Source organism: Pedococcus bigeumensis (assembly GCF_039531795.1).
Lineage (GTDB): Bacteria > Actinomycetota > Actinomycetes > Actinomycetales > Dermatophilaceae > Pedococcus > Pedococcus bigeumensis.
This window is the reverse complement of the sequence record NZ_BAAAQS010000002.1, coordinates 56328-113998: the sequence shown is the minus strand read 5'-3', so window position 1 is coordinate 113998 and position 57671 is coordinate 56328. Positions and strand designations below refer to the sequence as shown.

Annotated in this window: 40 protein-coding genes and 1 tRNA gene (2 of these 41 cut by a window edge); 22 read left to right on the top strand and 19 right to left on the bottom strand. The window is 71.4% G+C overall.

What is annotated here, in order from left to right:
• On the top strand, nucleotides 1-280 hold the final stretch of the coding sequence (locus ABD262_RS09845) for a methyltransferase domain-containing protein (protein WP_344134929.1). 527 nt of this gene lie to the left of the window's left edge; the window shows 280 of its 807 coding nt (coding positions 528-807); the start codon falls outside the window, past its left edge; its stop codon occupies nucleotides 278-280.
• A gap of 45 nt (nucleotides 281-325) precedes the next feature.
• Nucleotides 326-667, top strand: a complete 342-nt coding sequence (locus tag ABD262_RS09840) for a VOC family protein (RefSeq protein ID WP_344134926.1) — start codon at nucleotides 326-328, stop codon at nucleotides 665-667.
• A 54-nt stretch (nucleotides 668-721) separates the two neighbouring features.
• On the opposite strand, the gene ABD262_RS09835 is transcribed toward ABD262_RS09840, so the two are convergent.
• Both ABD262_RS09835 and ABD262_RS09830 read right to left on the bottom strand, forming a co-directional pair.
• Nucleotides 722-1375 (bottom strand): O-methyltransferase, encoded by a 654-nt coding sequence (locus ABD262_RS09835; RefSeq protein WP_344134923.1) that lies wholly within the window; start codon nucleotides 1373-1375, stop codon nucleotides 722-724.
• A 10-nt stretch (nucleotides 1376-1385) separates the two neighbouring features.
• The gene (locus tag ABD262_RS09830) at nucleotides 1386-1985 is read right to left on the bottom strand and encodes a TetR/AcrR family transcriptional regulator (RefSeq protein WP_344135357.1); all 600 of its coding nucleotides are present in this window, start codon (nucleotides 1983-1985) and stop codon (nucleotides 1386-1388) included.
• Between the two features lie 83 nt (nucleotides 1986-2068).
• Between ABD262_RS09830 and ABD262_RS09825 the strand changes: the two genes are divergently transcribed.
• On the top strand, nucleotides 2069-2926 hold the full coding sequence (locus tag ABD262_RS09825) for an N-acetylmuramoyl-L-alanine amidase (protein WP_344134920.1): 858 nt from the start codon (nucleotides 2069-2071) through the stop codon (nucleotides 2924-2926).
• Nucleotides 2927-2959: 33 nt separating this feature from the next.
• On the opposite strand, the gene ABD262_RS09820 is transcribed toward ABD262_RS09825, so the two are convergent.
• The gene (locus ABD262_RS09820) at nucleotides 2960-3949 is read right to left on the bottom strand and encodes an acyl-CoA desaturase (protein ID WP_344134917.1); all 990 of its coding nucleotides are present in this window, start codon (nucleotides 3947-3949) and stop codon (nucleotides 2960-2962) included.
• A 207-nt stretch (nucleotides 3950-4156) separates the two neighbouring features.
• Here ABD262_RS09820 and ABD262_RS09815 point away from each other — a divergent pair.
• Nucleotides 4157-4238, top strand: a tRNA-Gln gene (locus ABD262_RS09815).
• 58 nt (nucleotides 4239-4296) lie between these two features.
• Here ABD262_RS09815 and ABD262_RS09810 read toward each other — a convergent pair.
• Nucleotides 4297-5670: a protein kinase domain-containing protein gene (locus ABD262_RS09810; RefSeq protein WP_344134914.1), complete on the bottom strand. Its 1374-nt coding sequence runs from the start codon at nucleotides 5668-5670 to the stop codon at nucleotides 4297-4299.
• 264 nt (nucleotides 5671-5934) lie between these two features.
• Here ABD262_RS09810 and ABD262_RS09805 point away from each other — a divergent pair, with 264 nt between their 5' ends.
• Nucleotides 5935-6207: a PspC domain-containing protein gene (locus ABD262_RS09805; protein WP_344134912.1), complete on the top strand. Its 273-nt coding sequence runs from the start codon at nucleotides 5935-5937 to the stop codon at nucleotides 6205-6207.
• Between the two features lie 113 nt (nucleotides 6208-6320).
• On the opposite strand, the gene ABD262_RS09800 is transcribed toward ABD262_RS09805, so the two are convergent.
• Nucleotides 6321-6785 (bottom strand): hypothetical protein, encoded by a 465-nt coding sequence (locus ABD262_RS09800; RefSeq protein WP_344134909.1) that lies wholly within the window; start codon nucleotides 6783-6785, stop codon nucleotides 6321-6323.
• Nucleotides 6786-7083: 298 nt separating this feature from the next.
• Here ABD262_RS09800 and glmU point away from each other — a divergent pair, with 298 nt between their 5' ends.
• Both glmU and ABD262_RS09790 read left to right on the top strand, forming a co-directional pair.
• Entirely contained in the window at nucleotides 7084-8538 is a 1455-nt protein-coding gene (gene glmU / locus ABD262_RS09795; RefSeq protein ID WP_425564844.1) for a bifunctional UDP-N-acetylglucosamine diphosphorylase/glucosamine-1-phosphate N-acetyltransferase GlmU, read from the top strand.
• Nucleotides 8535-9515 carry a ribose-phosphate diphosphokinase gene (locus tag ABD262_RS09790; protein WP_344134903.1) on the top strand — a complete coding sequence of 327 codons (981 nt, stop codon included), beginning with the start codon at nucleotides 8535-8537 and terminating at the stop codon, nucleotides 9513-9515. The genes glmU and ABD262_RS09790 overlap by 4 nt, the downstream gene beginning before the upstream one ends.
• Before the next feature lie 64 nt (nucleotides 9516-9579).
• On the opposite strand, the gene ABD262_RS09785 is transcribed toward ABD262_RS09790, so the two are convergent.
• Nucleotides 9580-10128: a CGNR zinc finger domain-containing protein gene (locus ABD262_RS09785; protein WP_344134900.1), complete on the bottom strand. Its 549-nt coding sequence runs from the start codon at nucleotides 10126-10128 to the stop codon at nucleotides 9580-9582.
• Between the two features lie 110 nt (nucleotides 10129-10238).
• Here ABD262_RS09785 and ABD262_RS09780 point away from each other — a divergent pair, with 110 nt between their 5' ends.
• From ABD262_RS09780 to ABD262_RS09745, 8 genes are all read left to right on the top strand, one after another.
• Nucleotides 10239-11222, top strand: a complete 984-nt coding sequence (locus ABD262_RS09780) for an EamA family transporter (protein WP_344134898.1) — start codon at nucleotides 10239-10241, stop codon at nucleotides 11220-11222.
• Nucleotides 11223-11373: 151 nt separating this feature from the next.
• On the top strand, nucleotides 11374-12063 hold the full coding sequence (locus ABD262_RS09775) for a 50S ribosomal protein L25/general stress protein Ctc (protein WP_344134895.1): 690 nt from the start codon (nucleotides 11374-11376) through the stop codon (nucleotides 12061-12063).
• An 84-nt stretch (nucleotides 12064-12147) separates the two neighbouring features.
• A complete protein-coding gene (gene pth, locus ABD262_RS09770; RefSeq protein WP_344134892.1) occupies nucleotides 12148-12750 on the top strand; it encodes an aminoacyl-tRNA hydrolase in 603 nt (200 codons plus the stop codon).
• A gap of 298 nt (nucleotides 12751-13048) precedes the next feature.
• Complete coding sequence (locus tag ABD262_RS09765; RefSeq protein ID WP_344134889.1) at nucleotides 13049-14521, top strand: sugar transferase; 1473 nt, start codon at nucleotides 13049-13051, stop codon at nucleotides 14519-14521.
• Nucleotides 14521-15183, top strand: coding sequence for a hypothetical protein (locus tag ABD262_RS09760; protein WP_344134886.1), 663 nt, complete (start codon nucleotides 14521-14523; stop codon nucleotides 15181-15183). The genes ABD262_RS09765 and ABD262_RS09760 overlap by 1 nt, the downstream gene beginning before the upstream one ends.
• Entirely contained in the window at nucleotides 15180-16550 is a 1371-nt protein-coding gene (locus tag ABD262_RS09755) for a hypothetical protein (protein ID WP_344134883.1), read from the top strand. The genes ABD262_RS09760 and ABD262_RS09755 overlap by 4 nt, the downstream gene beginning before the upstream one ends.
• Nucleotides 16540-21249 (top strand): PKD domain-containing protein, encoded by a 4710-nt coding sequence (locus tag ABD262_RS09750; RefSeq protein ID WP_344134880.1) that lies wholly within the window; start codon nucleotides 16540-16542, stop codon nucleotides 21247-21249. The genes ABD262_RS09755 and ABD262_RS09750 overlap by 11 nt, the downstream gene beginning before the upstream one ends.
• 50 nt (nucleotides 21250-21299) lie before the next feature.
• A complete protein-coding gene (locus tag ABD262_RS09745) occupies nucleotides 21300-26048 on the top strand; it encodes a PKD domain-containing protein (RefSeq protein ID WP_344134877.1) in 4749 nt (1582 codons plus the stop codon).
• A 177-nt stretch (nucleotides 26049-26225) separates the two neighbouring features.
• Here ABD262_RS09745 and ABD262_RS09740 read toward each other — a convergent pair whose 3' ends face one another.
• From ABD262_RS09740 to ABD262_RS09730, 3 genes are read right to left on the bottom strand one after another with little or no spacing between them, the layout of a single operon-like run.
• Complete coding sequence (locus ABD262_RS09740; protein ID WP_344134874.1) at nucleotides 26226-26921, bottom strand: acyltransferase; 696 nt, start codon at nucleotides 26919-26921, stop codon at nucleotides 26226-26228.
• A 1-nt stretch (nucleotide 26922) separates the two neighbouring features.
• Nucleotides 26923-27987 (bottom strand): glycosyltransferase family 4 protein, encoded by a 1065-nt coding sequence (locus tag ABD262_RS09735; protein ID WP_344134871.1) that lies wholly within the window; start codon nucleotides 27985-27987, stop codon nucleotides 26923-26925.
• Between the two features lies 1 nt (nucleotide 27988).
• Nucleotides 27989-29290 (bottom strand): hypothetical protein, encoded by a 1302-nt coding sequence (locus tag ABD262_RS09730; protein ID WP_344134868.1) that lies wholly within the window; start codon nucleotides 29288-29290, stop codon nucleotides 27989-27991.
• Between the two features lie 114 nt (nucleotides 29291-29404).
• Here ABD262_RS09730 and ABD262_RS09725 point away from each other — a divergent pair, with 114 nt between their 5' ends.
• Nucleotides 29405-30112 carry an arsenate reductase/protein-tyrosine-phosphatase family protein gene (locus ABD262_RS09725; protein WP_344134865.1) on the top strand — a complete coding sequence of 236 codons (708 nt, stop codon included), beginning with the start codon at nucleotides 29405-29407 and terminating at the stop codon, nucleotides 30110-30112.
• 24 nt (nucleotides 30113-30136) lie between these two features.
• On the opposite strand, the gene ABD262_RS09720 is transcribed toward ABD262_RS09725, so the two are convergent.
• The 6 genes from ABD262_RS09720 to ABD262_RS09695 all read right to left on the bottom strand — a co-directional run bounded on the left by ABD262_RS09720 (nucleotide 30137) and on the right by ABD262_RS09695 (nucleotide 36584).
• Nucleotides 30137-31867, bottom strand: a complete 1731-nt coding sequence (locus tag ABD262_RS09720) for a tyrosine-protein kinase domain-containing protein (protein WP_344134862.1) — start codon at nucleotides 31865-31867, stop codon at nucleotides 30137-30139.
• A gap of 106 nt (nucleotides 31868-31973) precedes the next feature.
• Entirely contained in the window at nucleotides 31974-32846 is an 873-nt protein-coding gene (locus ABD262_RS09715) for a hypothetical protein (protein ID WP_344134859.1), read from the bottom strand.
• Nucleotides 32846-33943 (bottom strand): Gfo/Idh/MocA family protein, encoded by a 1098-nt coding sequence (locus ABD262_RS09710; RefSeq protein WP_344135354.1) that lies wholly within the window; start codon nucleotides 33941-33943, stop codon nucleotides 32846-32848. Before ABD262_RS09710 ends, ABD262_RS09715 begins: the two co-directional genes overlap by 1 nt.
• Nucleotides 33944-34024: 81 nt before the next feature.
• Nucleotides 34025-35221: a DUF1972 domain-containing protein gene (locus ABD262_RS09705; protein ID WP_344134856.1), complete on the bottom strand. Its 1197-nt coding sequence runs from the start codon at nucleotides 35219-35221 to the stop codon at nucleotides 34025-34027.
• A 158-nt stretch (nucleotides 35222-35379) separates the two neighbouring features.
• Entirely contained in the window at nucleotides 35380-36168 is a 789-nt protein-coding gene (locus ABD262_RS09700; RefSeq protein ID WP_344134853.1) for a CDP-alcohol phosphatidyltransferase family protein, read from the bottom strand.
• Nucleotides 36168-36584 carry an FAD synthase family protein gene (locus ABD262_RS09695; protein WP_344134850.1) on the bottom strand — a complete coding sequence of 139 codons (417 nt, stop codon included), beginning with the start codon at nucleotides 36582-36584 and terminating at the stop codon, nucleotides 36168-36170. Before ABD262_RS09695 ends, ABD262_RS09700 begins: the two co-directional genes overlap by 1 nt.
• Before the next feature lie 257 nt (nucleotides 36585-36841).
• Here ABD262_RS09695 and mfd point away from each other — a divergent pair, with 257 nt between their 5' ends.
• The 3 genes from mfd to ABD262_RS09680 are packed head-to-tail and all read left to right on the top strand — an operon-like array spanning nucleotide 36842 to nucleotide 42112.
• A complete protein-coding gene (gene mfd, locus ABD262_RS09690) occupies nucleotides 36842-40435 on the top strand; it encodes a transcription-repair coupling factor (RefSeq protein ID WP_344134847.1) in 3594 nt (1197 codons plus the stop codon).
• On the top strand, nucleotides 40432-41082 hold the full coding sequence (locus ABD262_RS09685; protein ID WP_344134844.1) for a hypothetical protein: 651 nt from the start codon (nucleotides 40432-40434) through the stop codon (nucleotides 41080-41082). The genes mfd and ABD262_RS09685 overlap by 4 nt, the downstream gene beginning before the upstream one ends.
• A 7-nt stretch (nucleotides 41083-41089) precedes the next feature.
• A complete protein-coding gene (locus ABD262_RS09680) occupies nucleotides 41090-42112 on the top strand; it encodes a nucleoside triphosphate pyrophosphohydrolase (protein WP_344134841.1) in 1023 nt (340 codons plus the stop codon).
• On the opposite strand, the gene ABD262_RS09675 is transcribed toward ABD262_RS09680, so the two are convergent.
• The 4 genes from ABD262_RS09675 to ABD262_RS09660 form a co-directional block, all read right to left on the bottom strand.
• A complete protein-coding gene (locus ABD262_RS09675; protein WP_344134838.1) occupies nucleotides 42070-46266 on the bottom strand; it encodes an nSTAND1 domain-containing NTPase in 4197 nt (1398 codons plus the stop codon). The genes ABD262_RS09680 and ABD262_RS09675 overlap by 43 nt on opposite strands.
• A 102-nt stretch (nucleotides 46267-46368) precedes the next feature.
• Nucleotides 46369-46893, bottom strand: a complete 525-nt coding sequence (locus ABD262_RS09670; protein WP_344134835.1) for a 2'-5' RNA ligase family protein — start codon at nucleotides 46891-46893, stop codon at nucleotides 46369-46371.
• Nucleotides 46894-46968: 75 nt separating this feature from the next.
• The gene (locus tag ABD262_RS09665; RefSeq protein WP_344134832.1) at nucleotides 46969-51198 is read right to left on the bottom strand and encodes an nSTAND1 domain-containing NTPase; all 4230 of its coding nucleotides are present in this window, start codon (nucleotides 51196-51198) and stop codon (nucleotides 46969-46971) included.
• Between the two features lie 148 nt (nucleotides 51199-51346).
• Nucleotides 51347-55510 carry an nSTAND1 domain-containing NTPase gene (locus ABD262_RS09660; RefSeq protein ID WP_344134829.1) on the bottom strand — a complete coding sequence of 1388 codons (4164 nt, stop codon included), beginning with the start codon at nucleotides 55508-55510 and terminating at the stop codon, nucleotides 51347-51349.
• Nucleotides 55511-55661: 151 nt separating this feature from the next.
• Here ABD262_RS09660 and ABD262_RS09655 point away from each other — a divergent pair, with 151 nt between their 5' ends.
• From ABD262_RS09655 to ABD262_RS09645, 3 genes are all read left to right on the top strand, one after another.
• Entirely contained in the window at nucleotides 55662-55985 is a 324-nt protein-coding gene (locus ABD262_RS09655; protein WP_344134826.1) for a hypothetical protein, read from the top strand.
• 156 nt (nucleotides 55986-56141) lie between these two features.
• A complete protein-coding gene (locus tag ABD262_RS09650) occupies nucleotides 56142-57296 on the top strand; it encodes a PfkB family carbohydrate kinase (protein WP_344134824.1) in 1155 nt (384 codons plus the stop codon).
• Nucleotides 57293-57671: the 5' end (the start) of a pseudouridine-5'-phosphate glycosidase gene (locus ABD262_RS09645; RefSeq protein ID WP_344134821.1), read on the top strand. Its footprint extends 548 nt past the window's final position; 379 of the gene's 927 nt are visible here — the first part of the coding sequence; it begins with the start codon at nucleotides 57293-57295; its stop codon lies off the right edge, out of view. The genes ABD262_RS09650 and ABD262_RS09645 overlap by 4 nt, the downstream gene beginning before the upstream one ends.

The following is a 57671-nucleotide window of genomic DNA, read 5'->3' as shown; positions in this document are numbered from 1 at the left end:
CGTCGAGCTGCTCGGGAGTGTCGGCCTCGACGTCGACGGCTGGGAGACGACCTACCAGCACGTCCTCGACCCTGCTGGGGAGCAGGCGAACCCGGTGCTGGAGTGGGTGCGCGGGACCGGGCTGCGGCCGGTGCTCGACGCGCTGACCGACCGGGCCCGGCGCGACGCGTTCCTGGCGGACTACGACGCCAGGCTGCGCGCGGCATACCCACGGACGCCGATCGGCGTCGTCTTCCCGTTCCGCCGCATCTTCCTCGTGGCCCACCGTCCCGCTGGCTGAGGAAACCTGGTCGCCGCGCGGGCGCGAGCCGCCTACCTTCTGACCATGACCTCCTTCGTGAAATCCGTGACCTTCGACTGTGCGAGCGCGCTGGTGCTCGCTGGCTTCTGGGCTGCGGCCCTCGGGTCCAACGTCGACGAGGACAGCACCGACGACAAGGCGTGGGTCGAGCCGGCCGGCTGGGGTGGCCCCACGCTGTGGTTCCAGCGGGTCCCCGAGGGCAAGACCGCGAAGAACCGGCAGCACTTCGACCTGCGCGCCATGGGCTCGGTCGGTGACGAGGTCGGCCGACTGGTGGCGCTGGGGGCCACCGTCCTGCGCGACGACGGCGGCGAACTCGTGGTGATGGCCGACCCCGAGGGAAACGAGTTCTGCGTCGAGTCCTGACCCAGCCCACTTCCGGGCAGAGCTCGCGGGCGACAGCGATCGGGACCCTTCAGGTCAGAGCTTGCGGGCGATCGTCAGTCCGTCGAAGGCGGTCAGCATGACGACCTCGACCCGCTCGTCCGCCGCGACCAGGTCGTTGAACGCCCGCAGCGCCGCGACGGTGTCGTCCGACGTGTCGTCGTCGGCGATCTCCCCGCTCCACAACACGTTGTCGGCCAGGAGCAGGCCGCCGGGTCGGACCCGGGGCACCAGCTCCGACCAGTAGTCGGCGTAGCCGCCCTTGTCGGCGTCGATGAAGACGAGGTCGACCGCGAGCTCGGTCGGCAGGGACCGGAGCGTGTCGAGGGCGGGCGCGATGCGCAGGTCGATCCGGTCGGCGACCCCGGCGGCCCGCCAGGCCTCCTGCCCGATCGCGGTCCACTCTTCGCTGATGTCGCAGCACACCAGGGTGCCGCCCTCGGCCAGCCCGCGGGCGATGCAGAGGCTCGAGTAGCCGGTGAACGTGCCCACCTCGACGGCCACGCGGGCGCCGACCAGGTGCGTGAGCATGGTCAGGAGCTGCCCCTGGTCGTCGCCGATCTGCATCCCGGCGGGGCCGCCGAGCGCGCGCGTACGCTCCTGCAGCTCGCGCACCACCGGGTCCGGCCGCCAGGAACTGTGCGCGGCGGCGTAGTCGCGGACCGCGTCGGTGACCAGGAACGAACGCATGACCGTCAGGTTAGCCCGCGGTGATGAGAGCCGGCTTCTTCTCGAGGCCGGCCAAACCGTTCCAGGCGAGGTTGACCAGGTGCGCCGCGACGTCGGCCTTCTTCGTCTTGCGCGAGTCCAGCCACCACTGGCCGGTGAGCGCCACCATGCCGACGAGCATCTGCGCGTAGAGGGGAGCGGTCTTCGGGTCGAGCCGGCGACGCTTGAACTCCGCCGCGAGGATGTGCTCGACCTGGCTGGCGACGTCGGAGATGAGGCTCGCGAACGACCCCGTCGACTGCCCGGCCGGGCTGTCGCGCACGAGGATCCGGAAGCCGTCGGTGTTGCTCTCGATGTAGTCGAGCAGGGCGCCTGCGGCCCGCTCGAGCGTCTCGCGGCTGTTGAGCTCGGCGCTCAGGGCGCCGGTGATGCCGCCGAGCAGAGCGGCGATCTCACGGTCGACGACGACGGCGTAGAGGCCCTCCTTGCCACCAAAGTGTTCGTAGACGACCGGCTTCGAGACGCTCGCCTTCGCAGCGATCTCCTCGACGGTCGTGCCCTCGAAACCCTTGTCCGCAAACAGTTTCCGGCCGACCTCGATCAGCTGCTCGCGCCGTTGCTTGCCGGTCATGCGGGAGCGGGAGCTCGGGGTCGTGGACTTCTCGCGGGCGTCGGTCACACGGTCCATCATGCCTCCTGCGTAGCGTGGTGGTCGTGAAGGGCAGCGCCGGGTATGCCGGTGGAGCGAGACGGTTCGCGATGGCGGCCGCCGTCGTGGTCGCCCTGCTGGTGCTCGGCGTGGCCCTCGACCGTGGCCTGCTCGGACGGGCCGAGTCCGCGACGCGGAGCTGGGTGGCCGGGGTCCGCGACGGAGGGCCGACACCCGCGACACCGGCGACCACGGGCGGCTCGCGCGGCTCGGGCGGCTCCGGCGGCTCGGCCGCGGGCCCGGCGCCGGGTCAGACCACCGCGCCACCTGCGCTCGACGTCCCCGCCGCGCCGCGCATCGTGGCCGACCACCTGCGGTTCGGGGCGAAGCGCAAGGCCGAGACGGCGGCATACGCCGAACGTCACTACGGCACGCGCACCGCGCGGCTGCGGCCCACCATGATCGTGCTGCACTACAGCGAGAGCGACACCTACGCCTCGGTCCGATCGCTGTTCGAAGCCGACCTGCCCAACCGTGGTGAGGAGCCGGGGACCTGCGCGCACTACGTCGTCGACCAGGACGGGACGATCCACGAGCTGGTGCCACCCACGCTCGTGTGCCGCCACACGGTGGGGCTCAACCACGTCGCGGTCGGGATCGAGTTCGTCCAGTCGTCGCGCGGGCACGACCCTCGCTGGGCGACCCGGCAGGTGCTGGCTCGGCGGGCGCAGGTGGCTGCTGGGGTCGCGCTCGTGGAGCACCTCCAACGCCGGTTCGCGATCTCCGACGACGACGTGATCGGGCACGCGATGGCCAACCAGGCCAACGAGTTCCGTGACCTCGAGGGCTGGCACAACGACCACGTGGACTGGCAGGCGCCGGAGGTCGCGGCGTTCCGCGGCCTGCTGACCACGGCTCCCTGACCCGCGGGCCGGGTCGGGCACCGCGAGGGGACGTCAGGCGGCCGCGACCCGCCGGGCCTCGATCCGCTTGGCCACCGGCCAGCGCACGTCGGTGGCCCAGCCGAGCTTCTCGAACGCCCAGATGACGCGCGCCGTCGAGTCGATCTGACCCTTCTCGACGCCGTGCCGGGCGCAGGTCGGGTCGGCGTGGTGCAGGTTGTGCCAGGACTCGCCCATCGACAGGAAGGCCAGCCACCAGACGTTGCCGGACCTGTCACGGCTCTTGAACGGCCGCTCGCCGATGGTGTGGCAGATCGAGTTGATCGACCAGGTCACGTGGTGCAGCAGCGAGACCCGCACCAGCGAAGCCCAGAAGAAGGCGGTCAGCGCGCCCTGCCAGCTCATCGACCACAGCCCACCGACCAGGGCGGGGAACAGCATCGAGCCGGCCACGATGAGGGGGAAGGCACGGTCGACCTTCTGCAGGTCGGGGTCGGCGACCAGGTCGGGTGCGTACTTGCTGCGGGGCGTCTGCTCGATGTCGAACAGCCACCCGGTGTGCGCCCACCAGAGTCCCTTGGCGAGCGCCGGGATCGTCTCGCCGTAGCGCCACGGGCTGTGCGGGTCGCCGTCGCGGTCGGAGAACGCGTGGTGGCGACGGTGGTCGGCGACCCAGCGCACCACGGGTCCCTGGATGGCCATCGAGCCCGCCACCGCCAAGGCGATCTTGAGGCCGCGGTTGGCCTTGAAGGACCCGTGCGTGAAGTGGCGGTGGTAGCCGACGGTGATGCCGTGCCCGGCGATCGCGTACATCACGACGAAGATGACGATGTCGTGCCATCCCAGTCCCCAGCCCCACGCCACCGGGACGGCCGCGAGGAGGGCGAGGAACGGGATACCGATGAACAGCGCCAGCGCGACCTGTTCGCCGCCGCGCTTCAGCTCGGGTTCGACGGTCGCGGGCGCTGGCACGGAGGTCGGCGGCGCCGACGCGAGGGCCGGTGTCGCGGGAGCGGACTGTGCGGAGGGGGTCGCGGTCGTCATCGCCGGGGAACCTTCCTTCGAGTGGTCGCCACGGAGGCATCGTCGTCAACTTACGAAACCGTAACCTACGGATTCGTAAGTTGTCATCGGGAGCGAGGGCTCCCCGCGCAGTCCCGCTGGTCGACCCCGGCAGGCTGCGGTGCCGGGGTATGCCGCGTGCTTGGCTACCCTTGGCTGATCCCCACAGCGCTTCGGTGTCTGGGGCGTTCCCCGGTTGGTCTGCTGGCAGGGCCCGCCTGACTTTGAATCAGGACAAGCGACGTAGGTTCGATTCCTACCCGGGGAGCCACTGCCGCGCGAGTCGTCGGGTGTCCGGCGGGCTCCCGTCAGCTCCCGCCTGGGGCGGGTCAGGCGGACTGCAGGTTCTGCATCCGCTGTTCGAGGTCGTGCATGACGATGGCGGCCAGGTCCTCGAGCGTCAGCACCTCTGCGGCCGACAGAGTCCGTGGAGCGCGGTCGATGATGCACAGCGTGCCGAGGTTGTACCCGTCGCCGGTGCGCAGGGGGATCCCGGCATAGAACTGCAGCCCCAGCTCGCCGGCGACCAACGGGTTGGCCAGCGTCCGCGGGTCGAGGCGGGCGTCCTCGATGATCCATGGCTCGGGTTGTCGGACCGCGGAGGCGCACAGACCTGGTTCCCGGCCGACCTGGGTGACCTCGAGCCCGTGGTGGGACTTGAACCAGATGCGGTCCTCGTCCACGACACTCACGATGGCGATGGGCACGGAGAACAGTCGGGCAGCCAGCGCCGTGATCCGGTCGAACGCGCCGTCCGCGGGCGTGTCGAGGATCTGGTAGCGGCGGACGGCCTGCATCCTCGCCACCTCGTCGGTGAGGGCGGCCGGTCGAGTGTGCGCGAGCCGACCGAACTCGGCGATGGCGAGCTCACCGAGAGCCAGGGCGGCGTCACGCGCGGATGGGCGGGCCGCGGGGTCGGTGGCCGTCATCGCCCTCAGCAGCCAGGTCCACTGCGAGTCGAGGTCGGCCGGGATCTCGGGACGCTGGAGCAGCCGGGCGAGGGCGCTGGGCAACGGGTCCCCGGGGAAGGCGCGCACGCCGGTGAGGCACTCGAGCAGCACCAGGCCGAGGGAGTAGACGTCGCTCGGCGGACCGACGGTCTCGCCCTTGGCCTGCTCGGGGCTGACGTAGGCGGCAGTTCCGACGAAGGCCCCGTTGGCGTCGGTGAGGGGGGCCTCGGCCAGGACGGCGATGCCGAAGTCCGTCAGCTTCGCGCGCAGCCGACTGGCCGTCTTGCCGTAGTCGAACACCATGATGTTGGCGGGTTTGACGTCACGGTGGATCACGCCGTGGGCGTGCACGTAGGCGAGCGCCTTGGCGATGTCACGACCGAGCTGCGCGACGTCGACGGCGGGCAGGGCTCCGCGGGCCAGGCGGTCGCGCAGGTCGGGGCCCTCGACGAGCTCCATCACCAGGTAGATCCGCGGATGCAGCGGGTCGGACAGGTCGGAACCAGCGTCGAAGAGCGTGACCAGACAGTGGTGGTTGAGGCGCGCGAGGAGCTTGACCTCGTCCTCGTCACGGCGCAGCTCCGCCACGTCGTGAGCCTTCGGCTCGATGAGCTTGACCGCGACCTCGCGGCCCAGGAACTCGTCCCTTGCCCGGTAGACGGTGCCCACCGAACCGTGGCCGATCTCGTCCATGAGGCGGTACCGCCCCCCCAACAGGGCGCCGGTGGTCCCGGTGGCTGACACTTCCGTCACGTGCTCCCGCTCTCTCAAAATTAGACACAAGGTACGCCATGGTCGGGGTGCGTGTCGTCCTGCCCTAAACCGGGGATGACCTGCAGGTTCGTGCCGGACCCCGATTCCTCACGACCCTGAGCGCGGGACCGCGCCACCCGGGGCCCGACGGGTCGGAACCGGGGTCGGGTCAGGGGTGCACCGGATAGGCAGCGAGGTCGCCGCCGAGCACTCTTGAGGTGTCAGGGAAAGCCCCTGGCGCCAACCGAAGGAAGTGCTCCACCCATGAACGACATCCACTCGAGCTTCGCCCAGCAGGGCCTGGTCCGACCGCGTGACGAGCGCGTCCTCGGCGGCGTCGCCTCCGGCCTCGGTCGCCGGTTCGGCATCGCGCCGTGGCCCGCGCGGATCCTGTTCGTGCTGCTGCTGATGGTCATCCCCGGTAGCCAGATCCTCATCTACCCGATCCTCTGGATCCTGATGCCCTCCGAGCAGGCTGCCGTCGCCCAGGGCGCCGGCTCCACCTACCCCGGCCAGGCGCCCCACGTCGCCTCCTGACCTGACGCGAAGGACCGCAAGGAAGGGCCCGACCCCACCCTCGACGTGGACGAGGTGATGGTCGGGCCCTTCGATCTGGGGGTGCCCACCTGCCGGGAGGGCAGGTGGTCGGCTCAGCTCGTGGGTTGTGAGGACGAGCTGGAGCTGGAGCTCGAGCTCGAGGAGCTGGAGGAGCTCGACGTGGTCGACGAGCAGTAGTAGTTGGACAGGACGAACTGGCCGGTCCAGGTGTTGGGGACGTAGGCCGTGGCGTCCTTGACCAGGGTGCCGGTGAACCAGACGTCGTAGTGGGCGACCGGGCCGCTCTGCTTGGACTTGGCCACGGTCTGCGAGCTGCCGTCGGCGAGGTCGACCTCGATGGTGGCGGGGCCGGACGCGATCTGGTTGATGACGAAGTGGGCGCCGGTGACGCCACCCGGGCAGTCGCCCGCGTGGTCGGCGAGGCTCGCCTGCTTGACGTGGACCAGCATGGTGTCCGCGGCCTGAGCCGGGCCCATGCTGATGGCGATCGCCGCCGCGGCGATCATGGCGGCTCCTGCAGCCGGCAAGGTCCACCTGTTGATGGTGACTGTCCTCATGACTCCCCTTCCTGCACTCCCTGAACGGACCTCCAGTCTCACGAGCCCGGGTGGGCACCGGATCGCGTCGAAGAGCGAGCACCGCGTCCGCCCTCGGTATGAGTCCTCGTGCGTGTCGTGGTGTTTTGTCACCCTTCGGGCCAGATGACCGTGGGGAAGACGGCGGGCGACTGGCGGGTAGCATGACGCCCGTCCCGTCGCACCCGACCAGATCGCTGGAGCCTCGCGCGTGAACACCCCCACCGGCTCGCACCGCCTAGCCGCAGTCATCGTCCTCGCCGCCGGTGAGGGCACCCGGATGAAGTCCTCGACCCCCAAGGTCCTGCACCGCATCGGGGGCCGGACACTGGTCGGGCACGCGATCGCCGCGGCACGGGCGGTCAGCCCCGAGCACCTCGCCGTGGTGGTCCGCCACGAGCGTGACCTGGTGGCCGCCCACGTCGCCGAGGTCGACCCCGGGGCCGTGATCGCCGACCAGGACGAGGTCAAGGGCACCGGCCGGGCGACCGAGTGCGCCCTCGACGCATTGCCCGCCGGGCTGGAGGGCACCGTCCTGGTGACCTACGGCGACGTGCCGTTGCTGACCGGCGAGACGCTCCGGTCGCTGGTCGAGGAGCACGTCGCGACGCAGAGCGCGGTCACGGTCATCACCGCCCGGCTCGACAACCCGACCGGCTACGGACGGATCCTGCGCGGCGCCGACGACGGCGTCGAGGGGATCGTCGAGCAGAAGGATGCGACCGAGGAGCAGCGGGCGATCACCGAGATCAACTCCGGGATCTACGCGTTCGACGCCGCGGTGCTGGTGGAGGCGCTCGGCCAGGTCGGCACCGACAACGCCCAGGGCGAGAAGTACCTCACCGACGTCCTCGCCATCGCGCGCAAGGCCGGCGGCAGGGTCAGCGCCCACCTCATCGCCGACCTGTGGCAGACCGAGGGCGTCAACGACCGGGTCCAGCTCGCCCGGCTCGGCAAGGAGCTCAACCGTCGCACCACCGAGCACTGGATGCGCGAGGGCGTGACGATCATCGACCCCGGCACGACGTGGATCGACAGCGACGTCACCATCGGCCGCGACGCGACGATCCTCCCGGGCACGCAGCTGCTGGGCGCCACCACGATCGGGGAGCGCGCCACCATCGGCCCCGACACCACGCTCACCGACACCGAGGTCGGTGCGCACGCCGAGGTCAAGCGCACCGAGGCCCTCCTCGCGGTCATCGGCGAGGGCGCCACCGTCGGCCCCTTCTCCTACCTGCGCCCGGGCACCGAGCTGGGGGCGAAGGGCAAGATCGGCGGGTTCGTCGAGACGAAGAACGCCAAGATCGGTGACGGGGCCAAGGTCCCGCACCTCACGTATGCCGGTGACGCCACGATCGGGGAGGGCGCCAACATCGGGGCGGGCACGATCTTCGCCAACTACGACGGGGTGGCGAAGCACCACACCACCGTCGGGAAGCACAGCTTCGTCGGGTCAGACACCGTCCTCATCGCCCCGGTCACCATCGCCGACGGCGCCTACGTCGGCGCGGGCTCCGCGCTCACCGGCGACGTCGAGCCCGGCCAGATCGCGGTGGCCCGTGGGCGCCAGCGCAACATCGACGGCTGGGTCGCCCGGTCCCGGGCCGGCACGAAGACCGCCGAGGCGGCCGCCACAGCGCTCGCCACGGTGACACAAGACGCGGGCGAGGACGCCACCCTGGCGAGCACACGGCATACCGAAGTCTCCAGCGAAGGGCAGGCCCCAGCGTGACCGGCATCACCAAGACCACCGAGAAGAACCTGATGGTCTTCTCCGGGCGAGCCAACCCCGAGCTCGCCGAAGAGGTGGCGAGCATGCTCGGCACCAGCCTCGTCCCGACCAGTGCCTACGACTTCGCCAACGGTGAGATCTACGTGCGCTACGAGGAGTCGGTGCGCGGCTCGGACGCGTTCGTCATCCAGAGCCACACGACGCCCATCAACGAGGCGATCATGGAGCAGCTCATCATGATCGACGCGCTGAAGCGGGCCAGCGCCAAGCGGATCACGGTCGTGCTCCCCTTCTACGGCTACGCCCGGCAGGACAAGAAGCATCGCGGCCGCGAGCCGATCTCGGCCCGGCTGATGGCCGACCTGTTCAAGACGGCCGGCGCCAACCGGCTGATGGCGGTCGACCTGCACACGGCGCAGATTCAGGGCTTCTTCGACGGCCCGGTCGACCACCTGATGGCCCTGCCGATCCTCGCCGACCACGTCGCCGAGAAGTACGGGCACGAGAAGCTCGCCGTCGTCTCGCCCGATGCCGGCCGGATCAAGGTCGCCGAGCAGTGGTCGCAGCGGCTCGGACAGGCGCCGCTGGCGTTCATCCACAAGACGCGTGACATCAACCGCCCGAACGAGACCGTCGCCAACCGCGTGGTCGGTGAGGTCAAGGGCCGGGTCTGCGTCCTGGTCGACGACATGATCGACACCGGTGGCACGATCACCAAGGCCGCGGATGCGCTGATGGCCGATGGCGCCGCGGGTGTCGTCATCGCCGCGACCCACGCGATCCTCTCGGGGCCGGCGATCGACCGGCTCAAGAACTGCACCGCCTCGGAGGTCATCGTCACCAACACGCTACCCATCGACGAGGCCCACGAGTTCGACAAGCTGACCGTGCTCTCGATCGCCCCCTTGATCAGCCGGGCGATCCAGGAGGTCTTCGAGGACGGCTCGGTGACCAGCCTGTTCGACGGCCACGCCTGAGGTACGGATCGCAGAAAGTCGGCCACGGGAAGCCTGGCAAATCGGCCGAGTTTCCGTGGTTCGGTCAGGAGCTGGCCTTGCGGGCTCGGTATGCCGCGACGTTGGCCCGGTTGCCGCAGCCCCCGTCGCAGAACCGCTTGGAGCGGTTCTTCGACAGGTCGACCACCACGTCCTGGCAGTCGTCGGCCGCGCAGACCCGGAGGCGGGCGAGCTCGTCGGCGCGGATGACGTCGACCATCGCCATCGCCGCCTCCACCGCCATCCGGGTGGCGAGCGGCGCCTCGGGCGGAGTGGCGTGCAGGTGCCACGACCACTCGCCGTGCCGCACCAGCTGGGGGAGTGCGCCCGCCTCGGCCAGCAGCTCGTTGACGAGCGAGACGGCGGTGTCGGTGTCGGCGGTCCAGAGCTGCCGCAGCCGTGGCCGGAGCTCGCGCACGGCCTCGAGCTCCGCCGGGTCGCCGGTGCGCGACCCGGTCCACTCCCACTCGCGGAGGAACTCGTCGAGGTCGGCGACGGTCTCGAGGTCCTCGGTGTCGGTGGGCAGGGTGGGTGCCGTGTTGACCAGGGCTGCCGCCCCGCGCAGGGCCAGCTCCGTGTCATGGGCAAACAGCATCTTGACTCCTGACCTGCTTGATCGCTACCGTCACGAGTATAAGGCGTTTGACTACTTACATGCGGGCAGGCGGACGCGGCCCGTCGACTCGACGGGCGAAGAGGAGCGGCATGGCGACACGGTCGAAGGGCCACCCGGGTCTGGGTCTCTGGCTGGCGCTCGCCTCGGCCGCCACCTTCGGGAGCAGCGGGCCGTTCGCGAAGTCGCTGCTGGTCGAGGGCTGGAGCTCGGGCGCGATCGTCCTGCTCCGGGTCAGCGGCGCCACCCTGGTGCTGGCCGTGCCGACCGTGCTCGCGCTGCGCGGGCGGTGGTCGCTCGTCCGCAGCAACTTCCTGGCGATCCTGGCCTACGGCGCCGTCGCGGTGGCCGGGTGCCAGGTGGCTTACTTCTATGCGGTGCAGCGGCTCGACGTCGGGGTGGCCCTGCTCCTGGAGTACCTCGGTGTGGTCCTCGTCGTCCTGTGGGTGTGGCTGCGCAGCCGTCGTGCCCCCAGCGCCCTCACCGGGCTGGGCGTCGTGCTCGCCGTGGTCGGGCTGGTCCTGGTGCTCGACCTCTCCGGCCAGAGCCGCCCCGACCTCGTCGGGGTCGCGTGGGGGCTGGTCGCCGCCACGGGCCTGGCCACGTTCTTCGTCCTCGCCGCCGAGGACACCAACCTGCCGCCGGTCGCCCTCGCCGGGCTCGGCATGGGCGCGGGCTCGGTCGTCCTGGGTCTGCTCGGTGCGGTGCACGTGATCCCGCTGGAGTTCGCCGCCACCCCGGTGACGCTGATGGGGGGCGAGGCGCCCTGGTGGGTCGCCATCGGTGAGCTGGCCCTCATCGCCGCCGCCGCGGCATACCTGCTCGGGGTCACGGCGGCGCGCATGCTGGGCTCGACGGTGGCCTCGTTCGTGGGCCTCACCGAGGTGCTCTTCGCGGTGCTCTTCGCCTGGGTCCTGCTCGACGAGCTCCCCGGCCTGGTCCAGCTGGCCGGGGGCGTCTGCATCGTCGCCGGGGTCGTCGCGGTGCGCCTGGGCGAGCTGCGCCGGGCCCGCTCGGAGCGGGACGCGGCGGCCGCCGAGGACGCGGATTTCCCACTCCCCGCAGGCGTCGCCTAGACTCTCGGGGTTGCCTCGGCGAGGGACACTGCACGGCTGCCACCACCTGGGGGCCGGTCACGTCCGTAATTCGACGCGGTGTGGTCTCCGTGCTGCGCCCCGCGTCGAGGCCCACCGCATCCTCGAGTCCCCCACCGCACAGGAGATTTCCGTGTCAGACAACAAGCTCGTCGCCGAGACGCGCACGCAGTTCGGCAAGGGCGCTGCCCGCAAGATCCGCCGCGACCACAAGATCCCCGCCGTCATGTACGGCCACGGCGCCGAGCCCGTGCACATCACGCTGCCCGGCCACGACACGATGATGGCGCTGAAGGTCGCGAACGCGCTCCTCACCATCGTCATCGACGGCGAGGAGCAGCTCGCTCTGGCCAAGGACGTGCAGCGCGACGCGATCAAGCCCGTCATCGAGCACATCGACCTCGTCATCGTGCGCAAGGGCGAGAAGGTGACCGTCGACGTGCCCGTCCACGTCGAGGGCGAGGCCGCTCCGGAAACCGTCGTCACCGTCGACTCCCAGACCGTGCAGCTCGAGGTCGAGGCCACCCACATCCCGGAGAGCATCGTCGTCTCCGTCGAGGGCCTCGAGGCCGGCACGCAGATCAAGGCGTCCGAGCTCGTGCTCCCCTCCGGCTCGACCCTGGTCGTCGACGAGGACACGCTCATCGTCAACATCACCCAGCAGATCTCGCAGGAGGCGCTGGACGCCGAGATGGCAGAGGCCGAGGCCGAGGCCGGCATCGAGCACGAGGAGGCCGGCGACGCCGAGACCACCGAGGGCGAAGGTGGCGAGGCCGCCGACGGTGGCGCCGAGGGCGAGCAGGCCGAGTCCGAGGACGCCTGAGTCCCGCTCCACCCTGTATGCCGGAAGGCCAGGTCCCCCGACCAGTGTCATGGGGGACCTGGCCTTCCGGCATACTTGCGCCCCGTGAGTGACGACGGCACCTGGCTCGTGGTGGGCCTGGGCAACCCCGGCCCCAAGTACGCCGGGAACCGTCACAACGTCGGCGCCATGGTCGTCGACGAGCTCGCCTCGCGGGCCGGCGCCAAGCTCACCGCCCACAAGGCGCGAGCGTCCGCCGCCACCGTGCGGATCGGCACGCTGCCCGGTGGCGCCCCCGGACCAGCTGCCGTCGTGGCGGTGCCGTCGTCCTACATGAACGAGTCGGGCGGACCGGTCAAGGCGCTGATGAAGTTCTTCTCGGTCGAGGTCGACCGGCTGCTCGTCATCCACGACGAGCTCGACATCCCCGCCGGCGACGTCCGGCTCAAGAAGGGCGGGGGAGAGGGCGGCCACAACGGCCTGCGCTCGATCAGCTCCGCCCTCGGCACCAAGGACTACCTGCGGGTGCGCGTCGGCATCGGCCGCCCTCCCGGCCGGATGGACGCCGCCGACTTCGTGCTGCGCGACTTCGGCACGACGGAGCGCAAGGAGCTCCCGTTCCTCATCGGCGACGCCGCGGACGCCGCGGAGATGGTCGTGGTGGAGGGCCTGGTGGCGGCCCAGCAGAAGTTCCACTCCCCGGTCTGAGGGTCTTCCGCACCCAACCGGCACCATCCCGCCCTGAACGGCACCACCCTCTCCCCCAAACGGTGGAGAGGGGTACGGCATACCCCGTAGTCAAGGTGAGGTTGTCTGGCCTAGCCCCGTGATCGTATGTGCGCAATCCCTTGCGGTGACAGCATTTCCAGAGCCTGAGGACGTCTTCTCATGAGGGCACAACGGTAAGTCCACTTGGGAGTTACCTTCAGGCGCACAGCGGTCTAGGGGAGTAGCCATGACGGATCTTGCGGGGGCAAAGTCCGTTTCGCCAGCACGGGCGGAATGGGTGCGGAAGCGCACGACGACGTCGTCGCGCCCGGCACCGCCGGGTGACCTCACCCACAGCACGAAGCCCACGCGCCCCTGGCACGTGGGCTACCGGCGTCGTGCTCTCCTGACCGACGCCGCCACGGCCCTCGTCACCTCGGTTGCCGCGATCGCCATCCCGGTCGGCGGCGCCCCCGCATCCGTCCGGTGGGGCGTTGCCCTGCTGTTGCCCGGCGTGTGGATCCTCATGCTCCAGCTGTTCCACGGCTACGAGCAGCGGTTCCTCGGCATCACCACCGACGAGTACCGCTCCGTCGCCAGGGCGGCCATCAGCCTCGGCGTCGTGGCAGTGCTCAGCTCGTGGGTCATGCACTTCGAGCTCGCGCGCGGCCTCGTCCTCATCGTCGTGCCCATGCTCATGCTGCTCGGGCTCGTCTCCCGCAACCTGCTCCGCCGTTCCCTCCTGCGGCGGCGCAGCAACGGCCGGGACACCCAGCGCACCGTCGTGATCGGCAACATCCGCACGGTCGGCCCGATGATCCGCCAGCTCCAGGCGGCGCCGGGCGAGGGCATGCACGTCGTGGGGGCCTGCGTCTCGGGCATCACCAACGGCGGCGACTTCTCCTCCGAGGTCGAGGGCATCCCGGTCTTCGGCTACCCGGAGGAGGCGCTGCACGCCATCGACCTGCTCAACGCCGAGGTCGTGGCCGTCTCGGGCGACCCCGACCTCAGCGGACGCGCGCTGCGCCGCCTCGCGTGGTCGCTGGAGGAGCGCGCCGTCGACCTCGTGGTCGCGACCGGCCTGCTCGACGTCGCCGGCCCCCGACTGTCCATCCGCCCCGCCGCGGGCATGCCGCTGCTCCACGTCGAGCGGCCGGCGATGTCCGGCGCGCGCCGCGTGGTGAAACGCGCCGTCGACTGGTGCCTCGCCCTCGGCCTGACGATCGCTGCCCTTCCGGTCCTGGTGGCCATCGGCATCGCGATCCGCCTCGACTCCTCGGGCCCCGTGCTCTTCCGCCAGACCCGGGTCGGGGCCCGGGGCGAGACCTTCAGCATGCTCAAGTTCCGCAGCATGGGCGTCGACGCCGAGCAGCGGCTGGCCCAGCTGACCGAGTCCGCCGACGCGGGCAACACGGTGCTCTTCAAGATGCGCCACGACCCGCGCATCACCCGGGTCGGCGGCTTCCTGCGCCGCTACTCCCTCGACGAGCTCCCGCAGCTGGTCAACGTCCTGCGCGGCGAGATGTCCCTCGTCGGCCCCCGTCCCCCGTTGCCGGCGGAGGTCGCCGGCTACGAGTCCGACGCCGTGCGACGCCTCCGGGTCCGTCCGGGCCTGACCGGCCTCTGGCAGGTCAGCGGTCGCAGCGACCTGTCCTGGGACGAGTCGCTGCGGCTCGACCTCTGGTACGTCGACAACTGGTCGCTGGTCCTCGACCTCCAGATCATCGTCCGCACCGCTCGCGCGGTCCTTCGTGGAAAGGGCGCCTACTGATGACGCCGCGTCTCCGTCTCACCGCCAGCCTGGCGGGCCTCGCCCTCGCCGCCACCGGCCTCTCCGGCTGCGGTGGGAGTGGTCAGGCCCTCGCCTCCACGCCTGGCACCTCCTCGGCGTCCTCGGCGTCCTCGCCGGCGCCGACCGAGACCCCCGAGGCGACGCCGACCACCGTGGCACCTCCGCTGCCGCAGCCCGTCAAGTCCGTCCCGAAGGTGAAGCGGGTCGGGCAGCCGAACACGCCGTCGGTGAGCGCGCCGGTCGCGAAGTTCAACGCACCGGTCGCCTACCCCGACGGCGTCACCGTGGTGATCACCAAGGCCGAGAAGGGCGTCGAGACCGGTCACGGCCCCGGGGTGATGGCCGGGCGCCAGTACGTGCGCTTCACGGTGAAGCTCACCAACGGCTCCGCCAAGGCGGTCAACCTCGACCAGGTCGTCGTGACGACCACCTACGGACCCACGAAGCAGCTGGCCGCCCCGGTGTACACCCAGAGCGCCGGCACCTACGACTTCACCGGCACCGTCAAGCCCGGCGCCTCGGCCACCGCCCTCTACGCGTTCGCCGTGCCGACCAAGCAGCTGAACCGCGTCGCCATGGTCGTCGACTTCGACGGCCTGCACACCTCGGCCACCTACAGCGGGGCGGTCGTAGCCAAGTGACCCACGACTCCCTCTCCCGACTCGGGCGGCTCCGGTCGCTCGTGTCGTCGCATGCCGCCGGGGCCCTCGTGGCCCAGTCGTGGCAGGCGGCGGCGAGCTTCGGGCTCCAGGTGGTCGCCGCCCACCTGCTCGGGGCGCGGGGCTTGGGTGAGCTGTCGCTGTGCCTGGGCGTCATCATCCTGACGACCGCCGTGACCAGCGGCTTCGTGGGCGACGCCCTCACCGTCCTCGACCGCCACGACCACGGCGTCCGCGCCGGTCTGCAGTGGTGGGCCGCCGTGCTCGCCCTCGTGGGGCCGGTCGTCGCAGGCCTGGCGCTGTGGTCGCTCGGCGTGCTCGAGCCGGCCGAGGCAGGGTGGTTCGCCGCGGCTGCCGCACTGTTCCAGGTCGAAGAGGTCGGTCGCCGCGTGCTGATGGCCACGCTCCGCTTCTGGCGGCTGGTGGTGGTCGACTCGGTGGCCCTCGTCGTCGTGATGGCCGCGCTGGTCGTGGTCTCGCTCGTCAGCACGATCGCCCTGGGCACGTTCTTCCTTGCCATCGCCGCGGGACAGCTCGCCGGCCTCGTCGTCGCGGTCGCGCTGGCCCCGGCCGCCGAGCGGCGACTGGTGTCGCTGCGGCACGCGCACATCCGCGAGGTCGCCTCCTTCGGCGCCTGGCGCGGCGCCCAGGTGTCGGTCAACCCCGCTGTCTTCACCGCCATGCGCGTCCTGGTGGTGGCCGTCGCCAGCAGCGCCGCGCTCGGCCAGGTCGAGGCGGCTCGCATCTACGTCGCCCCCGCCCTCCTCGCGATCCAGGGGATCGGCTCCTACCTGCTCGCCTCCTACGCCCGCGACCGTTCGCTCCCACTGCGAGCGCTGGTCTCGCGGGCGTCCAGGAGCTCCCTGGTCCTGGCCGGCGGAGCCCTGGCGTTCGGCGTGCTCCTGTGGGCTGCGGTCCCCCTCGTGGGTCCGTGGGTCACCGGCGACTCCTTCACCATCCCGGCCATCACCGTCCTCGGCTGGGCCGTGTATGCCGCGGCGACCGCGACACTGCAGCCGTTCGTCAGCCTCGCGGCCGCGAGGGGGCGCCAGCGCGCGGCCCTCGGCGTCCGACTGACCGACGCCTTCGTCTCGCTGACCACGCTCGGACTCCTGCTGGCCATCGGGCTGCCTTTCGAGGCAACGCCTTTCGTCCTCGCGGTCGGTCCGTTCGTCGGCGGCCTCATCACCCGTTCCATCGTCCTGGCGCCCATGCTGCGCGAGCAGCCGACGCCTCAGGTCGCCAGCTCCACCTCCACCACAGCCAGCGACCCGCTGGCCGGCTCACGGCTCGTCAGCGCTCCGCTCGGAAGCGCTCATCTCGGAGAGGCAGTCCACCATGCACGTTGAGGCCTTCGGCGGCTTGTTCCGCCGTGCCGGCGCCGTGGTCGCAACCACCGCGCTCCTGGTGGGGGGAATCACGCTGACCGGTGGCGCGGCCCACGCGGCCGATCCGGCACCGACGCCGCCCACTCCCGCGACCGTGACTGCCGACGCGCTGCCCACCTGGCAGATCAACGGCGTCGTGTGGAGCCAGGTCGTGGTCGGCACCACGGTCTACGCCACCGGCAGCTTCACCAAGGCCCGCCCGCCGGGCGTCGCGGCCGGAGGTGCCGGTGAGGTCGACGCCCTGAACCTGTTCGCCTACGACATCACCACCGGCAACCGGATCGCGTCGTTCAACCACTCCCTCAACGCCCAGGGTTTGTCGATCGTGGCCTCGCCCGACGGCTCGAAGATCTACGTCGGGGGCGACTTCACGACCGCCGACGACCAGCCGCGCAGCCACGTCGCCGTCTTCAACACCGCGGACAACTCGCTGACGTCCTGGGCGACCAGCATCGGTGGCCAGGTCAAGGCCGTCACGGTGAGCCCCGACACCGTCTACGTCGGTGGCGCCTTCACGGGCGTCAAGGGCGGACAGACCCGAGGCTCCTTCGCGTCCTTCGCGACGAGCGACGCGGCCCTGCAGCCGTGGGCCCCGATCGCCGGGGGCTCCAACGCGATCGTCGCGACCCTCACGATGTCGCCGGACCGCTCCAAGGTCCTCGCCGGAGGTTCGTTCGAGACGTTGAGTGGCGTGTCGGCCTACGGCATGGGCGCCATCGACGCGACGACGGGCGCGATCCTGCCCTGGGCCGCCACCGCGCGGATCCGGACCGCCGGCCTGAACGGCGGCATCACCAGCCTCCAGACCGACGGCACGCAGGTCTACGGCAGCGGCTACGCCTTCGGCTCCGGAGCCTCCTTCGAGGGCACCTTCGCCGCGAACCCCGACACCGGCGCCATCAACTGGGTGAACGACTGCCTCGGTGACACCTACTCGACCGCGGTGCTCGGCCAGGCCCTCTACAGCGTGGGCCACGTCCACGACTGCACCGTCGTGGGTGGGTTCCCCGACACCAGCCCCCGCTCGCGCTGGCAGGAGGCGATGGCCGCTCCGACCTTCCCGACGGGGATGACCACGGTGAAGGACGCCTACGGCTGGGACTTCCGTGGCCTGCCCTACGCGGGGCTGCTGCACTGGTACCCGGACCTCGACTTCGGGACCTACACCGCCGGGCGCCAGGCTGCGTGGACCACCACCACGAGCGGCAACTACCTGCTCCTGGGCGGTGAGTTCCCGAAGGTCAACGGGCAGCCCCAGCAGGGCCTGGTCCGCTACGGCCTGCCCGCTGTCGCCCCCAAGCTCATGCGGCCGATCTACAACACCGGCTACGACCCGATCGCCGTGTCGACCGAGCAGGGCCAGGTCCGGGTCCGGTGGGGCACCGTGTGGGACCGCGACGACGCGACGCTGACCTACGACGTCTACCGCGACAACAGCCCGTCCCTCGGGCGGGTGACCTCGCCCAGCATCTTCTGGAAGCTCCCCGCACTGAGCTTCGTCGACACCGGCCAGACGCCGGGCACGACCCACACGTACCAGGTCCGCGCCAAGGACCAGTACGGCAACGTCCTGTGGAGCGTGCGCTCGGCTCCGGTCACCATCTCCAACGACCCGCCCTCCGCCTACGCCGACTCGGTGCGCGCCGATGGTGCGACGCACCTGTGGCGGCTCGATGACTCAGGACCCGCGATCGTGGACGCGGCCGGTGCCGGCTTCGGCACCTCGACGGGCGTCACCTTCGGCCAGTCGGGCGCGGTCAGCCCGGGTGCCGCCGTGACCTCTTCGGGCGGGTCCACGCCCAAGCTCTACACCTCGTCCGTGGAGGAGCACGCCGCCGAGGTCACCGTCGAGGGCTGGATCAAGACCACCAGCTCGTCCGGTGGACGCATCGCCGGGTTCGGCACCAGCCAGTCCGGCACGAGCAACTCGGCCACCAACGACCTGGTCCTCTACGTCAACAGCGGCAACAAGCTGGCCTTCGCGCTGATGAACGGCACGGCTCGGTCCGTGGCGAGCTCGAAGAGCGTGAACGACGGCCAGTGGCACCACGTCGCTGCGACCGCCGGAGCCGGTGGCGTCTCACTCTTCCTCGACGGACGCCGGGTCGCCCGCGACCAGACTCCCGTGTCGATGGCCACCTTCGCCGGGTACTGGCGGCTGCTGGCCGACCAGACGTCCAACCTGCCCAGCAAGCCCACCAACGCGGCTCTCGCCGGCTCCATCGACGAGGTCGCGGTCTACCCGAGCGTCCTGTCCCAGTCCCGGCTCCAGGCGCACTACCTGGCCTCCGGCCGGGCCGCGAACTGGTCGACGCCGCCCACGGACCCCTATGCCGCCGCCGTGACGGCCAGCTCGCCGGACTCCTACTGGCGCCTGGCCGAGAGCGCCGGCGCGACCACCGCGGTGGACTCCTCCGCCTCTGGCCAGGACGGCACCTACGTTTCCGGCGTGTCCTTCGGGACCACCGGGTCGCCGGCGACCGGGCCGGGCAAGGCCGTGACGTTCAACGGCTCCAGCGGACTCCTCGTGAACAAGGAGTCGTGGAACAACCCGCGCACCTACTCCGCCGAGCTGTGGTTCAAGACGAACACCACCAAGGGCGGCAAGCTCATCGGCTTCGGCAACGCGACGACCGGGCTGAGCGGTTCCTACGACCGTCAGGTCGTGCTGCTCAACAACGGGCACCTGCAGTTCGGCACGAACGGCGCGACGCGCAGCCTCGCCGAGTCGACCGCGTCCTACAACAACAACCAGTGGCACCACGTGGTCGCGACCCAGGGTGCCGACGGCATGAAGCTGTACGTCGACGGAGTGCGGGTGGCGACGAACGCGGCGACCGATGCCCAGAGCTACCTCGGGTGGTGGCGCGTCGGAGGCGACCGGACGTTCGGTGGCACGACGAGCAACTACGTCGCTGCCGACATCGACGAGGTGGCGGTCTACCCGACCGCACTGACCTCGGCCGAGGTCCGGAGCCACTTCGAGGCCGCCGGCGGCACCGTTCCGAACACGCCGCCCACCGCGTCGTTCACCAGCAGCTCGTCGTTCCTGACGCTGTCGGTCAACGGGACCGGCTCGTCAGACCCCGACGGCTCCATCGTCTCGCAGTCCTGGGACTGGGGTGACTCCACGCCGGCCGGCTCCGGCGCCACCGCGACGCACACCTACGCGGCGTCCGGCAGCTACCCGGTCACGCTCACCGTGACCGACGACCGCGGTGCGACCGCCACCACCAGCCGGACGGTGACCGTCTCCGAGGCGCCGAACCAGCCCCCGGTGGCGTCCTTCACCCACGTGGAGTCGTACCTCAAGACCACGGTCGACGGGTCGGCGTCCAGTGACCCAGACGGCTCCATCACCACCTACGCGTGGAGCTGGGGCGACGGGACCCCCGACGGGTCCGGTGCGACGGCCAACCACACCTACGCGGCTGACGGCACCTACTCGGTGACGCTCACCGTGACCGACAACAAGGGCACGGCGACCTCGACGTCCAAGTCGGTCACCGTCGCGGCCAACGTCGCGCCGACCGCGTCGTTCACCGACTCGGAGAACCTCCTCGCCCTCTCGGTCAACGGCAGCGCCTCGAGTGACTCCGACGGCACCATCGCCGGCTACTCGTGGAGCTGGGGTGACGGCACGGCCAACGGCACGGGCGCCACGGCGACCCACGCCTACGCCACGGCCGGCACCTACACGGTCACGCTGACCGTGACCGACGACCAGGGCCTCACCGGGACCAGCTCCCGGTCGGTCACGGTCCAGGGTCCGCCCAACCAGGCCCCGACCGCTCGGTTCACGCACACCGAGACCGCCCTCCAGACGGCGGTGGACGGCTCGACCTCGAGCGACGCGGACGGCACGGTCGCGGCATACGTGTGGAGCTGGGGTGACGGCACGCCGGACGGCACGGGCGCCACGGCGACCCACACCTACGGGGCCACCGGCACCTACACGGTCACCCTGACGGTCACCGACGACAAGGGCGCGACGAACACCGCCAGCGCCCAGGTCTCGGTGGGCGGGACCCTCGCGTCCGACACCTTCACGCGCACCGTCACCGGTGGCTGGGGGACTGCTGACCTGGGTGGCGCCTGGACGATCGGTGGCGTCGCATCGCGCTGGTCGGTCAACGGCTCGACCGGGCTGCTGTCGCTCAACGCGGCCGACGGCTTCACGGCCTCCCTGGGGGCGGTGTCCACCGCCCGGGCCGACGTGGTCACGACCGTGTCGACCGACAAGGTCGGGACCGGTGGCGGCCAGTACGCCAGCGTGCTCGGACGACGGGTCGGCACCACGGACAGCTACCGGGCCAAGGTCCGCTTCGCCGCCAACGGCGACGTGTCCCTCTGGCTGTCGCGCAACCAGGGCTCCACGGAGACGATCCTGGCGACCCAGGCCACCAGCGGCTTCTCGTATGCCGCAGGCGACAAGGTCAACGTCCGGACGCAGGTCTTCGGCACCTCGCCGACGACGATCCGCGCCCGCGTGTGGAAGCAGGGCACCCCCGAGCCCAGCACCTGGCTGAGCACGACGGACACGACGGCCTCCATGCAGGTCGCCGGCACGACAGGTCTCTACCTGTACCTGAGTGGCAGCACCACCAACGGCCCGGTCGTCTACGGGATCGACAACTACACCGTCACCGACCTGCCGTGAGGCGGGCCGCACCACCCCTTCGCACCGCGAAGATCCAGAAAGTGGAAGACATGGGACCAACTGCAGGGAAGAAGCCCAGCTCCATCGCGCGTCGGGCGGCCGCCAGCATCACTGCTGGCGCGCTCGCCGTGCTCGGGATGGCGGCACTCGCCTCACCGGCGGAGGCAGCCGATCCGCCGACGGCCGACACGGTGACGGCCGACGCCCTGCCGACGTGGCAGATCAACGGCGTCGTCTACAGCCAGGCGATCGTCGGCAACACCGTCTACGTCACGGGTTCGTTCACCCGCGCCCGCCCACCGGGTGTGGCGGTCGGCGGAGCGGGGGAGGTCGTGGCCAACAACATCTTCGCCTACGACCTCACCACCGGTAACCGCGTCACGGCGTTCAACCACTCGCTCAACGCCCAGGGCCTGGTCATCAAGGCCTCCCCGGACGGGTCGCGCGTCTACGTCGGTGGTGACTTCACCCAGGTCGACGGCATCGCCCGCGGCCACGTCGCGGCGTTCGCGACCGCCACCAATGCGCTCGTGACCACGTGGACCCCCAACGCGAGCAACCAGGTGCGCGGCCTCGGCATCACGGCCAGCACCGTTTACATCGGTGGCAACTTCTCGCAGGTCAGCGGTGCCTCGCGCACTCGCCTGGCGGCACTTGCGGTCTCCAACGGCGCCGTCCAGCCGTGGGCGCCGAAGGCCGAGGGTGGCTACATCTGGACGATGACGATGTCGCCCGACAACAGCAAGGTCATCCCCGGAGGGTCGTTCACGACGCTCAACGGCGTGGCCGCGGTGGGCATGGGGGCAATCGACGCCTCCACCGGTGCCACGCTGCCGTGGGCCGCGGGCGCCAAGATCCGCGCCGGTGGCAACGACGCTGCCATCACCACCCTCAAGTCCGATGGCCAGCGCGTCTATGGCGGCGCCTACGCCTTCGTGCTCGGCCAGGACGAGCTCGCCAACTTCGAGGGCACCTTCGGGCTCAACCCGGACACCGGCGCCATCGACTGGGTCAACGACTGCCTCGGTGACACCTACGACGTCGCCCCGGTCAAGGACCTCCTCTACGCGGTCAGCCACTACCACGACTGCTCCGTGGTCGACGAGTTCGGCGACACCAACCCGCGTTCGCGCTGGCAGAAGGCCGTGGCGCAGTACAACTACCCGACCAAGCTGACCACCAAGAACGACGTCTACGGCTGGAACTACCAGGGCTACATGCACACCACGATGCTGCACTGGTGGCCCGACCTGGCCTTCGGCTCCTACACCCCGGCCTCGCAGGCCGCCTGGGCGGTCGATGCCTCGGGTGACTACGTCGCCATGGGTGGCGAGTTCCCCCGGGTCAACGGCACCAGCCAGCAGGGCCTGACCCGCTTCAAGACGCGCCCGACCGCGCCCAAGCTGCGTGGGCCGCGCTACGCGACCATCCCGCCGACCCCGACTCCCTCGACGAACGCCGTCTCGCTGACGGCCGGAACCGTGCGCGTCTCGTGGGGTTCCGCGTGGGACCAGGACAACAAGACCCTCAAGTACGAGGTCCTGCGGAACAACAGCACGTGGGTCTACACGACCACCGGTGACTCCGCGTTCTGGGACCTGCCCACCATGGGCTTCGTCGACAAGAACCTCACACCGGGCACGACCGTGCGTTACCAGGTGCGGATCACCGACCCGGACGGCAACACCCTCTGGAGTCCGGTGTCCAACACCGCGACGGTGGGCAGCGGCTCGCCGAGCCCCTACGCGCAGAAGGTCATCGACGACGGTGCGAGCCACCTCTGGCGGCTGGGTGAGCCCTCGGGCAGCTCGATCGACTGGGCCGGCTTCGACGACCTGACGATGAACGGCGGCTACACCCGTGGCGCTGACGGCGCGATCATCGGCGACTCCGACAAGTCGACGACCTTCGGTGGCAGCGACGGCTTCGGAGCCACCCAGTCGCCGATCGCCGGTCCCGACGTGTTCAGCGTCGAGGCGTGGTTCAAGACCACCACGACCAGCGGCGGAAAGATCGTCGGCTTCGGCAACTTCAACACCGGCACGTCGAGCAACTACGACCGCCACATCTACATGCAGCCCGACGGCCGACTCACCTTCGGCATCTACCACGACGGCTTCTTCACCGTCAGCACGTCGGCAGCGCTCAACGACGGCCAGTGGCACCAGGCGGTCGGCACGCTCGACCCGTCGGGCCTGACCTTCTACGTCGACGGCAGGCGGGTCGGTCGCAACGCCGGCACCTCCGTCGGACAGGCCTACTCGGGCTACTGGCGCGTGGGCGGTGACAGCCCGTGGAGCGGCAACCCGTACTTCGCCGGCGACATCGACGACGTGGCCATCTACCCGACGGCCATCGCGCAGACGACGGTCCAGTCGCACTACACCGCGAGCGGTCGCACGCTCAACGTCCCGACGCGTCCGACCGACGCCTACGGCCAAGCGGTGTGGGACGCGAACCCGGACCTCTACTGGCGCCTGGGTGACACCAACGCCACGGCGAAGGACTCCGGTCCGAACGAGTCCAACGGCATCTACCAGGGTGGCTACACCCAGGGCCAGCCCGGCGCGTTCGACGGGGCGACCAACAAGGCCGTCGCCTTCAACGGCACCGACGGCTTCGTCGCCTCGGCCCAGCAGTACAGCAACCCGCACAACTACACGCTCGAGGCCTGGTTCAAGACCAGCTCGACGAACGGCGGGAAGATCCTCGGGTTCGGCTGCTCGCAGACCGGCACCTCGGGCTGCTACGACCGGCACATCTACATCAGCAACGACGGCAGGCTGACCTTCGGGGTCTGGACCGGCTTCACCAACACCATCACCACGGCAGACCCCGTGAACGACGGCCAGTGGCACCACGTGATGGCGACCCAGAGCAACACCGACGGCATGCGGCTCTACCTCGACGGCAGCCTCGCCGGCACGAACGGGCAGACGGATGCCCAGGCGTACGACGGCTTCTGGCGGGTCGGTGGCGACAACCACTGGGGCTGCTGCAGCCCGTTCCTCGACGGCACCATCGACGAGGTCGCGGTCTACTCCTCGGTGCTCCCGGCCAGCGCCGCGTCGCAGCACTTCGCGCTGGGTGGCGGCAGCGTCCCCAACCAGGCGCCCACGGCAGCCTTCACGCACACCGAGACGTTCCTGCAGACCTCGGTCAACGGGAGCACGTCGAGCGACCCGGACGGCAGCATCGCGTCGTACTCGTGGAACTGGGGTGACGGCACCCCGGACACCACCGGCGCGTCGGCCACGGCCACCCACACGTACGCGGCGGCGGGCACCTACACGGTCAAGCTCACGGTGACGGACAACGACGCCGCCACCGGCACCACGTCCGACACCTTCACGGTGAACGCGCCGCCGCCCAACCAGGCGCCCACGGCAGCCTTCACGCACAGCGAGACGTTCCTGAAGACCTCGGTCAACGGGAGCACGTCGAGCGACCCGGACGGCACCATCGTCCAGTACAGCTGGAACTGGGGCGACGGATCGCCGGGGACCGTGGGCGCCTCCGCGACGGCAAGCCACACCTACGCCGCCGCCGGCACCTACACGGTGACCCTCACCGCGATCGACGACGACGGGGCGACGGACGACGCCGAGGCCCAGGTCACCGTGGTCGACAACCAGGCTCCGACTGCGGCGTTCACGCACACGGAGAACAACCTGGCGCTGTCGGTCAACGGGTCGACCTCGAGCGACCCGGACGGCACCATCGCGTCGTACGCGTGGAGCTGGGGTGACGCGACGGCCAACGGCAGTGGCGCCACGGCCAACCACACGTATGCCGCGGCGGGCACCTACACCGTGACCCTCACCGTGACCGACGACGGCGGCAAGACCGACAGCGCGAGTGCGTCGATCACCGTCGCGGGGCCGCCCAACCAGAACCCGGTCGCGGCGTTCACGCACACCGAGAACGGCCTCGCCACCTCGGTCAACGGCTCGACGTCGAGCGACCCGGACGGCACCATCGCGTCGTACTCGTGGAGCTGGGGTGACCTGACCGCCAACGGCTCGGGTGCCACGGCCAGCCACACCTACGCCGCGGCGGGCACCTACACCGTCACCCTCACCGTCACCGACAACCAGGGCGGGACGGACAGCACGTCCGCCTCCGTCACGGTGGTGGCGGCGACGTTCCTCGCCCGCGACGACTTCGGTCGGACGCTGGCGAGCGGATGGGGCAACGCCGACCTCGGCGGGGCCTGGACGGTCTCCTCCGCACCGAGGTTCTCGGTGGGCTCCGGGGTGGGCACGTTGAACATCGCCACCGCCGGGTCCGGCCCGACGGCATACCTGAACGGCATCTCCTCCAGCGATGTCGACTTCAGCGCCTCGGTCCGGCTCGACAAGGTCCCGGTGGGCGGCACGAACGGTGTCGACCTGTCGCTGGTGGGCCGGCGGGTCTCCGGGGTCGGTGACTACCGGGGCAAGGTGCGAGTCCTGCCCGGTGGCGGGGTGCGGGTGTCCATCGCCCGCACGGACAACGCCGGTGCCCTCACGTCCATCCGCCCGGAGACCCTGGTGGCCGGACTGACCTACGCGGTGGGCGACACGCTCAACGTGAGGTTCCAGGCGGCGGGCACCTCGCCGACCCAGCTGGCGGTCAAGGTCTGGAAGGCGGGGACCACCGAGCCGGCCACCTGGCAGCTCACCGGGTCCGACACCTTCGCGGCCCTCCAGGTGAACGGGTCGGTGGGGCTCCAGGGCTACCTGTCCGGATCGGTGACCAACTCGCCGATCAACACTTACTGGGACAGCGTGGCGGTCCGCCGGGCCTCCACCCTGTAGGGCAAGACCGACGAGGGGCGTCCACACCGCAAGGTGTGGGCGCCCCTCTCGCGTGCGCTGCCGCCGACGGGCGGCCGAGCCGGGGGAATGTCCTTGGTATGCCGCGTGGCCACGGCCGCGCGGGCGGCCGAGCGGCACGGCCGCCGGTGGGTCAGCGGGGTGGGTCAGCGAAGTGCGTCAGCGAGTGCCCACGACGCGGGCGGGGACGCCGACCGCCAGGGACCGCTCCGGGAGCGAGGTCGTGACGACGGCGCCGGCGCCGACGACCGAGCCCGACCCGATCGTCACCCCGGCCAGCACCTTCACGCCCGACCCGAGCCAGCAGTCGTCGCCGATGACGATGGGCGCGCGCCGCCCCGGCTGCAGGCGGATGGGGAGGTCGGGGTCGTCGTAGGTGTGGTTCTCGCTCACGAGGACGACGTGGGGAGCCAGCAGGCAGTCCTTGCCGATCGTGATGCCGCCCTGTCCCCAGATGATGTTGTAGGCGCCGATGGCGCTGTCGTCGCCGATCTCGATGCCCTCGCCGGGTTCGCGGATCACGCCGCTGGCCAGGAGGGAGGCGCCACGAGCGACCGTGACCCGGTCACCCAGGCGGACCCCCCCGCGTGAGAAGCACTCGATGACGACGTCGGGCCCGATCACGACCGCGCGGCCGACGGTGAGCCGGGCCGGGTCGCGCACCACCGACCGGGCGCCGCGCAGGTGCGTGGTGGCCCGCTCACCGTAGAGCCGCGAGTGCAGGGTGCCACGGACGAGGTCGACGCCCTTCTGCGCCGCCAGGGCGGCGAGGACGGCGGGGGGCACGTCTGCGGTCAGCTCGCGGCCCCGCATCCTCAGGTACGCGGCGCGTAGCGCCTGGTCGGCCGACTTCACGTCAACGCCTCGCAATCGGTTCGAGGGCCTCGCGGATCGCGTCGACCGTGGTCGACCAGTGGTAGGAGGCCGCTGGGGGTGAGGCTGGTCCGACGGGGGCGGACAGGCAGTCGTCCATCGTCGCGGCGATGGCCTCGACGTCGGTGGGGTCCACGTAGGTGGCGTCCTCGCCCATCGTCTCGCGCAGGACGGGGATGTCACTGGCCAGCACGCGCGTCCCGCACGCACGGGCCTCGATCGGAGGCAGGCCGAAGCCCTCGTCGAGGGAGAGGAAGACGAACAGGTCGGCCCTGCGGTAGAGCCAGGCGAGCTCGTCGTCGGAGACGTGCCCGAGGAAGCGCACCGTGCCCTCCGCGACGGCCCGCTCCACGGCGGGCGACGTCTCGTCCGCCTTGCCCTGGGCGGCGCCCACCACGAGCAGGGGGCGCTGGGGCGTGATCGAGGAGCTGAGCCCAGCCGCCTCGATGGTCCGGGCGAGGTTCTTGCGCACGTTGAGCCGCCCGACGGACAGGACGAAGGGTTCGTCGCCCGACACTGCGGCCGGCCTGGTGCCCGGGCTCCGCATGATCAGGTCGGCCACGCCCAGCCCGACCGGCACGGCCTGCACGGCGGGCACGTTGTCCGCGATCCGGGCCGCCTCCGACCTCGAGGAGGTGAGGACCAGGTCGGCCCGGGCGGCCAGCGGGGCCATCGGCCAGAAGTACGCCCGCTCGGCCCGGGTGAACCAGTCGGGGTTGGTCATGAAGAGCACGTCGTGCAGGAAGACCGCCCGGCGTCCGAAGACGGGGGCGTAGTTGTGGGCCAGGACGAGGTCGGCGTGGTGCCGCCGGGCCAGGACCGGGAGCTCGAGGGCCGCCGCCACGGCCTGGGGACGCAGCCGCAGGGGAATGACCCGCACCGCGGCGCCGAGCTCCGCCCTGACCTCGGCCACCTCGGCGCGCGGCACGGCGAGGAGGAGCTCGTCGGCGGGCCAGCGCTCGATCCAGGTGCGGACGATGGACTGGAGCACCAGCCGACCCGAGGGCGGGCCCGACTTCCACCAGAACCCGTCGAGGAGCAGGCGCACGTCAGACCCTCCGTCCGGTCGGTGCGGCCTCGGTCAGGGCAGGGCTGTCCCGTTCGAGCCGGTGGGCTTCCTGGGCGTCGCTCGCCCGGGTCACGCCTTCGGTGGCCAGGCTCGCCAGGGCGAACAGGATGAAGACGGTGCTGGCATCGAACATGCCGCTCTCGAGCAGGCTGCGGGGCACGATGAAGGCGAGCAGGCCGGTCCAGAGGATGCGCCACGAGCGCTCGCTCGACAGGGCGGCCCAGGCGGTCGAGACGACCCAGAGCAGGACGACGACCAAGCCGAGGCGCCCCGCCTGGACCAGGGCGGACACCCAGGAGCTGTCGAGGATCTGGTCCTGCCAGTACTGGCCGCTCACCGGGATCCGCTTGAGGGTCAGGCCCCCACCGAACCACCGCTGCATGCCGCCGGCGTCCATCGAGGCGGCGGCGTTCCACGCGATGGTGCGTGAGCTCAGTGTGGTGACGTTCTCGGTGCCACCGCGCAGCAACAGGTTCGAGATGGTCGCGGTCGCCGTCGCGACGTAGGCGATGGCCGGGACGGCGAGGACCATGGCGAGGAACGCCGCGATGGAGAAGGTGCGGGCCTGCAGCACCATCACCACGATGGCCAGCACCAGCGTCGCCGTCGTGGTGCGCGACCCGGTCAGCCACATGACCCCGAAGAGCCCGATGGCCAGCGTCGGCGCCCACGGTCCCGTGCCCAGCATGATCCGGTGCACCAGGTAGACGACGAGCCCTCCGCAGATGAAGGCGATCTCGTTGGGGGCCAGCGGCGGGATGCCCCCTTCCCAGCGACCCGACGTCACCGACCCGATGCCGGTGGCCAGGGCCACCATGGCCACGACGCCGAGGGAGGCGACGAGGGCGGTCGTGACCGCCCGGGTCCCGAACGCCATGAGCAGCAGGGCGACGGTCGCCAAGGTCATCGCGACCCGGGTCGCCACCACGAGTGAGGGCAGCACCGTGCCGGCGGCCCAGCCGCCGATGACGGAGATGGTCAGGTAGCACGTCGCGAACGTGATGGTCCGGCCGCCGATCGCCACCTTCGGGGGGCGCCGCAGGGTCTGGATGCCCGAGAGCGCGAGGGCGGCGAGCCCGATCACCGCCTTGGCCGCGACCACTGGGTCCAGGCCGCCGGAGAAGTAGGTCTTCTGCCGCCACGGGATCGTGCACACGACGAGCAGGAGGCCGCAGAGGTAGAGCTGCCACCGACCCTGGCTGGAGCCCGGCACCCACGTCGTCGAGGGGGTCGCCCGCGGCGGTTCGGGCGACTTGGCCCGATCCGTCGTTGGACGGGTCATGGTGTGGTGGTTTGTCGGGTTCATGACGGTTCCGGTCCGTCGGATGACGCAGACCGCCTCGCCCGATTGCTGGTATCTGCCCCCGGATGCCGCGACCCATACTGGGTGGACGCGATGACCCGTGGGGACGAGGTGGGTATGGAGACGACGGTGCTTGTCATGTGCGCGAACGACCAGTGCCTGGCCCCGGCGGGGGCGACCATCTTGCGCTCGGCGCTCCAGGCCCACGGCGAGTGGCAGGTGCAGGTCGTCTCTGCGGGGATCCGCGCCGAGGTCGGTGCCGGGTGGTGCCCGCAGATCAGCGACCAGCTCACCAAGGACCACGACCTCATCATGCGCCCACACCGCGCGCAGCAGGTGACCAGCGAGCTGGTGCGGGCCGCTGACCTGGTGCTCGTGTCAGAGCGCAAGTTCCGTGGCTCGGCCAGGCTCCTCGACGCCGGTAGCGCCGACCACACCTTCACGTTCCTGGAGGCGGCTCTCCTGGCCAAGGAGGCACTGGCCCGCACCGTGGCCGAGGGTGCCGCGGTGCCGGCCGAGGGATCCGGGACGGCAGGCACGGGACGCCTGGGCACCCGCGAGCGGCTGGTCTGGCTGCTGGAGGAGATGAATGCCATGCGCGGCCTCGTGGCGCTGCCGCCCGAGCAGCCGCACGGCTGGCGTCGACGGTTTGCGAGGAACGTCGAGGTGGTCGGGCACGACATCCTCGACCCCCATGGTGAACGCGGCTCGCACCGCAAGGCAGCTCCTGCCCTGCGCGAAGCGCTGGACTCGTTCGCGTCGAGCCTGGCCGACGCCTCACCGAGGACCGTTCCAGCCTGACCGAGCGGGGCGGTGCGTGCCACGTCAGTGGACTCTGCCGCGCCCCGAGGGCTTCATCGTCTTGGAGAAGCTGGTCCCGACCACCTTGGGATCCAGTGCGACCGGTCGTTCGTGGCGGCCGTCGCGGTCGCGGTCACCGTTGCGGATGCCACCACCGTCGCGGTCGTCGTCGTCCCGGTTGCCGCCACCGCTGCCGCCACGGCCGGCGTCGCGGTTGCGGTCGGCGTCAGGGCCCTCCTTGCCACCGGGCTGCTCCCGGGGCTGGTCCGACGACGTCGCCACCCGGTCCTCGACGACGGCAGCCGCCGTCGGGACGGCCTTCGGGGCCGCGGCCGGCTCGGGGGCGGACCCGTCGCCCGACGAGCCGGGCAGGGCGGCAGCCCAGTCGCTCTCGGACACGGCGGCCAGGGCCGCGTAGTCCTCGTCGTGCCCACGCAGGTCACGCTGTCCACGGGCGGGCACCATCGTCAGCGCGGTGCCGATCAGCCGGGCCTTGACCGCATCGAGGTCCGCGATGGCGCTGGTGAGCTGCTCGCGGCGGGTCTTGCCGTAGCGGGCCACCAGCACGGCCCCGTCGGCGCTGCGGGCGAGCACGGCGGCGTCACTCACCGGCAGGATCGGCGGGGCGTCGATGATGACGAAGTCGAAGTCGGCGCGCAGCGTCGCGAGGACGGCCGCCATGTTCTTCGACCCGAGCAGCCGGGTCGGGTCGGGCGGCGTGGTGCCGGCCGGCAGGATCGTGAGCAAGCCGCGGTGCCACGGCATGAGCGCGTCGGCGAGGTCGATCTGCCCGGCCACGACGTTCGACAGGCCGATCGAGCCGTCGACGCCCATCAGGGTCGACGCGTTGGGCCGGCGCATGTCGGCCTCGACGAGGCAGACCCGCAGGGAGGACTGGGCCAGGGCGATGGCCAGGTTGCAGGCAGTCGTCGTCTTGCCCTCGGCGGCCAACGCCGAGGTGATGACGATGACGCGCGGCGGCTCGTCGACGTCGACGAACTGCAGCGTCGTGCGCAGGGAGCGGAACTCTTCGACCCCCCGGCCGTGACCCTGCATGGTGATCAGCGGGTGCGTCTTGACCTGCTGGTTGAGACCGATCAGGGCCAGAGCGGGTCGCCCGGTGAGGTCCTCGAGCTCGTCGCCCTTGACTGTGGTGTCCTGCTGCTCGCGGATCACCGCGACGACGACCCCGAGCGCGAGCCCGGCCAGCAGGCCCAGCGCCATGTTGAGGGGGATCCGGGGGGAGATCGGGAACTGCGGCCGCTGCGAGGGCACGGTCGTCGTCACCTTGACGGGGGACTGACCGCCGTCGCGCGGGGTCTCCAGCCGCTCGATGACCACGCCAAGCTGGTCGCTGACGGCGTTGGCGATGGCCTGGGCGCGGGCCGAGGAGCCGTCGGTGGCGGTGACCGTGATGAGCACCGTGTCGACCGGGTTCTCGGCTGTGACCACTCTCCGCAGGTCACGCACCGTCATGGGCAGGTCGAGGTCGTCGATGACCGGCTGCAGCACGTCGGGGCTCTTGACCACCTCGGTGTAGGACTTCACCCGTTGCATGGCGAACTGCGAGCTCTGGTAGATCGAGGCGTCGGCGGTGCCGGCCGAGCTGATCGCGACGAAGGCCGTTGCGTTCGCGGCATACGTGGGTGGGGTGAGGTAGGTGAGGGTGGCGGCGGCGCCGACCACGAGCACGGTGCACGCGACGACGATCCGCCAGCGCTTGAGCAGGATCCGGAGGTAGGCGCGCAGGGTCATCGGCTACCCCTCCTTCCGTTCCTGCCATGGGTGCGTGGGTCGGTCATCGTGGTTCCATTCTGCGTTCCGGAAGTGGCCCAGCCACTCGTCCGAAAGGTGGAGAGCGTCACCGGGGGACCGGTGCCCAGCTCTTCTCGACCAGGGACCTCGTCGAGGCGATGTTGCGGCGGCTGGAAGCGCCGAAGACGATCGACTCGATGTTGGGCTGGGCGCACACCCAGTCGATCGCTTCCTCCGGAGGGATGGCCCCGGAGGCGAAGACCGACATGGCGATCGCGCGGAAGCGACGGTCGCGCAGGGCGTTCTCGTAGGCCTCGAGGCCACCGGGCATCCGGAAGCCGATCTTGTTGATGTTGGAGCACACGATCGGGTTGTCGATGCCGAGGCGCTCGAGGGTGTCGAGGAGGCGGGGCAGGTTCATCGTGATGAACCCGGGCTCGGCGTCGTACTGCCTGCGCACGTGGTCGGCGAAGATGACGAACGCCTCGTCGAAGCCCAGCCCCAGCAGCAGGTCGACGACGACGTTCTGGAGGAAGACCACCGGGGTCCGCAGCCCGCGGAACATCGACATCTCGGCGTCGATCAGCAGCCGGGTGATGCCATCGATGTCCTTGCTGGCCAACGACTTCGTGCCGGTCAGGGCCGCGCTGAACACGCTCTGGTCGGGCAGGAACCGTCGCAGGGCGCCCAGCGGCCCGTCCTCGGTCATCGCGTTGGCGTACTTGTGGGCGTAGGGCATGCAGGGGAAGAACTCCATGCGCGCGTAGCGGTCCTGGTCTGCGCGCACGAGGTCGCAGATCTCGGCGACCCGGTCGTGCGTAGTGCACATGAAGGTCGTGACGCCCTCGTCGTAGGCGGCGTCGAGGACCTGCATGATGGCGCCGAGGTCCTGGAAGCGCATCTGCTGGCTGCGCGCCTTCTCCTCGGACATGTGGTTGACGCCGAAGAACTGGTTGTCACCGAACAGGAGGCGGTCCATCAGGCAGCCCTCCCTCGCCAGAAGGCCAGTCTCCGGCGATGGCGCGGGGCCACCGTGGCGGTCGAGCCGGGGCGCTCCCGGGGGGAGCTGGTGCCCTGCGCGTCGGCCGAGATCATCGAGAGGATGCGGTCGGTGGCGGCGGCCGAGCTGAACACGTTGGGCCCCTCGGTCGCGCGGCTCGCGACCCGGTTGACGAAGGTGTCGGCCTGGGCGCTGTACTCCTCGCCGCGCAGGTAGAACCACGGCTGCTCGGTGAGGTCGGTCGTGTAGTGGACGTTCCAGCCGGCGCGGTAGCCCTCGGGGAGCGTCGCCGTGTCGCGCAGGTAGACCTGCACCTCCTGCCGGTCGGCGACCGCACGACCCGTGGTGCCCCAGACGCTGATCTTGGTCGACATCTTGCGCTGCGACTCGTCGGACCAGTTCACCGAGACCTGCGCGGTGACGTCGCCGGGGTACATCAGCGTCGACACGACCTCGTCGTCGGTCTCGGCGGAGAAGATCCGGTTGAGCCGGCTGCCCTCCACCCCGGTCGGCATGCCGAGGTACCACTGCACGAGGTCGATCGGGTGGGCTGCGTAGTCGTAGAGGCAGCCACCGCCGGACGACCGCCGGCTGCGCCAGGTGCCGCCCTTGGGCGCCAGGACGACCGGTCCGTAGGCCTCGGCAAGGACGTGCGTGACCTCGCCGAGGGCGCCGCCGTCGATGAGGCGCTTGAGCTCGGCGAAGGCCGCGACGAACCGGTTGTGGTAGCCGACCTGCGTGACGAGCCCGCGCTCACGGGCCAGGGCGGTGAGCGCCTGCCCGTCGGCGTCGTCGAGGGTGAACGGCTTCTCGCAGAACACGTGGACGCCGGCCTCGAGCGCCGTCCGCACCATGGGTGCGTGCAGGTGCGAGGGCGTGGCGATGACCACGGCGTCGAGCTGCTCCGCGGCCAACATCGCGCTGAGGTCCTTGTAGGTCCGCAGCCCCGTGTACTTGCTCAGGACGTCCAGGACGTACCCGGTCGAGTCGCACACGGCGACCAGGTCGACCTCCGGGTGCGCGCGGAAGATGGACAGGTGGGAGAGGCCCATCTTGCCGAGCCCTACGACCCCCATGGTGATCACGACGACTTACTCCGTATCTCTGGCCCCCATCCACCTCGTTGCCGGTCCGCGAGTGTGACCGACAGCGCCCCCTCAGGCGCGGTGCATGAGTCCTGCATGGAAGCGCGCGAGGACGGCTTCGTACTGGCCGGCCACGTGCTCCCACGTGAACTCTTCCGCATGCCGCACCCGGGCCGCGTCGTGCATTTGGTGGAGAACGTCGGTGTGGAGGACGTCGGTGTGACCGCCGTCAGCGTGCAGAACGTCCCCTGAGGGGAGCCCGGCGTGAGGGACGTCACGGGGAGCCAGCAGCTCGTCGAACTGCGCCGCCAGGTCCTGGGCGTTGGTGAAGTAACGCTGGCCCGGTCCGGCGACCCACCGGTTGTAGACGTTGTCGTGCGCGATGACCGGGTTGCCGGCCGCCATCGCCTCGACGAGCGAGGGGTTCGTGCCCCCCACGGTGTGGCCGTGCACGTAGGCGAGCGAGTGGAACCGCAACGCCTGTACGACCTCGGGGTCGTAGATCGCGCCCGGGAACACGACCTCGTCGCTCGCGGCCGCGAGCACCTGGCGGTGGTAGTCGTCCGTCGCGGCGTCGAGGTTGCCCAGCACCACGAGGGTCCGCTCCCGGGGCTTGGCCGAGAACGCCTCGACGATCTCGAGCAGGGAGTTCTCGGGGATGGGGCGACAGATCACGGTGAGGTAGCCACCCGGGGTGAGCCCCATCGCCTCGACCGGGCCGGGGGGCGCCTCGGTGACCGCGTGCGCGCCGTAGGTGATCATGCTGATCCGGCTCCGCCGGGCCCACCGGGCGAGGTAGCGCTCGATCTCTGGGTGGTCGGCGATCAGGTGGTGCCCGAACAGGCTGGCGAACCGCTCGTTGGCCAGCAGGATGGCCTGCCGCGGGATGCCCCACCGCCGCCGGGTCCACTCCATGCCGTCCATGTTGATGACGTTGGGGATCCGCTTGACCCGCTGGAGGATGTTGAAGACGCCGGTGTTGTAGCCGAAGGTGAGGCAGACGTCGTCGTGCTGGATGGCGTGCCGGATCGAGGTCCAGTCGAAGGCCGACGTGCCCAGCCAGCCCTCGCGGTGCTCCGGGATGGTGACGCGCTCGATGCCCCGCCAGGTGTCGTAGGTGATGGGACCCCTGCCCTCGGCCTGGCAGTAGACGACCACCCGCCAGCCCCGCTCGACGAGGAACAGCCCGATCTGCTCGGCTGCCGTCTCGAAACCCCCGTATGCCGCGGGCACACCGTGGGTGCCCAGGATCCGTACCGTCCGCGTCATGCGTCCTGCCCCCCGTCGTCAACGTCCCGGTGTGGCCCCACGAGCCGGCCCCGGCGCGCCCCGGGCGTCCCTGCGCCGGCCGCGGGCCGCGCCGAGGCAACCCTAGAGGGCGCGCCGGCCACCCGGCATACCAGTCGTGCCACTGCGACCAGGCTCGCTCAGGCCACGCGGGACAGGTCGCGGTACCACTTGCCGAACGCCGCGACGAGCAGGACCACGCCCATCAGGGCGAGCGCGGAGTAGGCCCAGATGAAGGCCTGGTGGAAGCCGAACAGGACGAACGTCACGCAGAGCAGGCCGTAGTCGAGGGGCAGGACGAGCAGCGAGGCGAGCACCGGCGGTCGCCCGTCGTCCGTGGCGGGTGGCGCGCTCACCGGCGGGGCCTCCGCGACCGGGTCAGCCGAGGCGGCCCCGACGGCCGCCGAGGCCCGCAGCTGGTCGGTGAGGATCTTGCCGAAGAAGAACGCGGACGCCTGGATCCCGAACGCGATGGGGACGAGCAGCAGCGCGTCGGAGACCTCGTAGGAGCGGTACCAGGCGATCAGGACCGCCGCGTGCAGCGACCCGATCTTGAGGCAGTCGACGACGTGGTCGAGCCACTCACCGGTGCGGCTGCCGCCACCCTGCATGCGCGCGACCTGGCCGTCGGCCGAGTCGAGGGCGTAGGCCAGGGCCAGGAGGAAGGCGACCAGGAAGCCGACCGGCACGGTGGCCGGTGCGATCGCCAGGACCGCGATGCCGACCAGGCTGGTGAAGCCGGACAGCAGGGTGACCTGGTTGGGCGACAACCCGATGCGGAAGGCGAGGATGGCCAGCTGGCGGCCGGCGGGGCGGTTGATCCACCGCGAGTAGCCGGGCGCCCCGCGGTTGGACTTTCCGGCACCGGCGGACAGGGCCCGGGCCTGGGCCATGCGGCGGACAGGGGGGCTGAGGGTCTCGTCGGACATCAGGACGCGAACTGCTCCAGGGCGGCACGCAACAGCGTGCTGGACGTGTGCATCGTGTAGGGGAAGTAGGCGACCTCGACCCCCACGGTGGCGAGGTCACGCTCGAGCCGCTCGCCCTTGGGGGTGCCTCGCCAGTCGTCGCCCTTGAAGATGACGTCGAACGGGTGGTCGCGCCACACGTCGAGCTTGCTCGGCTGGTGCTCGACGATGACCTCGTCGACCAGGGTGATGTGCTCCAGGATGGACACCCGCTCGGCGAGGGGGATCACCGGCATCTTGGACTTGGCGCGGTAGGCGTTCTCGTCGGTGACCACCCCGGCGATCAGCCAGTCGCACTGCTCGCGGGCGCTGCGCAGGATGTTGAGGTGCCCGATGTGGAAGAGATCGAAGACCCCGGGAACGTAGCCCCGAACCATCGTTTCGCCTCCTCCGGGACCCGGCGCCCCTTCGCCCGGCCTCACAAGCTCTCGCATTCCTGGTTCCCCCTACAGCTGTTTCTTACGTTGTCGTATGCAGTTACCCAAGTTTGTTGGACGGCGACCCCCGGCGACTCATGCAAACGACTGACGACGGGTCACCCCGTATGCGGGGTTAGGGTGGACTCCCACCCCACCAGCCGTTCGCTGTGGGGCGTTTGTGCTGTCTGCACCCGGTCCGTCACAGGAGCTCCGTCATGACCCTCGCCCCGCTGCTCGACCTGCTGGGCACCGATCCCGCGGTCGCCCGTGCCCTCGCGGTGGCGCGGGCCGGGGAGCCGGTCGCCGACCTCGCCGTGCCGGCGGGCGCCCGACCGGCGCTGCTCGCCGCCCTGGCCCGCGAGAGTGGTCGTCCGATCCTCGCCGTCACCGCCACCACCCGGGAGGCCGAGGACCTCGTCGCCGCCCTCGGCTGCTTCCTCGACCCCGACCGGGTGGCCGACTTCCCGGCCTGGGAGACGCTCCCGCACGAGCGCCTCAGCCCCCGCAGCGACACGGTCGGCAAACGGCTCGCCGTGCTCCGTCGGCTCAAGCACCCCGATCCCACCGACCCCACCTACGGCCCGCTCGACGTCGTGGTGGCGCCGGTGCGCGCCGTGCTGCAGCCGGTGGCCCAGGGGCTCGGCGACCTCGCGCCGGTGGCGCTGAAGGCCGGGGACGACGCTCCGCTGGAGCGGGTCGTCGAAGACCTCGCGGCCGCGGCATACGCCCGCACCGACCTGGTCGAACGGCGTGGTGAGTTCGCCGTGCGAGGCGGCATCCTCGACGTCTTCCCGCCCACCGAGGACCACCCGGTGCGCGTGGAGTTCTGGGGCGACACGGTCGAGGAGATCCGCTGGTTCAAGGTCGCCGACCAGCGCAGCCTCGAGGTCGCCGAGCACGGCCTGTGGGCCCCGCCGTGCCGGGAGGTGCTGCTCACCGAGTCGGTGCGCTCCCGCGCCGCCGCCCTGGTCGACCAGCTCCCGGGTGCGGTCGACCTGCTCTCCAAGCTGGCCGAGGGGATCGCCGTCGAGGGGATGGAGTCGTTGGCGCCGGCCCTCGTCGACGGCATGGAGAGCGTCCTCGACACCATGCGCGACGGCACCGCCGTCGTGCTGTGCGACCCCGAGCGCGTCCGCACCCGCGCCCATGACCTCGTCGCCACCAGCCAGGAGTTCCTGGAGGCCGGCTGGGCCAACGCCGCCGTCGGCAACAGCGTGCCGATCGACCTCCAGGGCATCCTCGGCACCGCCTCGTTCTGGAGCCTCGCCGACCTGCGAGCCCACGCCGCGCAGTCGGGTATGCCGTGGTGGGACCTCGGGCCGTTCGTGGCCGACGAGGAGCTGGCCGATGGCGACTCGGTCGTCGTCAACACCGGTCTGGAGGAGGCACCGCGCTACCGCGGCAGCACCCCCGACGCCGTGGGCGACCTGCAGGGCTGGGTGGCCGACGGGTGGCGGGTGGTCGTCGTGACCGAGGGCCCCGGTTTGGCCCGACGCGTGGCCGAGGTGCTCGCGGGGGAGTCCGTGGCAGCCCGGCTGGACGCCGACCTCACCGACCTCACCGACGGTGTCGTGCACCTGACCACGGGCACGGTCGGCAGCGGGTTCCTCGCTCCCGCAAGCAAGTTCGCGCTCATCACCGAGACCGACCTGACCGGCACCCCGGGCCAGGGTGGCTCGACCAAGGACATGCGCAAGATGCCCTCGCGGCGGCGCAACCAGGTCGACCCGCTCCAGCTCAAGCCAGGCGACTTCGTGGTCCACGAGCAGCACGGTGTGGGCAAGTTCGTCGAGATGGTGCAGCGCACGGTCGGTGGCGCGACGCGCGAGTACCTCGTCATCGAGTACGCGCCGGGCAAGCGTGGCCAACCGGGTGACCGCCTGTTCGTCCCGACCGACCAGCTCGACCAGGTCACCCGCTACGTCGGGGGCGAGATGCCGGCCCTCAACAAGATGGGTGGCAGCGACTGGGCGAAGACCAAGGGACGGGCGCGCAAGTACGTCAAGCAGATCGCCGCCGAGCTGATCCAGCTCTACTCGGCGCGGATGGCCACGGCTGGCCATGCCTTCGCGCCGGACACCCCGTGGCAGCGCGAGCTCGAGGACGCCTTCTCCTACGTCGAGACCCCCGACCAGCTCAGCTCCATCGACGAGGTCAAGGCCGACATGGAGCGCACGGTGCCGATGGACCGGCTCATCTGCGGCGACGTCGGCTACGGCAAGACGGAGATCGCGGTCCGGGCCGCCTTCAAGGCGATCCAGGACGGCAAGCAGGTGGCCGTGCTGGTGCCGACCACGCTGCTCGTCCAGCAGCACCTGCAGACCTTCACCGAGCGCTACCAGCAGTTCCCGGTGACCGTGCGGGCCCTGTCACGGTTCCAGAGCGACAAGGAGGCGCGCGAGACCATCGAGGGGCTGGCCGACGGCAGCGTCGACCTCGTCATCGGCACCCACCGGCTCCTGGGCGGCTCGATCCGCTACAAGGACCTCGGGCTGGTCGTCATCGACGAGGAGCAGCGGTTCGGGGTCGAGCACAAGGAACAGCTCAAGACCCTGCGCACCGCCGTCGACGTGCTGGCCATGTCGGCGACGCCGATCCCGCGCACGCTCGAGATGGCCGTGACCGGCATCCGTGAGATGTCCACTCTCGCAACGCCTCCCGAGGAGCGGCACCCGGTGCTGACCTACGTCGGCGCCTACGACGAGAAGCAGATCGTCGCCGCCATCCGGCGCGAGCTGCTGCGCGAGGGGCAGGTCTTCCTGGTCCACAACAAGGTGTCGAGCATCGAGCGCGCCGCAAGCCGGATCCGTGAGCTCGTGCCCGAGGCCCGCGTGGCGACCGCCCACGGCAAGATGGGCGAGCACAAGCTCGAGCAGGTCGTGGTCGACTTCTGGGACAAGAAGTTCGACGTCCTCGTCTGCACGACGATCGTCGAGACCGGTCTCGACATCTCCAACGCCAACACGCTGATCGTCGAGCGCTCCGACGTGCTGGGCCTCTCGCAGCTGCACCAGCTGCGAGGTCGGGTGGGGCGTGGGCGTGAGCGGGCCTACTGCTACTTCCTCTACCCGCCCGAGAAGCCGATGACCGAGACCGCCCACGACCGGCTCCAGACCATGGCCAGCCACACCGACCTCGGCAGCGGCATCCAGATCGCCATGAAGGACCTCGAGATCCGCGGGGCGGGCAACCTGCTCGGCGGCGAGCAGTCCGGCCACATCGCCGGGGTCGGCTTCGACCTCTACGTGCGGCTCGTCGGTGAGGCGGTGGCGGACTTCCGTGGCGACGAGGCCCCTCCGGGGGAGATCAAGATCGAGCTGCCGGTCGACGCCCACCTGCCCCACGAGTACGTGCCGGGGGAGCGGCTGCGGCTCGAGGCCTACAAGAAGCTCGCCAGCGTGGTCGACGAGCCGGCCCTGGCCGAGATCGAGGCCGAGCTGGTCGACCGCTACGGCCCGCTGCCCGAGCCGGTCCGCAACCTCATGGAGGTCGCGCGGCTGCGCACCGTGGCCAGGCAGGCGTCGGTGGCCGACATCTCCGTGCAGGGCAGCTTCGTGCGGTTCGGGCCGGTCGACCTCCCCGAGTCCGCGCAGCTCCGGCTGCAGCGGCTCTACCCGAAGTCGATCGTCAAGGACGCGCTGCATACCATTCTGGTGCCGAAGCCGATGACGGCTCGGGTGGGTGGCCAACCGCTGCGCGACACGGCAGTCTTGCAGTGGGCCACCGACCTCATCCGGTCCGTCCTGCTGGGCAGCGTCGCCGACGCCGCCCGGGTGGGCACCCGTCAGGGTGCGGACTCGGCTCGATGAGCGTGGAGCCGAGCGTGGCGCCGAGCGTGGAGATGACCAAGGTGGCGACGAGCACGGTGGAGACGACCAAGGTGGAGACGAGCAAGATGAGAGGGCTGTACATGACGAAGGGCCATCCCGTGAAGGCATTCAGCGTCCTGCGTGGGGCCGTCGTGGCAGCCGGCGTCGCCGGAGTCCTGGCCGTGTCCGGCTGCGCCACCGCCGACACCGCCGCCGTCGTCAACGGCCACCGGATCACCGAGCAGGAGGTCCAGGAGGCCACCAGCCAGATCACCAAGGCCTACCCTGACTCCTCGCTCAACACGGCCAACGCGCTGTCGAGCCTGGTGATGGCCGGCTTCATCAACCAGATCGCCGACGAGTCGGGCAAGGGCCTGTCCGACAGCGCCGCCAAGGCCGCCGTCACCGAGATCGAGGACCCCAGCCCGGCGACCCTCGAGCTGGTGAAGTCGAGCCTCGCCTCGCAGCAGCTGAACACCATCGAGCAGGGGCACGTCGTGGCGCTGGCCAAGAAGGCCAAGGTCACGATGAACCCGCGCTACGGCACCTTCGATGCCAAGGCCGTCCGGTTCGACGTCAGCCAGCCCAACTGGATCAAGGCCGAGCCCGCGCCTGCCGAGCCGGCTCCCACCACCCCCGCGGGCTGAGCCACCGGTGACGGGACGGCTGACCCTGCTGGTCGGCAGCCCTCGCATCGCGCCCGGGCTGTTCACCCGCACCGCCTGGCAGACCCTCGACGCCGCCGACGCGATCCTGGCCCGCGACGGGTCCGAACCGCTCGCCGACGCCCTGACGGAGTCGGGTGTGCCGGTGGGTCACCTCGGCGAGCTCACCCCACCGTCGCTGGCCCGCACGCTGATGGACCGGGCGGCCGAGGGCGACGTCGTGTGGGTGTCGTCGGCCGACGGTGACCCGGGGCTCACCGACGCCATCGCGTCGGAGGTCTCGCGCCTGGGGGCGCCCCCCGAGGTCGAGGTCCTCGTCGCCTCGTGGGACGTCCCCGGCTCGCGGCTGCTCGACCTGGTGGCGGTGATGGACCGGCTGCGTTCTCCGGGCGGGTGTCCCTGGGACGCCGAGCAGACCCACGAGACCCTGGTGAAGTACCTCATCGAGGAGAGCCACGAGGCCGCCGAGGCGATCGAGTCGGGCGACCGCGACCACATCCGCGAGGAGCTCGGTGACGTGCTCCTCCAGGTGGTCTTCCAGGCCCGCGTGGCCCAGGAGCACGCCACCGAGCCGTTCGACGTCGACGACGTCGCCGGCGCCATCATCGAGAAGCTGGTCCGCAGGCACCCGCACGTCTTCGCCGACGGCGACGCCTCCACTCCGGCGGAGGTGGAGCGCGCCTGGGAGCAGATCAAGGCCGCCGAGCGAGCGGCCAAGACACCGCACGGCGGGGGCGAGGACGGCCACCCGGGCCTGCTGCACGGCATACCGAGGTCGTTGCCCAGCCTGCTCGCCGCCGAGAAGGTGCTGGCCCGCTACGACCGCACCGGTGGCGACCTCGCCACGGTGGCGGCGGGGGACGACGACCTGGGCATGGCCATCGTGGCGCTCGCGGCCCGGGCGCGCGAGCGTGGTGAGTCCGCAGAGGCCTTGGTGCGGCTGGCCCTGGCCCGGCTGGACGCGGCGGCTCAGGACGAGCAGACCGACCGGAAGGGCCGTTCCGGCAGGTAGTTGTGCCACTCCTCGGCGGTGAGCGGCCGCCCCGCCAGCCGGCAGGCGGCCGCGACCCAGGTGCGGACGTCGAGGTCCCAGGTGAGGATCGAACCCTTCTGGCCGGCGTAGACCAGACGCTTGTCGTCGGCCGAGAAGGCCGGCGCCCCCTCGTAGTCGACGATCACCGTGCCGAGGTAGGTGCCCGTGCGGGCGTCCCACCGGCTCATCCGGTTCTCGTTGACGCTCGCGACCAGGGACCCGTCCGCGCTGAATGCCGAGACCCAGCCCATCAGCCCGGCCTGGGCCGCGTCCGGCCGCGAGATCCACTTCATGGTCCCTGCGTCGAGCAGGCCGACCCCGCTGGTGCCGGTGTCGACGAGCAGCCGGCGGCCGTCGGGTGAGGCGGACACGTTCGACACCCGGAAGCCGAGGGCGGGCATCGGCCGGACCGTCCCGGCGACGTAGTCGACGATCTTGTCGTACAGGTACACGGTGTGGCCGTCTCCGCTGATGCTGAAGTTGTCGACCTCCTTCGGGCTGGGCTTGTCCTTGGTCGGTGCGTACACCTGGATCGGTGCACGAGCAGGGACCAGGGTCCGGGCGTCGAGCACGTGGAGCCGGCCTTCCGTGCTGCCTACCAGCAGGTACTTGCCATCGGGCGTGAAGAAGGCGATGGCCGCCCCTTCGCTGGACGGGCGAGGAGCCAGGCGATGCTCGGCGATCTGTCGTCCCGTGGTGCTGTCCCACGTGGCGACGATGGGGTCCCCGGAGGTGATGTTGAGCGTCGTGCTGTCCGGGTGCCAGGCGATGTCCAGGTACCGCCCCTGTTCTATGTGGGGGGCCACCACCGGTCCGAGCTTCCCGGTGGCGACGTCGCGCACCCGGAACTGCGGCGTCAGCGCGACGTAGCCGATCTTCCGACCGTCGGGAGAGATCCTGACCCCCGACTCCTTCCAACCGAGGGGGTCGACGTGCCGGGAGCGCAGGAACTGGCGGTCACCGGAGAGGTCCCACTCCTGCACCAGGCCGGCAAACGTGCGGGTGTAGAGCGTCGCGCCGTCCGCGCTGAAGCTCGGGTAATCGGGCGTGCCGTCCTGGGCCAGGATCTCGACCGGGTCTGGCCCGGAGATGTCCCACACCGTCAGCCGCCCGCCGCTGGCCGCGACCTTGGTGCCGTCCCGGGAGAACGCCAGACCCGAGGTCCGACCCTGACCGGAGAGGTAGGTCCGAGGACTCAGCGTCCTGGTGTCCACGAGCACGGCCTCCGTCCCGGCGCCGAGGGCCAGCGTCCGGCCGTCCGGGCTCAGCACCAGGAGGTCGTCGAGCTGCCGGACGCCCAGGTCCTTGGCCGTGAGGACGCGTCGGGTCTTGCCGCTGGGGAGGTCCGTGACCCGCACGCCCGCACCCTCGGTGCCGACCGTGTAGAGGGTGTGGCCGTCCGGGCTGACGGTCGGCGCGCGCAGGTCACCGAGCGGCAGCGCCGCCACTGGCCGCTGGGGCGACCTCAGGTCCCAGACGACGGTCAGGCGGGCGTCCTTGTCGTCCAGTCCCCACAGCGCGACACCGAGCCACCGGCTGTTGGGGCTGAACTGCATGTTGTGGCGGTTCGCCGGCCCGAATCCCTCGTTGTCGAAGACGAAGTACCTGCGCGGGAACCCACCGAGCTGGACCGCCGACCTCGCTCCCGAGGGGTCCAGCAAGACGACCGGCGGCTCGACCCCGTGCTCGACCAGGTCGCTCGCCGCCGACATCGCGTAGTGCCGGCCGTCCGGGCTGGCGAAGATCGAGCCCGCGGACAGCTTCTTCGGCAGCGCCACCCGGTGCAGGGTCCGGCCGTCGTAGAGGTCGACACCGGCGCCGAGCCCCTCCACGGCCGCCACCTGCCCGGTCGCCGGGTTGACCGCGATGCTCACGATCGACCCAGGGCTCCGGGCGCTGGTCACCAGCGCCGGGGCGCGGCCCAGGGTTGCCAACAGGGAGTTCCGGGTGTCCACCGAGTCATCCAGCGAGACGCCGGCCGCGGCGAGCAGCAGGGATCGGTCGAGCGCCTCGGACCGCAGCGCCTCGGCCCCGAGCCGGCGCGCATCGGACTTCAGCGCCTGCTCGTCAGCCCGGTCGGCGGCCGCCTTGGCGACCGTCCCGGCGACGATCGCGACAGCCAGGAGCAGTGCCACCGCCCCGAGCCCAGCGCGCAGCCGCTGGTTCGAGCGGCGCTCGCGCCGGACCTGCTCCTCGGTGGCCCGCTGTTCGGTCTCCGCCAGAGCGGCTCCTGCGGCCAGGAAGTCGCGCTCCACCGGCGTGAGGAACGGGTCGGCGCGGTCGCGCCACTCCGCCGCCCTGGCCTGCCGCACGCCGCGGTAGAGCTCGCTGTCCGGACGGCCCAGGTCGTCCCAGCTGGTCGCCGCCACGGAGAGGTGCCGCATGATGCGCAGTCCGTCGACGTCGTCGTCCAGCCACGAACGCAGACGCGGCCAGGCCACGACCAGTGCCTCGTGGGCGATCTCCACGGTGTCGCCGTCAGTGCTGAGCAGGCGCGCCCCGACGAGCCGCTCGATCAGCAGGCTGTGGTCCTCGTCGGTGGCCACCGTGCGACGGGGGATCCGCTGCCGGACCGGCTCGCCGAGGTCGTCGGGGGCCACGAGCCGCACCATGAGGTCGCGCAGCACCTCCTGCTGGCCGGGCGGGAGCTCGCGGAACAGCCCCTCGGCGGACTGCGAGATCGCCTCGCGGACCCCTCCCGTCGCGGTGTAGCCGGCGACGGTGAGGGTGCTCCCCTCGCGTCGTCTCCAGGTCTGGCGCAGGACGTGCGACAGGAGGGGGAGGGCGGCCGGTGCGCCCTGGACCTCGCGCACGAGCAGGTCGACCAGGCCGGGCTCGAGGCGCAGACCGGCCTGGGTCGCGGGGCCCTCGATCGCCCGCCGCAGGTCGGGGCCGGTCATGGCGCCGAGCAGGTAGAGCCCGGACTCGACGACGCGGGCGAACTCGGGGTGGGCGGAGAGCTCGCCGAGACGATCCGCCCGCACCGTGATCACCAGGTCGCCGCGGCCGCTCGTCACGAAGGCCACGAGCCGGTCGAAGAACTCGGTGCGCTCCGTCGAGTCGGGGTCGAGGGCGAGGGCTTCTTCGCACTGGTCGACCACGAGGACATCGGTCGCGCGGGGGTTGGCGGCCGAGAGGGCATCGGACGGCTGGGTGCCCGGCGTGATGACCTTGACCCGGCGCCCGTCCCTCTCCAGGGCAGCCCCGACGCCGGCCCGAGCCAGCGACGACTTGCCGTATCCGGACGGTCCGACCACGGCCAGGACGTGGCCCTGGTCGAGTCGCCGCAAGCACGCGGCGACATCGGCTTCGCGGCCGAAGAACGCCTGGGCCTCGGCGATCCCGTAGGCGACCAGACCGAGGTAGGGGCACTCGACGCTGGGTGGGGGGAGGACGGTCTGGGCCACGAGCGACGGGTCCTGGCGCAGGATCGCCTGCTCCAGCTGGGCCAGCTCGGGCCCGGGGTCGAGCCCCAGCTCGTGGGCGAGGGTCAGCTTGCCGCGGTGCAGCGTCTGGAGGGCATCGCCCTGCCGTCCGGCCTGGTACTGCGCCAGTGCCAACAGGCCCCAGCGGCGCTCGCGAGTCGGCTGCTCGGCGACCATCCGCAAGGCGTCACCGAGGACCTCCTGGTAGCGACCGGACCGCAGGGCGGCTTCGGCGTGGAGGTCCTCGGCGTCGCGCCGCAGCTCGACCAGCCGCTCCGCCTCGACCCGCGCTGGGCCCCAGTCAGCCAGGTCGACCAGCGGATCACCTCGCCACAGCTCGCGGGCCTGGCCGGTGACGTAGAGGGCACGCTCGGGCTCGTCGTTCGCCAACAGCTCGCGGGCCCGGGTCAGCAGGTGCTCGAAGTGGAGGTGGTCCACCTCGTCGTGGTGCAGGTCCAGGCGGTAACCGTGCGCTGTGGTCTGGATCGCCTCGGCGCCCAAGGCCTTGCGGATCCGCACGATGCAACCTTGAACGACCTTCTGCCACGTCCCGGGCAGGTCCTCGCCCCAGAGCGCCTCCGCAAGGGCCTCCGCACTGAGCTCCGTGCCGGGGCGGGTGGCGAGGGCCTCCAGGACGACGCGATCGCGCGGGCCGAGGGTCGTCCGTCCGTCGTTGACCTGCAGTGATCCCAGCAGCGCAATGCGCATGCTTCGACAGTGATCCTCGCCCGTGACGGCGTCAACAGGCCTGACACCGGACTGACACCGGACTGACACCGGCACCGCACGGCAGTGACACCGAGACGGGTCTCACGGCAGGTTGACGAGGGGCCAGCGCCGGCCGGTGCCGCTGTCGATGAGGGCGGCACTGACGGCAGTGCCCTCCAGGGGCAGGACGTCGAAGGCGCGCACCGCTGCCGTGGCCAGCAGGTCCTGGTGGGTCCCCGTGGTGAGGCTGCAGTGCGGGATCCACCGGCCGGGGCGGTAGTGCCAGTGCAGGTCCGCACCAGTGCCGGTGACCGCGTCGACCACGGCCTGCTGCCGCATGAGCAGCGGCTGGGTGGCCGGCAGCAGCAGAGCGGCCCGGCCACGGGGGAACAGGCCGACGGCGTTGAACCGCACCTCCAGCGCAGGGCCGCCCACCAGCCCCTCGACGGCCGTGGCGACCACCTCGGCGTCGAAGCTGCGCAACACGGCATACGAGAGGTGCGGCACGTGGCGCCGGTGGGTGTGGCTCAGCAACGTCCCGATGCCGGCCTCCTCGAGGGCCGCCCACAGCCGGCGGACGGCCCGGTCGGTCTCCGGGTCGAAGAGCAGGCAGACGGCAAGCGCCACACGGGCATTCTGCCCCCAGGGCATCGCACCCGCTCCGTCACCGTCGGGGCACTCCGTGCGGGGATGCGCAGGGGTTCAGGACGCGCAGACCGGCTCGAACGGACGGTCGGGCAGGTAGTTGTGCCACTCCTGCTCGGTCAGGGGACGGCCAGCTCGCCGACAGGCTGCTGCCACCCACGAGCGGGGGTCGAGGTCCCAGGTGAGGACGGAATCGTCGGCGGCGACGAGGAGCCGCTGGTCATCCGGCGAGAAGGCCGGGTCGCCTCCGGGGACTGCCGTGGTGGTGCCCCGAAGATCACCAGTGCGCCCGTCCCAGTAGGTCACCCGGCCGTCCTCGTTGACACTGGCCACCAAGGTCCCGTCGTCGCTCCACGTGGTCGAGAAGTATCCAACGAGCCCGGCCTGGGCGGCACTGGGCCGGGAGATCCAGCGCATGGTGGTCGCGTCGAGGAGCCCGGTACCGGTGGGGCCGGTGCCGACGATGAGGCGCTTCCCGTCGGGCGACGGGTAGAGGTCCACGACCGGGAAGCCGAGGTCCGGCATGGGTCGGACGGTCCCCGCGACGTAGTCCACGATCGCGTCGTTGAGGTATGCCGTGTGGCCGTCGCCGCTCGCGACGAAGCTCCAGACGTCGTCCGCCTCAGGCTCGCCGGCCTTCACCTCGTGCACCTGGATCGGCTGACGGGCGGGGACCAGGGTGCGGGCGTCGAGGACGTGGATCCGACCCTCGGTGGTGCCGACGAGCAGGTACTTCCCGTCGCGGCTGAAGTAGGAGGCGGCAGCGGACTCGTCGGAGGCGGCGGGGGCGATTCTCCGGGCAGCCAGCTCCCGGGCGGTGGTGGCGTCCCAGGTCCGGACCCACGGGTCTCCCGACGTCATGCTGACGATGGTGCTGTCCGGGTGCCACGCGACATCGTTGTAGCTCCCCTGTGCCATGGCCTTCGGTGCGACCTCCGGACCGAGCCGGCCGGTGGCGACGTCGCGGATGCGGAGCTTGGGTCCGTTGGCCACGTAGGCGACCTTCGACCGATCCGGGGAGAACTTGGGCCAGTAGTCCGGCCAGTCCAGGTGCTGACCACGCCGGGCGGGGAGGAACCGTCGGTCGCCGCTGAGGTCCCACGCCTGGACCAGACCGGCGACGGTCTTCGTGTAGAGCGTCCTCCCGTCGCGGCTGAACGCCGGGTCCTCGACCTCTCCGACCTGGCTGAGGACCACGACCGGGTCGTCGGCGCTGAGGTCCCACACTGTCAGGCGGTCGCCGCTCGCGGCCAGTTGGGTGCCGTCCGCCGAGAACGCCAGTGCCTGCGTCGCGCCCTGTCCGGAGAGATGCGCGCGCGGCTTCAGCGTGGCGGTGTCCACCAGGACGACCTCGACGCCGGCCCCGACGGCGAGGGTGCGCCCGTCCGGGCTCTGTGCCAGCACGTCGTCGAGCTGGCGAACGGCGAGGTCGGCGGGGTCCAGGGCGCGACGCGTCGTACCGGTGGGGAGGTTGGTGACGAGCAGCTGGCCCTTGCCACCGGGCACGAGGTCCAGGCCGTAGGCACCTGAGTAGAGCGTGCGCCCGTCGGGGCTGATGGTGGCAGCGCTGCCGACCCACCCGAGCTCGAGCCTGGCCGCCGGTCGTTCCGGGGAGTGGAGGTCCCAGACGAACGTCAGCGTCTTGCCGTCCTCCGGCATGCGGACCAGGGACGTGGCAAACCAGCGGCTGGTCGGGGAGAAGCCGAGGTACCAGCGGCGGGGGAAACCCAGGTCGAGGACCTGGTAGCGCGGCGGGAGACCCCCGAGCTGGACGGCAGACCTGGCGCCGGTCCGGTCCAGCAGCAGGATGGGCGGCTGACCGCCCTCCACCAGGTCGCCCGCGATCGAGATGGCATAACCCTGGCCGTCCGGCCTGGCGACGACGGTGCCGCCGACGAGCTTCTTCGGCGCAGGCAGGGGGCCGAGGGTCCGTCCGTCGTAGAGCTCGAGCCCGACGCCGTCCGCGGCCATGACCGCCACCTGGTCCGTCGCGGGGTTGGTCGCCAGGTGGTAGATCCGGCCGGCGCTCCGGGCGCTCCCGATGAGGGCCGGGGTCCGGTCGAGGGTCGCCAACAGGCTCGTCCGCGTGTCCAGCGAGTCGTCCAGCCCCACCCCTGCGGCAGCCAGCAGCAGCGAACGGTCGGTCTCGGTGGCGCGTAGCGCCTCGGATCCGAGCCGACGGGCGTCCGCGGCGCGCGCCTGCCCAGATGCTGTCGCCGCAAGACGGTCGGCCTGCTCGCGAGCGGCGAGCGCCACGGCGCCGGCGATGATCGCGACGGCGAGCAGGGCGGCGACTGCTGCGAGCCCACCCCGGAGGCGCTGGTTCAGTCGGCGTTCCCGTCGCACCTGCGCCTCGGTCGCGCGCTCCTCCTTGTCGGCCAGGAGGGCCGACTCGTGCAGGAAGTCGCGTTCGGTGTCGGTCAGGGAGGCGTTGGTCCGCTGGTGCCACTCGGCCGCCCGCGCCTGGCGCACGCCGCGGTACAGCTCGCTGTCGGGGCGGCCGAGCTCGTCCCAGCTCTCGGCCGCGACCGTGAGGTGGCGCAGCGTGCGCAGCCCGTCGACGTCCTCGTCCAGCCACGACCGCAGTCGCGGCCACGCCACCGCGAGTGACTCGTGCGCGATCTCGACGGTGTCGCCGTCGCTGGCCAGCAGCCGAGCCGCGACCAGCCGCTCGACGAGCTCGAGGTGGGCCTCGTCCCCGGTGACCGACCGCCGCGGGACCCGCGTGCGCACCGGGTCGCCGCCCTCGTCCGGCGTGACCAGCCTCAGCATCAGGTCGCGGAGCATCGCCTGGTGTTCGTGGTCCAGCGCGCGGAACACCCCTTCGGCGGACTGCGCCACCGCCTCGCGGACGCCACCGGTGGCGGCATACCCCTCGACGGTGAGGGTGCCGCCCTCCCGGTGGCGCCAGGTCTGGCGCAGCACGTGGGAGAGCAGCGGGAGGGCAGCGGGCTCCCCGGCCACCTCGCGCACGAGGAGGTCGACCAGCCCTGGCTCGAGCCGCAGGCCCGCCTGCGCGGCCGGGCCCTCGATCGCCCGTCGCAGGTCCGGTTCGGTCATCGGGCCCAGGAGGTAGAGGCCTCTCTCCACGAGCCGTGCGAACTCGGGGTGCGGAGCCAGCTCCCCGAGCCGGTCCGCACGCAGGGTGACCACCAGGGGATGCTGCGGGGCGAGCTCGACCAGCGTCGCGAGGAACTCGGTCCGCTCCGCAGACGCCTCGTCGACCGCGAGGGCCTCCTCACACTGGTCGACGACGAGCACCGTGCCAGGACGCGCCGCAAGGCGGCCGAGGGCCGTCATCGGACGACTGCCCGGCGTGAGCACGTGGACGACCCGGCCGTCGCGCTCGAGGGCGGCTGCGATGCCGGCTCGGGCGACGGAGGACTTGCCGGAGCCCGACGGTCCCACCACCGCGAGCACCCCGGCCTGGTCGAGGCGGCGCAGGCAGGCTGCGGTCACCTCGTCCCGGCCGAAGAAGGCCGGTGCGTCGGCGACGTCGTAGGCCACCAGCCCCAGGTAGGGGCAGGCCGACGTCGTCCCGGCGGTGGCTGCGGCCACGGCGAGCGAGGGGTCCTGGTTGAGGATGGCTCGCTCCAGCGTCACGAGCTCGTCGCCGGGGTCCAGCCCGAGCTCGTCGACCAGCACCCGCCGCGCCTGCTGCAGGGTGTGCAGGGCGTCGCCCTGACGTCCGCCCTGGTACTGCGCGAGGGCGAGCAGTCCCCACCGTCGCTCGCGCATCGGCTCCTCGTGGACGAGCTGCAGCGCGGGCGCGATGGCCTCGCGGTGGTGCCCGGCCAGCAGCTGCACCTCGGTGAGCAGGTCCTCCGCGTCGTGCCGCAGCTCCACCAGCCGCTCGGCCTCCGCCCGACCGGGCGCCCAGTCGACCAGCTCAGCCAGTGGCTCGCCCCGCCAGAGCTCGAGGGCCTCACGCAGCAGGTATGCCGCGCGGTCGGGTTCTCCGCTCGCCTGCAGCCGGCGGGCCCGCGCCAGGAGGTGCTCGAAGCGCAGGTGGTCGAGGTGGTCCCGGTGGACCTGGAGCCGGTAGCCCTGCGTCGAGGTCTCGATGGCGTCCGCGCCGAGCGCCTTGCGCAGCCGGACGACACAGCCCTGCACGACCTTGGTCCACGAGGTCGGTGGGTCATCGCCCCACAGGGCCTCGGCAAGGGCGTCGGGGCTGACCGGCATCCCGTGGCGCACGGCGAGGGCCTGCAGCACGACCCGGTCACGGAGGCCGAGGGCGGACTCCGTCCCGTCGAGCTCCAAGGGTCCCAGGACGCCGATACCCATACGACTGACGGTCGACCTGTGCGGGTTCGCCGTCAACTCCCGTGTTACCGCCGTGATACCGCCCTGCTCGTGGGGCCGAAACCGGCTGGTCGCAACGGATCTGGGGCGATCCTCGCGAATCGCCCAGGCCGCACGAACCGCAAGAGGCTCAGCAGACCTTGCGGCGTTCCCGGTCGGGGAGGTACTTGCGCCATTCGTCGTCGCTGAGCTCACGCCCCGCGATCCGGCAAGCAGCCCTCCGGGCGGCCTCGGGCCCGGGGTCCCAGGTCGAGATCCGCCCGGTCGACGACACGAGCGTGATGGTCGAGCCGTCCGCCCTGAACGCCGCGGCCGCGAGCCCTTCGGACCGCAACGACCCCACCAGGCCGCTGCGCCGGTCGTAGACCCGCACCTGTTCGTCCCCGACGGTCGTGAACCGGCTGCCATCTGGGGAGTAGGTCGGGAAGTCACCGCCGGCCTGGGGCCCGACCACTGACCAGATCGGGGCCAGGGTGGCCGCGTCGAGCGCGGCCGTCGCCCCGAAGAAGGCCTGCGCAGGGGCGACACCAGTGGCGGCGATGGTCCGGCCGTCCGGTGACCAGGTGAGACCCACGGCCACGAAACCGAGGTCGGCCCTGCGCTGCACCTCGCCGGAGTGGAGGTCCAGGAGGACGATCTGCTCGCCTGTGGTCGCGAGGGCGTGCCGACCGTCCCTGGCCACGGCCACCGCACCGGCCGGCTTCTGCGTGCTGATGCGGATGTCCGGGCCCGATGCCCGACCGCCCACTCCGAACGTCCTCACCCAGCCGTTCCTGGTGCCAACTACCAGGCTGGAGCCATCGGCGCCGAAGGCAGCCGCGAAGACGCCGTCTCCGGGCACCCGGTGCTCCTCGAGCAGGTTTCCTCCGTCGCGGGCCCACACCCTGACCCACTCGTCATCGAGCAGCGTGGCCACCGCCCGGCTGTCCGGTCGCCACGCCAGACCGACGTACCACCCCTCCGTCTGCCTGGTGGGAGTCGCCGGAGCCAGGGTGCCGGCCGGCACGTCGCGGAGCTGGAGCGAGTCCCCTCGTGCGGTGCGCACGAAGTGGGCGACCGTCCGGCCGTCGGGTGACGCGGCTGCGACGAGGGGCTCACCGGCGAGGTCGTGCTCCACCGAGGCGCGCACGGGGACGTATCGGCGGTCACCCTCGAGGTCCCAGGCCAGCAGGAGCCCGTCCGCGCGCCCGCCATAGAGCGTCGTCCCGCTCCGTCCGAAGACCAGCGACGCCGCTGCTGTCTGGTCGCCTGTCGGGTAGCGCACCCCCGGGAGGTCGGGCGCGCCCAGGGTGCGCACGACCGTCGTGCCGTCGACGACGTAGGCCACCCGTTTTCCCTCGGGGTCGAAGGCGATCGGGTGGTCGATCTGTCCGTCCTCGCGCAGGGTGGACACCGTGGTGAGCCGCGCAGGGTCGAGGACCCGGATCTGGTTGCCGTCGCGAATCGCCAGCAGCGACCCGTCCTGGCTCGACGCGAACCCCTCCGGCCGCTCGGCCCGGACGGAAGCCAGCTCTCGTCCCGACGAGGACTCGAAGACATGGGCAGCGTCGTCGGAGGTGACGAGGACCCGTCGACCGTCGGCACTGACCACGGGCGGGGTGCCGAGGACGAACGGGACGGAGAACGCGGCGACCGGTGTGCTGAGGTGCGCTGTCTCCCACACCCGGAAGACCGTCCTGCCATCCGCCTCGCGAGGGTGGATGAAGCCAGCGGCAAGCCACTTTCCGTTGGCGCTGTAGGCAAAGCTCTCGTGGAGCACTCGCCCCGCCGGCATGTCACCGAGCTGGGTCGGCAACAGCTTGGCCGTCCGCGGGTCCAACAGGCGCAAGGGAATGGCATGCACGGGTCGTGCTCCCGTGGGAGTCCAGGGATTGGCGCTGGCCGCGAGCTGGGTGCCGTCAGGGCTGAAGCGGACCGACCGGGTGGTGACCTCGTCGTTGCGGGCCACCTCGGCCAGCGTGGTCGCGTCGCGGATCGTCACTCCCCCCAACGGGTCGGCAGCCGCGATGGTCGTGCCGTCCGGGTGCAGGGACAGCGAGATGAACCCACCCTTGTTCCGGGCGGCGCCGATCAGCTGGGGTGCCCGGTCGAGCACCTGCGCCAGTGCGAACCGGGTGTCGGCGGAGTCGTCCAGGTCAGTGCTGGCCGTGGCGAGCAGCAGCGAGCGGTCGATCTCGGTGGATCGAAGCGCTTCCGCACTGAGCCGACGGGCGTCGGCCACCAGCGACTGTCGGTCGGCGCGGTCGGCAGAGGTCTTGGCCAGCGCCCCCGCGACGATCGACACCGCGAGCAGCACCGCGACCGCGGCGAGCCCCGTCCTGAGCCGCTGGTTCGAGCGACGTTCCCTACGGACCTGCTCCTCAGTGGCCCGCTGTTCGGACTCGGCCAGCTCGGCCGAGGTGTCGAGGAAGGCTCGTTCCGCGGGGGTGAGCTCGGGATCGTGGCTGCGCCGCCACTCGGCGGCCCGGGCCTGCCGGACCCCGCGGTAGAGCTCGCTGTCGGGCCGTCCCAGCTCGTCCCAGCTCTCGGCGGCCACGGTGAGGTGCCGCATGGTCCGGAGCCCGTCGACGTCGTCGTCCAACCACGAGCGCAGCCGGGGCCAGGCGACCGCCAGGGACTCGTGCGCGATCTCCACCGTGTCGCCGTCGCTGCTCACGAGGCGGGCCCCGACGAGCGCCTCGACGACGGCGGTGTGCTCGTCGTCCGACGTGAGGGCGCGTCGCGACACCCGCGTGCGCACGGGCTCACCCGCGTCGTCCGACGAGACCAGGCGCACCATCAGGTCACGGAGCATGCCCTGCTGGCTGGGGCTCAGCCCGCGGTAGAGCCGCTCGGCGGACTGGGCGACCGCTTCGCGCACTCCGCCTGTCGCGGCATACCCCTCGACGGTGAGGGTGTCGCCCTCGCGGCGACGCCACGTCTGGCGCAACACGTGGGACAGCAGGGGCAACGCTCCTGGCGAGCCCTCGACGTCCCGCACGAGGAGGTCGACCAGCCCGGGCTCGAGCCGCAGCCCGGCCTGCGCCGCGGGACCCTCGATGGCGCTGCGCAGCTCGGCCGGACCCATCGCGCCGAGGAGGTAGAGCCCCTTCTCGACCAGGTGGGCGAACTCGGGGTGGACGGCGAGCTCGCCGAGACGGTCGGCGCGCAGCGAGAGGACCAGCCGACCCCGGGCCGCGAACCGGACCAGTCCGGCGAAGAACGCCTCCCGCTCCGGGGAGCTCTCCGGGAGGGCCAGGGCCTCCTCGCACTGGTCGATGACGAACACCCCGTCGTCGCCGGGTGGCGCCTGCGACGGCACCTCCTCCGGATGGGCCCCGGGGGTCACGACCCGCACCGCCCGGCCGTCGCGCGCCAGTGCGGCGGCGACGCCTGCGCGGACGAGCGAGGACTTGCCGCACCCCGACGGTCCGACCACGGCGAGGACGCCGGCCTCGTCGAGGCGGTCCAGGCAGGCGGCGACGTCCGCTTCGCGGCCGAAGTATGCCGGTGCGTCACCGACGTCGTAGGCGACCAGTCCGAGGTAGGGACAGATCGCGTCCGTCGCGGGCGCGGCCCCCAGCGTGACGAGCGCGGGGTCCTGACGAAGGATCGCCTCCTCGAGCTCAGCGAGCTGGGGTCCGGGGTCGAGCCCGAAGTCGTTGACCAGGGTGGCCCGGGCGCGCTGGAGCGTGCCGAGGGCCTCCGCCTGACGGCCCGCCTGGTACTGCGCGAGGGCCAGCAGCCCCCAGCGGCGTTCGCGGGTGGGCTGTTGGGCCACCATGCGGTGGAGCTCGCCGAGCACGTCGCGGTGCCGCCCGGCGCGGATGGCCGACTCGGCATACAGGTCCTCTGCATCGCGGCGGCGCTCGCCGAGCCGCTCCGACTCGATCCGCCCGGCCTCCCACTCGGTCAGCCGCTCCAGCGGGTCGCCGCGCCACAGGCCGAGCGCCTGCCCACTGGCGTAGCGCGCCCGCTCCGGCTCACCGGTCGCGAGCAGCTCGCCGGCCCGACGCAGCAGGTCCTCGAAGCAGAGGTGGTCGAAGTCGTCGCGGTGGAGCACGAGTCGGTAGCCCGCGCTGGAGGTCGTGATCGCAGCGGACCCGAGCACCTTGCGCAGACGGGAGACACAGCCCTGGACGACCTTGGGCCAGGACGGGGGCAGGTGCTCACCCCAGAGGGCCTCCGCGATCGCTTCGGCCCGCACGGTGTCACCGGGGCGGGCGGCCAGTGCCTCGAGGACCACCTGGTCCCGCGGCGCCAGCAGGATCCGTCCCTCGTCGACCTCGAGGGGGCCCAGCACGGCGATGCGCACACCTCGAATGTGACCCTCCGCCGGCACCCCGTCAACGGCCCTGATACCCGGCTGATACCCGCTCGGCGCTGTCCCGGTACCGGTCGGTGCGACAACGGTCGTGGACAACCCGTCCGGCACCAACCACCAGCTCGAGCAAAGGACCAGGACCATGTCGCACACCACCACCATCCGCCGGTCGGCCACCATCCTCGGAGCCACCGGACTCGTCGCCCTCTCGATGGCCGGACCGGCCAGCGCCCGTCAGGTCCCGGGGAACGGTGACTGGGCGGACCAGCACTGCTCGGTCAACTGCTACGAGGGTCCGTCGTCGGGCGGCGGCCGGCCGACCCTGACCAACCCGACCGACGACAACGGGGTCGAGGTGCTCCAGCTGGGCGCCGGACTGCTCGCCGGTCTCGCCCTCGCCGGTGCGGGTGCCGCGGCGTTCTCGCGCCGCACCCACAGCCAGGCCCACGGCCACGCCACCGCGTAGGCCCCCACGACCCGCCTGACGGGGGCCACGGGTCCGGTGCACCGCTGGTGCATCGGACCCGTGTTGGCGCCCGGAGGCCGAGGGAAGTGGTGGTGCGTCGATCTTCTGCCCTGAACCTCTTGTTTTGGAATTCCAAGTGCCTTTAGAGTTCCAAGCATGAGCCTCACCGATCGTGAGCGGGACATCGTCGACCTGCTCCGTGCCCAGCCCCTCCTCGACGCCGCCGCGCTCGCGGAACGGCTCGGGTCGACCAAGGCAGCCGTGTCGGTGCACCTGTCGAACCTCACCAGGAAGGGCGCCATCCTCGGTCGCGGCTACATCGTCCGCCCTGACGCGCACTCCGTCGTCGTGGTGGGGGGCGCGAACATGGACATCAAGGCCCACTCGAACCACCCGATCGAGCTGCACACCTCGAACCCCGGCGTGGCCATGAGCACGCCGGGCGGCGTCGGGCGCAACATCGCGGAGAACCTCGCCAGGCTCGGCAGCCCGACCCACCTGGTGGCCCCCGTGGGTGGCGACTCCTTCGGCGACGAGATCGTGGCGGCGACCCGCGCTGCCGGCGTCGTCGTCGACCACCTGATCGCCTCGGACGACCCGACCGGCACCTACCTGGCGGTGCTGGACGCCAGCGGCGAGCTGGTGGTGGCGGTGTCGAACATGCGGGCCACCGACCGGCTGACCGTGCGGCAGCTGATGGGCTCGCGCGACCTGCTCAGCCACGCGACGCTGCTCGTCCTCGACGGCAACATCCCCGAGGCGCCGGCCGCCTGGCTGCTCGACTTCGCCGCGGCGGTCGAGGTGCCGGTGGTGCTCGACCCGGTCAGCGTCGCCAAGGCGCGACCGCTCGCCGCCCTCCTCTCACCGCAGCGACCGGTGCTGGCCCTCACCCCCAACCTCGACGAGCTGTCGGCCATCGTCGGCGAACCGGTGGCCCAGACCCGGGTGGCCATCGCCCGGGCAGCCCGCCGGCTGCACGACGTGGGCGTCCGGAACGTCTGGGTCCGCCGTGGCACCAGGGGGAGCCTGCTGAGCAGCCTCGGTGACAGCGGACGCGCCACCGTGGTCACCCTGCCCGCCCCGCCCGTCACCGCCGTCGACGTCACCGGGGCGGGCGACGCGATGACCGCCGCGTTCGTCCACGCCCTCATGCGTGGCGACAGCGCAGTCGACGCAGCCCGGTTCGGCCAGATGGCAGCCGCGCTCACCGTCGCCAGCCCCGAGACCGTCCGACCTGACCTGACTCCCCGACTCATCGACGCCGAGCTCCGCAAGGCAACGACCCACAGCGACACCAAGGAGAACGCATGACCACCCCGCACCCTTCGCTCCAGCTCACGACCGAGGTGGCGGAGGCGCTCGCCGCAGGCCACCCGGTGGTGGCGCTCGAGAGCACGATCATCAGCCACGGCATGCCCTACCCCCGCAACGTCGAGATGGCGCTCGAGGTCGAGCAGATCATCCGTGACGGTGGTGCCGTGCCGGCCACGATCGCGGTGCTCGACGGCGTGCCGCGGGTCGGCCTCACCCGCGACGAGCTCGAGACCCTCGCGACGCACCCCGACGTCGCCAAGGTGAGCATTCGCGACCTGCCCTACGTCATCGCCCGGAAGGCGCACGGCGCCACGACGGTGGCCAGCACGATGCGGCTCGCGGCCCTGGCCGGGATCCGGGTGTTCGTGACCG

Excerpts from the sequence above, each read along its gene's own strand:
- ABD262_RS09840 (WP_344134926.1), top strand. The coding sequence starts at position 326 with ATGACCTCCTTCGTGAAATCCGTGACCTTCGACTGTGCGAGCGCGCTG.
- ABD262_RS09835 (WP_344134923.1), bottom strand. The coding sequence starts at position 1,375 with ATGCGTTCGTTCCTGGTCACCGACGCGGTCCGCGACTACGCCGCCGCG.
- ABD262_RS09830 (WP_344135357.1), bottom strand. The coding sequence starts at position 1,985 with ATGACCGGCAAGCAACGGCGCGAGCAGCTGATCGAGGTCGGCCGGAAA.
- ABD262_RS09820 (WP_344134917.1), bottom strand. The coding sequence starts at position 3,949 with ATGACGACCGCGACCCCCTCCGCACAGTCCGCTCCCGCGACACCGGCC.
- ABD262_RS09805 (WP_344134912.1), top strand. The coding sequence starts at position 5,935 with ATGAACGACATCCACTCGAGCTTCGCCCAGCAGGGCCTGGTCCGACCG.
- ABD262_RS09800 (WP_344134909.1), bottom strand. The coding sequence starts at position 6,785 with ATGAGGACAGTCACCATCAACAGGTGGACCTTGCCGGCTGCAGGAGCC.
- glmU (WP_425564844.1), top strand. The coding sequence starts at position 7,084 with ATGAAGTCCTCGACCCCCAAGGTCCTGCACCGCATCGGGGGCCGGACA.
- ABD262_RS09785 (WP_344134900.1), bottom strand. The coding sequence starts at position 10,128 with ATGCTGTTTGCCCATGACACGGAGCTGGCCCTGCGCGGGGCGGCAGCC.
- ABD262_RS09780 (WP_344134898.1), top strand. The coding sequence starts at position 10,239 with ATGGCGACACGGTCGAAGGGCCACCCGGGTCTGGGTCTCTGGCTGGCG.
- ABD262_RS09760 (WP_344134886.1), top strand. The coding sequence starts at position 14,521 with ATGACGCCGCGTCTCCGTCTCACCGCCAGCCTGGCGGGCCTCGCCCTC.
- ABD262_RS09750 (WP_344134880.1), top strand. The coding sequence starts at position 16,540 with ATGCACGTTGAGGCCTTCGGCGGCTTGTTCCGCCGTGCCGGCGCCGTG.
- ABD262_RS09745 (WP_344134877.1), top strand. The coding sequence starts at position 21,300 with ATGGGACCAACTGCAGGGAAGAAGCCCAGCTCCATCGCGCGTCGGGCG.
- ABD262_RS09730 (WP_344134868.1), bottom strand. The coding sequence starts at position 29,290 with ATGACCCGTCCAACGACGGATCGGGCCAAGTCGCCCGAACCGCCGCGG.
- ABD262_RS09725 (WP_344134865.1), top strand. The coding sequence starts at position 29,405 with ATGACCCGTGGGGACGAGGTGGGTATGGAGACGACGGTGCTTGTCATG.
- ABD262_RS09720 (WP_344134862.1), bottom strand. The coding sequence starts at position 31,867 with ATGACCCTGCGCGCCTACCTCCGGATCCTGCTCAAGCGCTGGCGGATC.
- ABD262_RS09715 (WP_344134859.1), bottom strand. The coding sequence starts at position 32,846 with ATGGACCGCCTCCTGTTCGGTGACAACCAGTTCTTCGGCGTCAACCAC.
- ABD262_RS09710 (WP_344135354.1), bottom strand. The coding sequence starts at position 33,943 with ATGGGGGTCGTAGGGCTCGGCAAGATGGGCCTCTCCCACCTGTCCATC.
- ABD262_RS09705 (WP_344134856.1), bottom strand. The coding sequence starts at position 35,221 with ATGACGCGGACGGTACGGATCCTGGGCACCCACGGTGTGCCCGCGGCA.
- ABD262_RS09700 (WP_344134853.1), bottom strand. The coding sequence starts at position 36,168 with ATGTCCGACGAGACCCTCAGCCCCCCTGTCCGCCGCATGGCCCAGGCC.
- ABD262_RS09695 (WP_344134850.1), bottom strand. The coding sequence starts at position 36,584 with ATGGTTCGGGGCTACGTTCCCGGGGTCTTCGATCTCTTCCACATCGGG.
- mfd (WP_344134847.1), top strand. The coding sequence starts at position 36,842 with ATGACCCTCGCCCCGCTGCTCGACCTGCTGGGCACCGATCCCGCGGTC.
- ABD262_RS09685 (WP_344134844.1), top strand. The coding sequence starts at position 40,432 with ATGAGCGTGGAGCCGAGCGTGGCGCCGAGCGTGGAGATGACCAAGGTG.
- ABD262_RS09675 (WP_344134838.1), bottom strand. The coding sequence starts at position 46,266 with ATGCGCATTGCGCTGCTGGGATCACTGCAGGTCAACGACGGACGGACG.
- ABD262_RS09665 (WP_344134832.1), bottom strand. The coding sequence starts at position 51,198 with ATGGGTATCGGCGTCCTGGGACCCTTGGAGCTCGACGGGACGGAGTCC.
- ABD262_RS09655 (WP_344134826.1), top strand. The coding sequence starts at position 55,662 with ATGTCGCACACCACCACCATCCGCCGGTCGGCCACCATCCTCGGAGCC.
- ABD262_RS09650 (WP_344134824.1), top strand. The coding sequence starts at position 56,142 with ATGAGCCTCACCGATCGTGAGCGGGACATCGTCGACCTGCTCCGTGCC.